General features: G+C 70.2%; 81 protein-coding genes and 1 pseudogene. 8 read left to right on the forward strand and 74 right to left on the reverse strand.

Going from position 1 to position 51,105, the window contains the following annotated elements; all coding sequences use genetic code 11:
- Positions 1 to 209: 209 nt before the first annotated feature.
- The 4 genes and pseudogenes from CLV67_RS49130 to CLV67_RS49145 all read right to left on the reverse strand — a co-directional run bounded on the left by CLV67_RS49130 (position 210) and on the right by CLV67_RS49145 (position 3,190).
- Positions 210 to 602, reverse strand: a complete 393-nt coding sequence (locus CLV67_RS49130; RefSeq protein WP_106330895.1) for a thioesterase family protein — start codon at positions 600 to 602, stop codon at positions 210 to 212.
- 243 nt (positions 603 to 845) lie between these two features.
- Positions 846 to 2,294, reverse strand: a pseudogene (locus CLV67_RS49135) (PH domain-containing protein); the annotation flags it as partial.
- 116 nt (positions 2,295 to 2,410) lie between these two features.
- Positions 2,411 to 2,926, reverse strand: coding sequence for a PH domain-containing protein (locus tag CLV67_RS49140; RefSeq protein WP_106330896.1), 516 nt, complete (start codon positions 2,924 to 2,926; stop codon positions 2,411 to 2,413).
- Between the two features lie 9 nt (positions 2,927 to 2,935).
- Positions 2,936 to 3,190, reverse strand: a complete 255-nt coding sequence (locus tag CLV67_RS49145) for a hypothetical protein (RefSeq protein WP_106330897.1) — start codon at positions 3,188 to 3,190, stop codon at positions 2,936 to 2,938.
- A 358-nt stretch (positions 3,191 to 3,548) separates the two neighbouring features.
- Here CLV67_RS49145 and CLV67_RS49150 point away from each other — a divergent pair, with 358 nt between their 5' ends.
- The 4 genes from CLV67_RS49150 (at position 3,549) to CLV67_RS49165 (ending at position 8,141) form a co-directional block, all read left to right on the forward strand.
- On the forward strand, positions 3,549 to 4,808 hold the full coding sequence (locus CLV67_RS49150; protein ID WP_106330898.1) for an AAA family ATPase: 1,260 nt from the start codon (positions 3,549 to 3,551) through the stop codon (positions 4,806 to 4,808).
- Positions 4,805 to 5,818, forward strand: coding sequence for a DUF58 domain-containing protein (locus CLV67_RS49155; RefSeq protein ID WP_106330899.1), 1,014 nt, complete (start codon positions 4,805 to 4,807; stop codon positions 5,816 to 5,818). Before CLV67_RS49150 ends, CLV67_RS49155 begins: the two co-directional genes overlap by 4 nt.
- Positions 5,815 to 6,765, forward strand: a complete 951-nt coding sequence (locus CLV67_RS49160; protein WP_106330900.1) for a VWA domain-containing protein — start codon at positions 5,815 to 5,817, stop codon at positions 6,763 to 6,765. Before CLV67_RS49155 ends, CLV67_RS49160 begins: the two co-directional genes overlap by 4 nt.
- A 515-nt stretch (positions 6,766 to 7,280) precedes the next feature.
- Complete coding sequence (locus CLV67_RS49165) at positions 7,281 to 8,141, forward strand: tyrosine-type recombinase/integrase (RefSeq protein ID WP_106330901.1); 861 nt, start codon at positions 7,281 to 7,283, stop codon at positions 8,139 to 8,141.
- Positions 8,142 to 8,202: 61 nt separating this feature from the next.
- Here the strand turns inward: CLV67_RS49165 and CLV67_RS49170 are convergent, their stop codons facing one another.
- Positions 8,203 to 8,535: a hypothetical protein gene (locus CLV67_RS49170; protein WP_106330902.1), complete on the reverse strand. Its 333-nt coding sequence runs from the start codon at positions 8,533 to 8,535 to the stop codon at positions 8,203 to 8,205.
- 319 nt (positions 8,536 to 8,854) lie between these two features.
- Here CLV67_RS49170 and CLV67_RS49175 point away from each other — a divergent pair, with 319 nt between their 5' ends.
- Positions 8,855 to 9,079: a helix-turn-helix transcriptional regulator gene (locus CLV67_RS49175; protein WP_239166875.1), complete on the forward strand. Its 225-nt coding sequence runs from the start codon at positions 8,855 to 8,857 to the stop codon at positions 9,077 to 9,079.
- A gap of 56 nt (positions 9,080 to 9,135) precedes the next feature.
- Here the strand turns inward: CLV67_RS49175 and CLV67_RS49180 are convergent, their stop codons facing one another.
- The 5 genes from CLV67_RS49180 to CLV67_RS49205 form a co-directional block, all read right to left on the reverse strand.
- Positions 9,136 to 9,363 (reverse strand): DUF397 domain-containing protein, encoded by a 228-nt coding sequence (locus CLV67_RS49180; protein ID WP_170154308.1) that lies wholly within the window; start codon positions 9,361 to 9,363, stop codon positions 9,136 to 9,138.
- Positions 9,364 to 9,604: 241 nt separating this feature from the next.
- Positions 9,605 to 9,886 carry a hypothetical protein gene (locus tag CLV67_RS49190; RefSeq protein ID WP_106330905.1) on the reverse strand — a complete coding sequence of 94 codons (282 nt, stop codon included), beginning with the start codon at positions 9,884 to 9,886 and terminating at the stop codon, positions 9,605 to 9,607.
- On the reverse strand, positions 9,883 to 10,224 hold the full coding sequence (locus CLV67_RS49195) for a hypothetical protein (RefSeq protein ID WP_106330906.1): 342 nt from the start codon (positions 10,222 to 10,224) through the stop codon (positions 9,883 to 9,885). Before CLV67_RS49195 ends, CLV67_RS49190 begins: the two co-directional genes overlap by 4 nt.
- A complete protein-coding gene (locus CLV67_RS49200) occupies positions 10,221 to 10,448 on the reverse strand; it encodes a hypothetical protein (RefSeq protein ID WP_106330907.1) in 228 nt (75 codons plus the stop codon). The genes CLV67_RS49195 and CLV67_RS49200 overlap by 4 nt, the downstream gene beginning before the upstream one ends.
- Before the next feature lie 78 nt (positions 10,449 to 10,526).
- On the reverse strand, positions 10,527 to 11,759 hold the full coding sequence (locus tag CLV67_RS49205; protein WP_106330908.1) for a helix-turn-helix domain-containing protein: 1,233 nt from the start codon (positions 11,757 to 11,759) through the stop codon (positions 10,527 to 10,529).
- Positions 11,760 to 11,999: 240 nt separating this feature from the next.
- On the opposite strand from CLV67_RS49205, the gene CLV67_RS49210 reads away from it, so the two are divergent.
- On the forward strand, positions 12,000 to 12,554 hold the full coding sequence (locus CLV67_RS49210; protein WP_106330909.1) for a hypothetical protein: 555 nt from the start codon (positions 12,000 to 12,002) through the stop codon (positions 12,552 to 12,554).
- Between the two features lie 84 nt (positions 12,555 to 12,638).
- Positions 12,639 to 12,815: a hypothetical protein gene (locus CLV67_RS52525; protein ID WP_170154309.1), complete on the forward strand. Its 177-nt coding sequence runs from the start codon at positions 12,639 to 12,641 to the stop codon at positions 12,813 to 12,815.
- 1 nt (position 12,816) lies between these two features.
- Here CLV67_RS52525 and CLV67_RS49215 read toward each other — a convergent pair whose 3' ends face one another.
- The 3 genes from CLV67_RS49215 to CLV67_RS49225 are packed head-to-tail and all read right to left on the reverse strand — an operon-like array spanning position 12,817 to position 13,559.
- Positions 12,817 to 13,089 carry a DUF2829 domain-containing protein gene (locus CLV67_RS49215; RefSeq protein WP_106330910.1) on the reverse strand — a complete coding sequence of 91 codons (273 nt, stop codon included), beginning with the start codon at positions 13,087 to 13,089 and terminating at the stop codon, positions 12,817 to 12,819.
- A gap of 42 nt (positions 13,090 to 13,131) precedes the next feature.
- Positions 13,132 to 13,368 (reverse strand): hypothetical protein, encoded by a 237-nt coding sequence (locus tag CLV67_RS49220; protein WP_106330911.1) that lies wholly within the window; start codon positions 13,366 to 13,368, stop codon positions 13,132 to 13,134.
- Entirely contained in the window at positions 13,365 to 13,559 is a 195-nt protein-coding gene (locus CLV67_RS49225; RefSeq protein ID WP_106330912.1) for a hypothetical protein, read from the reverse strand. Before CLV67_RS49225 ends, CLV67_RS49220 begins: the two co-directional genes overlap by 4 nt.
- A gap of 27 nt (positions 13,560 to 13,586) precedes the next feature.
- On the opposite strand from CLV67_RS49225, the gene CLV67_RS49230 reads away from it, so the two are divergent.
- Positions 13,587 to 13,901 (forward strand): hypothetical protein, encoded by a 315-nt coding sequence (locus tag CLV67_RS49230; protein WP_106330913.1) that lies wholly within the window; start codon positions 13,587 to 13,589, stop codon positions 13,899 to 13,901.
- Positions 13,902 to 14,018: 117 nt separating this feature from the next.
- Here the strand turns inward: CLV67_RS49230 and CLV67_RS49235 are convergent, their stop codons facing one another.
- From CLV67_RS49235 to CLV67_RS49525, 61 genes are all read right to left on the reverse strand, one after another.
- Positions 14,019 to 14,255 carry a hypothetical protein gene (locus tag CLV67_RS49235; protein WP_106330914.1) on the reverse strand — a complete coding sequence of 79 codons (237 nt, stop codon included), beginning with the start codon at positions 14,253 to 14,255 and terminating at the stop codon, positions 14,019 to 14,021.
- Positions 14,252 to 14,542, reverse strand: coding sequence for a hypothetical protein (locus tag CLV67_RS49240; protein ID WP_106330915.1), 291 nt, complete (start codon positions 14,540 to 14,542; stop codon positions 14,252 to 14,254). Before CLV67_RS49240 ends, CLV67_RS49235 begins: the two co-directional genes overlap by 4 nt.
- A complete protein-coding gene (locus tag CLV67_RS49245; RefSeq protein WP_106330916.1) occupies positions 14,539 to 15,354 on the reverse strand; it encodes a peptidoglycan-binding domain-containing protein in 816 nt (271 codons plus the stop codon). Before CLV67_RS49245 ends, CLV67_RS49240 begins: the two co-directional genes overlap by 4 nt.
- 9 nt (positions 15,355 to 15,363) lie before the next feature.
- Entirely contained in the window at positions 15,364 to 15,909 is a 546-nt protein-coding gene (locus CLV67_RS49250) for a hypothetical protein (protein WP_146169631.1), read from the reverse strand.
- Positions 15,906 to 18,611, reverse strand: coding sequence for a hypothetical protein (locus tag CLV67_RS49255; RefSeq protein WP_106330918.1), 2,706 nt, complete (start codon positions 18,609 to 18,611; stop codon positions 15,906 to 15,908). Before CLV67_RS49255 ends, CLV67_RS49250 begins: the two co-directional genes overlap by 4 nt.
- A 12-nt stretch (positions 18,612 to 18,623) precedes the next feature.
- A complete protein-coding gene (locus CLV67_RS49260) occupies positions 18,624 to 20,795 on the reverse strand; it encodes a hypothetical protein (protein WP_106330919.1) in 2,172 nt (723 codons plus the stop codon).
- 3 nt (positions 20,796 to 20,798) lie between these two features.
- Positions 20,799 to 21,287, reverse strand: a complete 489-nt coding sequence (locus CLV67_RS49265) for a hypothetical protein (RefSeq protein ID WP_146169632.1) — start codon at positions 21,285 to 21,287, stop codon at positions 20,799 to 20,801.
- On the reverse strand, positions 21,206 to 21,811 hold the full coding sequence (locus tag CLV67_RS49270) for a hypothetical protein (protein ID WP_106330921.1): 606 nt from the start codon (positions 21,809 to 21,811) through the stop codon (positions 21,206 to 21,208). The genes CLV67_RS49265 and CLV67_RS49270 overlap by 82 nt, the downstream gene beginning before the upstream one ends.
- Before the next feature lie 110 nt (positions 21,812 to 21,921).
- The gene (locus CLV67_RS49275) at positions 21,922 to 22,404 is read right to left on the reverse strand and encodes a phage tail tube protein (protein WP_146169633.1); all 483 of its coding nucleotides are present in this window, start codon (positions 22,402 to 22,404) and stop codon (positions 21,922 to 21,924) included.
- 2 nt (positions 22,405 to 22,406) lie between these two features.
- Positions 22,407 to 22,745 carry a hypothetical protein gene (locus CLV67_RS49280; RefSeq protein WP_106330923.1) on the reverse strand — a complete coding sequence of 113 codons (339 nt, stop codon included), beginning with the start codon at positions 22,743 to 22,745 and terminating at the stop codon, positions 22,407 to 22,409.
- Complete coding sequence (locus CLV67_RS49285) at positions 22,742 to 23,080, reverse strand: hypothetical protein (protein ID WP_146169634.1); 339 nt, start codon at positions 23,078 to 23,080, stop codon at positions 22,742 to 22,744. Before CLV67_RS49285 ends, CLV67_RS49280 begins: the two co-directional genes overlap by 4 nt.
- Positions 23,081 to 23,124: 44 nt before the next feature.
- Positions 23,125 to 23,520 carry a hypothetical protein gene (locus tag CLV67_RS49290; RefSeq protein WP_106330925.1) on the reverse strand — a complete coding sequence of 132 codons (396 nt, stop codon included), beginning with the start codon at positions 23,518 to 23,520 and terminating at the stop codon, positions 23,125 to 23,127.
- Positions 23,521 to 23,540: 20 nt separating this feature from the next.
- Positions 23,541 to 23,948, reverse strand: coding sequence for an HK97-gp10 family putative phage morphogenesis protein (locus CLV67_RS49295; RefSeq protein ID WP_106330926.1), 408 nt, complete (start codon positions 23,946 to 23,948; stop codon positions 23,541 to 23,543).
- On the reverse strand, positions 23,945 to 24,349 hold the full coding sequence (locus CLV67_RS49300) for a DUF6093 family protein (RefSeq protein ID WP_106330927.1): 405 nt from the start codon (positions 24,347 to 24,349) through the stop codon (positions 23,945 to 23,947). The genes CLV67_RS49295 and CLV67_RS49300 overlap by 4 nt, the downstream gene beginning before the upstream one ends.
- Before the next feature lie 10 nt (positions 24,350 to 24,359).
- Positions 24,360 to 25,253, reverse strand: coding sequence for a hypothetical protein (locus tag CLV67_RS49305; RefSeq protein ID WP_106330928.1), 894 nt, complete (start codon positions 25,251 to 25,253; stop codon positions 24,360 to 24,362).
- 3 nt (positions 25,254 to 25,256) lie between these two features.
- Positions 25,257 to 25,514, reverse strand: coding sequence for a hypothetical protein (locus CLV67_RS49310; RefSeq protein WP_106330929.1), 258 nt, complete (start codon positions 25,512 to 25,514; stop codon positions 25,257 to 25,259).
- On the reverse strand, positions 25,511 to 26,104 hold the full coding sequence (locus CLV67_RS49315) for a hypothetical protein (protein WP_106330930.1): 594 nt from the start codon (positions 26,102 to 26,104) through the stop codon (positions 25,511 to 25,513). The genes CLV67_RS49310 and CLV67_RS49315 overlap by 4 nt, the downstream gene beginning before the upstream one ends.
- Positions 26,105 to 26,121: 17 nt before the next feature.
- Positions 26,122 to 27,453 (reverse strand): serine-rich family protein, encoded by a 1,332-nt coding sequence (locus CLV67_RS49320; protein WP_106330931.1) that lies wholly within the window; start codon positions 27,451 to 27,453, stop codon positions 26,122 to 26,124.
- Between the two features lie 26 nt (positions 27,454 to 27,479).
- A complete protein-coding gene (locus CLV67_RS49325; protein WP_146169635.1) occupies positions 27,480 to 28,052 on the reverse strand; it encodes a hypothetical protein in 573 nt (190 codons plus the stop codon).
- 15 nt (positions 28,053 to 28,067) lie between these two features.
- Positions 28,068 to 28,394 (reverse strand): hypothetical protein, encoded by a 327-nt coding sequence (locus tag CLV67_RS49330; RefSeq protein ID WP_106330933.1) that lies wholly within the window; start codon positions 28,392 to 28,394, stop codon positions 28,068 to 28,070.
- 2 nt (positions 28,395 to 28,396) lie between these two features.
- A complete protein-coding gene (locus tag CLV67_RS49335) occupies positions 28,397 to 28,765 on the reverse strand; it encodes a hypothetical protein (RefSeq protein WP_106330934.1) in 369 nt (122 codons plus the stop codon).
- A gap of 15 nt (positions 28,766 to 28,780) precedes the next feature.
- Positions 28,781 to 29,644 (reverse strand): phage major capsid protein, encoded by an 864-nt coding sequence (locus CLV67_RS49340; protein WP_106330935.1) that lies wholly within the window; start codon positions 29,642 to 29,644, stop codon positions 28,781 to 28,783.
- A gap of 16 nt (positions 29,645 to 29,660) precedes the next feature.
- On the reverse strand, positions 29,661 to 30,260 hold the full coding sequence (locus CLV67_RS49345) for a hypothetical protein (protein ID WP_106330936.1): 600 nt from the start codon (positions 30,258 to 30,260) through the stop codon (positions 29,661 to 29,663).
- 47 nt (positions 30,261 to 30,307) lie between these two features.
- Entirely contained in the window at positions 30,308 to 31,366 is a 1,059-nt protein-coding gene (locus CLV67_RS49350; protein ID WP_106330937.1) for a VG15 protein, read from the reverse strand.
- A 3-nt stretch (positions 31,367 to 31,369) separates the two neighbouring features.
- Positions 31,370 to 32,875, reverse strand: a complete 1,506-nt coding sequence (locus CLV67_RS49355) for a phage portal protein (RefSeq protein WP_106330938.1) — start codon at positions 32,873 to 32,875, stop codon at positions 31,370 to 31,372.
- 13 nt (positions 32,876 to 32,888) lie between these two features.
- A complete protein-coding gene (locus CLV67_RS49360) occupies positions 32,889 to 34,637 on the reverse strand; it encodes a terminase large subunit (protein WP_203737757.1) in 1,749 nt (582 codons plus the stop codon).
- A complete protein-coding gene (locus tag CLV67_RS49365; protein ID WP_203737759.1) occupies positions 34,606 to 35,118 on the reverse strand; it encodes a phage terminase small subunit P27 family in 513 nt (170 codons plus the stop codon). The genes CLV67_RS49360 and CLV67_RS49365 overlap by 32 nt, the downstream gene beginning before the upstream one ends.
- A gap of 660 nt (positions 35,119 to 35,778) precedes the next feature.
- A complete protein-coding gene (locus CLV67_RS49375; protein ID WP_106330940.1) occupies positions 35,779 to 36,078 on the reverse strand; it encodes a DUF6221 family protein in 300 nt (99 codons plus the stop codon).
- A 31-nt stretch (positions 36,079 to 36,109) separates the two neighbouring features.
- On the reverse strand, positions 36,110 to 36,337 hold the full coding sequence (locus tag CLV67_RS49380; RefSeq protein WP_106330941.1) for a hypothetical protein: 228 nt from the start codon (positions 36,335 to 36,337) through the stop codon (positions 36,110 to 36,112).
- Positions 36,334 to 37,494, reverse strand: a complete 1,161-nt coding sequence (locus tag CLV67_RS49385) for a MerR family transcriptional regulator (RefSeq protein ID WP_106330942.1) — start codon at positions 37,492 to 37,494, stop codon at positions 36,334 to 36,336. Before CLV67_RS49385 ends, CLV67_RS49380 begins: the two co-directional genes overlap by 4 nt.
- On the reverse strand, positions 37,491 to 37,691 hold the full coding sequence (locus CLV67_RS49390; RefSeq protein ID WP_106330943.1) for a hypothetical protein: 201 nt from the start codon (positions 37,689 to 37,691) through the stop codon (positions 37,491 to 37,493). The genes CLV67_RS49385 and CLV67_RS49390 overlap by 4 nt, the downstream gene beginning before the upstream one ends.
- Positions 37,688 to 38,068, reverse strand: a complete 381-nt coding sequence (locus tag CLV67_RS49395; protein WP_106330944.1) for a hypothetical protein — start codon at positions 38,066 to 38,068, stop codon at positions 37,688 to 37,690. Before CLV67_RS49395 ends, CLV67_RS49390 begins: the two co-directional genes overlap by 4 nt.
- On the reverse strand, positions 38,065 to 38,283 hold the full coding sequence (locus CLV67_RS52530) for a helix-turn-helix domain-containing protein (RefSeq protein ID WP_106330945.1): 219 nt from the start codon (positions 38,281 to 38,283) through the stop codon (positions 38,065 to 38,067). The genes CLV67_RS49395 and CLV67_RS52530 overlap by 4 nt, the downstream gene beginning before the upstream one ends.
- Positions 38,280 to 39,206: a hypothetical protein gene (locus CLV67_RS52535; RefSeq protein WP_170154310.1), complete on the reverse strand. Its 927-nt coding sequence runs from the start codon at positions 39,204 to 39,206 to the stop codon at positions 38,280 to 38,282. Before CLV67_RS52535 ends, CLV67_RS52530 begins: the two co-directional genes overlap by 4 nt.
- Before the next feature lie 79 nt (positions 39,207 to 39,285).
- A complete protein-coding gene (locus CLV67_RS49405) occupies positions 39,286 to 39,468 on the reverse strand; it encodes a hypothetical protein (protein ID WP_106330946.1) in 183 nt (60 codons plus the stop codon).
- Between the two features lie 232 nt (positions 39,469 to 39,700).
- Positions 39,701 to 40,003 carry a hypothetical protein gene (locus CLV67_RS49410; RefSeq protein WP_106330947.1) on the reverse strand — a complete coding sequence of 101 codons (303 nt, stop codon included), beginning with the start codon at positions 40,001 to 40,003 and terminating at the stop codon, positions 39,701 to 39,703.
- The gene (locus CLV67_RS49415; protein WP_146169637.1) at positions 40,000 to 40,221 is read right to left on the reverse strand and encodes a hypothetical protein; all 222 of its coding nucleotides are present in this window, start codon (positions 40,219 to 40,221) and stop codon (positions 40,000 to 40,002) included. Before CLV67_RS49415 ends, CLV67_RS49410 begins: the two co-directional genes overlap by 4 nt.
- Positions 40,218 to 40,478, reverse strand: coding sequence for a hypothetical protein (locus CLV67_RS49420; protein ID WP_106330949.1), 261 nt, complete (start codon positions 40,476 to 40,478; stop codon positions 40,218 to 40,220). The genes CLV67_RS49415 and CLV67_RS49420 overlap by 4 nt, the downstream gene beginning before the upstream one ends.
- A gap of 88 nt (positions 40,479 to 40,566) precedes the next feature.
- Positions 40,567 to 40,884, reverse strand: coding sequence for a hypothetical protein (locus tag CLV67_RS49425; protein WP_106330950.1), 318 nt, complete (start codon positions 40,882 to 40,884; stop codon positions 40,567 to 40,569).
- Positions 40,877 to 41,128: a hypothetical protein gene (locus CLV67_RS49430; RefSeq protein WP_106330951.1), complete on the reverse strand. Its 252-nt coding sequence runs from the start codon at positions 41,126 to 41,128 to the stop codon at positions 40,877 to 40,879. The genes CLV67_RS49425 and CLV67_RS49430 overlap by 8 nt, the downstream gene beginning before the upstream one ends.
- Positions 41,121 to 41,267, reverse strand: a complete 147-nt coding sequence (locus CLV67_RS52540) for a hypothetical protein (protein WP_170154311.1) — start codon at positions 41,265 to 41,267, stop codon at positions 41,121 to 41,123. The genes CLV67_RS49430 and CLV67_RS52540 overlap by 8 nt, the downstream gene beginning before the upstream one ends.
- 1 nt (position 41,268) lies before the next feature.
- Entirely contained in the window at positions 41,269 to 41,760 is a 492-nt protein-coding gene (locus tag CLV67_RS49435) for a hypothetical protein (RefSeq protein WP_106330952.1), read from the reverse strand.
- The gene (locus CLV67_RS49440) at positions 41,757 to 42,266 is read right to left on the reverse strand and encodes a hypothetical protein (protein ID WP_106330953.1); all 510 of its coding nucleotides are present in this window, start codon (positions 42,264 to 42,266) and stop codon (positions 41,757 to 41,759) included. Before CLV67_RS49440 ends, CLV67_RS49435 begins: the two co-directional genes overlap by 4 nt.
- 8 nt (positions 42,267 to 42,274) lie before the next feature.
- Entirely contained in the window at positions 42,275 to 42,889 is a 615-nt protein-coding gene (locus CLV67_RS49445) for an HlyD family secretion protein (protein ID WP_106330954.1), read from the reverse strand.
- Positions 42,886 to 43,173: a hypothetical protein gene (locus tag CLV67_RS49450; protein ID WP_146169638.1), complete on the reverse strand. Its 288-nt coding sequence runs from the start codon at positions 43,171 to 43,173 to the stop codon at positions 42,886 to 42,888. The genes CLV67_RS49445 and CLV67_RS49450 overlap by 4 nt, the downstream gene beginning before the upstream one ends.
- Positions 43,170 to 43,757, reverse strand: a complete 588-nt coding sequence (locus tag CLV67_RS49455; RefSeq protein ID WP_106330956.1) for a RuvC family protein — start codon at positions 43,755 to 43,757, stop codon at positions 43,170 to 43,172. The genes CLV67_RS49450 and CLV67_RS49455 overlap by 4 nt, the downstream gene beginning before the upstream one ends.
- 14 nt (positions 43,758 to 43,771) lie before the next feature.
- The gene (locus CLV67_RS52545) at positions 43,772 to 44,098 is read right to left on the reverse strand and encodes an ArsR/SmtB family transcription factor (protein ID WP_170154312.1); all 327 of its coding nucleotides are present in this window, start codon (positions 44,096 to 44,098) and stop codon (positions 43,772 to 43,774) included.
- A complete protein-coding gene (locus CLV67_RS52550) occupies positions 44,095 to 45,018 on the reverse strand; it encodes a hypothetical protein (protein ID WP_170154313.1) in 924 nt (307 codons plus the stop codon). Before CLV67_RS52550 ends, CLV67_RS52545 begins: the two co-directional genes overlap by 4 nt.
- Entirely contained in the window at positions 45,018 to 45,251 is a 234-nt protein-coding gene (locus tag CLV67_RS49465) for a hypothetical protein (protein WP_106330958.1), read from the reverse strand. Before CLV67_RS49465 ends, CLV67_RS52550 begins: the two co-directional genes overlap by 1 nt.
- Positions 45,248 to 46,150: a PD-(D/E)XK nuclease-like domain-containing protein gene (locus CLV67_RS49470; RefSeq protein ID WP_106330959.1), complete on the reverse strand. Its 903-nt coding sequence runs from the start codon at positions 46,148 to 46,150 to the stop codon at positions 45,248 to 45,250. Before CLV67_RS49470 ends, CLV67_RS49465 begins: the two co-directional genes overlap by 4 nt.
- On the reverse strand, positions 46,147 to 46,584 hold the full coding sequence (locus CLV67_RS49475) for a hypothetical protein (RefSeq protein ID WP_106330960.1): 438 nt from the start codon (positions 46,582 to 46,584) through the stop codon (positions 46,147 to 46,149). The genes CLV67_RS49470 and CLV67_RS49475 overlap by 4 nt, the downstream gene beginning before the upstream one ends.
- Positions 46,581 to 47,204 (reverse strand): hypothetical protein, encoded by a 624-nt coding sequence (locus CLV67_RS49480; RefSeq protein ID WP_106330961.1) that lies wholly within the window; start codon positions 47,202 to 47,204, stop codon positions 46,581 to 46,583. Before CLV67_RS49480 ends, CLV67_RS49475 begins: the two co-directional genes overlap by 4 nt.
- Positions 47,201 to 47,608, reverse strand: coding sequence for a hypothetical protein (locus CLV67_RS49485; RefSeq protein WP_106330962.1), 408 nt, complete (start codon positions 47,606 to 47,608; stop codon positions 47,201 to 47,203). The genes CLV67_RS49480 and CLV67_RS49485 overlap by 4 nt, the downstream gene beginning before the upstream one ends.
- Positions 47,605 to 48,174 (reverse strand): hypothetical protein, encoded by a 570-nt coding sequence (locus CLV67_RS49490; RefSeq protein WP_106330963.1) that lies wholly within the window; start codon positions 48,172 to 48,174, stop codon positions 47,605 to 47,607. Before CLV67_RS49490 ends, CLV67_RS49485 begins: the two co-directional genes overlap by 4 nt.
- Positions 48,171 to 48,458: a hypothetical protein gene (locus CLV67_RS49495; protein WP_106330964.1), complete on the reverse strand. Its 288-nt coding sequence runs from the start codon at positions 48,456 to 48,458 to the stop codon at positions 48,171 to 48,173. The genes CLV67_RS49490 and CLV67_RS49495 overlap by 4 nt, the downstream gene beginning before the upstream one ends.
- A complete protein-coding gene (locus CLV67_RS49500) occupies positions 48,455 to 48,679 on the reverse strand; it encodes a hypothetical protein (protein ID WP_146169640.1) in 225 nt (74 codons plus the stop codon). The genes CLV67_RS49495 and CLV67_RS49500 overlap by 4 nt, the downstream gene beginning before the upstream one ends.
- The gene (locus tag CLV67_RS49505) at positions 48,676 to 48,996 is read right to left on the reverse strand and encodes a hypothetical protein (RefSeq protein WP_146169641.1); all 321 of its coding nucleotides are present in this window, start codon (positions 48,994 to 48,996) and stop codon (positions 48,676 to 48,678) included. Before CLV67_RS49505 ends, CLV67_RS49500 begins: the two co-directional genes overlap by 4 nt.
- A 167-nt stretch (positions 48,997 to 49,163) precedes the next feature.
- Positions 49,164 to 49,382, reverse strand: a complete 219-nt coding sequence (locus CLV67_RS49510; RefSeq protein ID WP_106330967.1) for a hypothetical protein — start codon at positions 49,380 to 49,382, stop codon at positions 49,164 to 49,166.
- Positions 49,382 to 49,768 (reverse strand): hypothetical protein, encoded by a 387-nt coding sequence (locus tag CLV67_RS49515; RefSeq protein WP_106330968.1) that lies wholly within the window; start codon positions 49,766 to 49,768, stop codon positions 49,382 to 49,384. Before CLV67_RS49515 ends, CLV67_RS49510 begins: the two co-directional genes overlap by 1 nt.
- On the reverse strand, positions 49,765 to 50,559 hold the full coding sequence (locus CLV67_RS49520) for a hypothetical protein (RefSeq protein ID WP_106330969.1): 795 nt from the start codon (positions 50,557 to 50,559) through the stop codon (positions 49,765 to 49,767). Before CLV67_RS49520 ends, CLV67_RS49515 begins: the two co-directional genes overlap by 4 nt.
- A gap of 195 nt (positions 50,560 to 50,754) precedes the next feature.
- Complete coding sequence (locus CLV67_RS49525; RefSeq protein WP_106330970.1) at positions 50,755 to 51,018, reverse strand: helix-turn-helix domain-containing protein; 264 nt, start codon at positions 51,016 to 51,018, stop codon at positions 50,755 to 50,757.
- Positions 51,019 to 51,105 lie beyond the last annotated feature (87 nt).

Below are 51,105 nucleotides of genomic sequence, written 5' to 3' on the forward strand. Positions count from 1 at the left end.
ATCGCTTCTTTCCCACGCTCTCCATGATGCTGGACATCCTCCCGGAGACCCCAGGTCCCCTGATCTTGGATGTCCGTCAAAACGGGGCAGGCCCAGACGTCTTGCGTGGTGATGTGTGGCTCGCGGGTGGGCGCGGGTTTCCACGCTGCCGGGTGGGACGTCTTGCGTGGTGATGTGCGGCTTGTGGGTGGGCGCAGGTCACCACACGGTCAGTCGCCGAGGGCCCGGGCGATGAAGCGCTGCCGGTCGAGGACGACGCGCTCGATGCGGACCTCGGCGGCCAGCGTGTCGCCGTCGTGCACGGTCACGTCGAAGAACAGTTTCGGCCCGTCCACCTTGGTCAGCGTGGCCTGCGCGGCCACCCCGCGGCCGAGCGGCGTCGGCGCCCGGTGCTCGATCTCGGCCCGGCTGCAGACCGTGGTGATGCCGCCGGGGATGAGGCGGGCGGTCGTGGCGACCGTCGCCGCCTCGGCCAGGGCCAGCACCCGCGGTGTGGCCAGGACCGGCACGTCGCCGGAGCCGAGAAACTGGGCGGTGTCGGCGTCGGTGACCGTCAACTCGACCCGGGCGCTGAGACCGGGTGCGAACTCCGGAAGCTCCATTGGTAGAGCTTAAGACTGTTCGGGCCGCTGCCAGTACGTCTCGTCGACCGGATCGCCGGGCGGTTTCGCCTCCGAGGGGACGAAGCCGGGCGAAACCGTTCCGGCGGAGCCTGGTGAGGCGGGCAGGGCGGAGCTGGGCGTAACCGTTCCGGCGGAGCCTGGTGAGGCGGGCAGGGCGGAGCTGGGCGTAACCGTTCCGGCGGAGCCTGGCGAGGCGGGTGGGGCGGAGCCGGGGGAGACCAGGGCGGCACGGGCCTGGCGGGCGCGGGCGGCCAACTGGTCGGCGATCGCGTACGCCTCGGTCAGATCCCGGTCGCGGGCCTCCCCGGCGCGTCCGCCGGCCGTGTCGGCGTAGACGGTGGCCAGCCCGAGTCGCCGTTGCAACGGACCCTGCACGATCCGCACGCTCTGCATACGCGCGTACGGCACGAGCGTCATCTCCCGGGTCAGCCGCCCGGACCGGCTGACGAACACCGCACCGGCGAGCCCGGCGCCGTAGAACCGCAGCCCGAACGGGTGCAGCCACCGTGCCCGCAGCGGTGGTGGCGAGGTGGCCAGCCCGGCGATGTCGACGCCGGGCAGGGCGGCCGCCACCAGGGTGCGGGCCTGGGTCAGGTCGCCGACCGGCATGAGGCGGTCGGAGCCGCGGTCGTCGCCGGGCTCGGGGCCGGACATCCCGGCCACGTCCAGCGTCAGGTGCAGCCATCGCTTGCTGCGCCACAGCAGAGGCCAGGTGATCCGCACGGTCTGCACCCGGTGCGGCGGCACGACCTGGTTGCGGGTCTCCAGCAGCCCGTAGTTGACGACCAGCCGTTCACCGCGGAACAGCCGGAAATCCCAGTCGCGCAGCACACGCCGGATCGGCTGCAGCAGCACACCGGCCATCGCGGTGACCGTGCTGGCGATGCCGATGAAGGTCCACGTGCCCTCCATCACGAACTGCGTGATCACCCACGCCACGCCGAACGGCAGGAAGAACGCCTGCGGCGTGAGCAGCTGGCTGATCAGCAGGTCGCGGTTGCGCACCTGGAAGAGCGGGGGTTCCGCGACGGCGGGTGCGTCGGTGGCGGTGCCGGGGACCGCTGGGGAGACGGCCCGCGCGGACAGCGACAGCAGCCGCTCGCGCAGCGCGGTCGCGTCCCGGACGGTCAGGAAGGCGAGCGGCGCCTCGGTCTTGCTGCCGCCGACGACCTCGAGCCGGAGCTCGGCGAGTCCGCTGATCTGGGCGAGCAGCGGCCGGCGCACCTCGACGGCCTGGAGCCGGTCGAGTGGGATGGCCCGGTTGCGACGCCACACGAGCCCCTCGGCGATCCGGAGCTCGCGCCCGACGACGTGATAGCCCGTGTTCCACCAGCCGATGGCCGAGAAAATCCCCACGGCGACCGCGAGTCCGAGAACGATCAGCGCGAAGTCGGTGGCCCCGACCCGCCCGAGGGTGTTCCAGGAGAGCGCCGCGGCGATCACGGCGATGCTCTTGGCACCCTTGAGCAGCGGGCTGAGCGGATGCAGCCGCTGACGGGCCTCGACCACCGGCGGGGCGGGAGGCGCGGCGCCCGGCGTCGGCCCGGGTGGTGGAGGAGCTTCGGCTCCCGGTGGGGCGGGAGGTGCGGCGTCCGGCGTCGGCCCGGGTGGTGGAGGAGCTTCGGCTCCCGGTGGGGCGGGAGGTGCGGCGTCCGCCGCGGATCCGGGCAGAGGAAGACCCGTCGGCGGTACGCCCGGAGCCGGCGACCCGTCCGGCGGGGCCACGGCCGGTGCACCGGCGGGCAGATCGGCGTCCGGCGGCGTGGGATGGGGGAGCCCGGCGCTGGTCACAGGCCCTCGGCCCGGTCCTCGCCGAGGGCGGTCAGACGGTCGCGCAGGCGGGACGCCTCGTCCGGCGGCAGGCCGGGCACGCGCGCGTTGCTGGCCGCGGCGGCGGTGTGCAGCTGGACGGTGGCGAGCCCGAACGCCCGCTCCAGCGGCCCGGCCGTGACGTCGACGTACTGCATCCGCGCGTACGGCACGATGGACAGGTGCCGGACCACCAGACCGTGCCGGACCAGCAGGTCCTTGTCGCGCTCGGCGTATCCCCAGGCGCGGACCGCTCGGACGGCGACGACGGCCCGCCAGACACCGAGCACCACCACGGCGGCCATGCCCCACAGCCAGGGTGAACCGCGGACGATCAGGTAGCCGGCGAGCAGGCCGCCGAGCAGCGCCACGGTCCACGCGGCGACCCCGATCAGGTGGACGACGATCAGCCGGGGGGAGACCGGGCGCCATGCGACGGTGCCGGGCCAGGGCTCCAGTGCATCGACGGCGATTGACGCAGACGGCTCGTTCACAACTAGAGCCTAGGAGACGATCGCACCGTCCGACGAGGCGAAGGGAGTCACCTCACGCAGGAACCCGCGTACTTCGAGGAAGCCGCCCAGGGTGGCGCGGTGCTCGCCGCAGGCCAGCCACGTCTTCCGGCGCTCCGGGGTGTGGATTTTCGGGTTGTTCCAGTGGAGCTGCCACTCGGCCGTGGCCCGGCAACCCTTCGCCGAGCACTGAGGTGCCAGCGGCGATGCCGCCGGGGGCTGGATCTGCAGGAAATCCTCGACCATGCCGTAACACTACGGATGGGAGCAGAAAGTTTGAGCGCCGGGCGGCCACGGGGGAAGCCGCCCGGCGACGAGGCAAATGCTACACGCTTGGCAAGGTCGCGTGAGTACCCGGTGACGGTGCCCGATCCGGCGGATCGCGCAGAAAGATCCACACCTTCGGCCCATGGCACTCTGGGCTGCGAAGACACCACCGATCCGGCGATGATGACGCCCGGATGACGCGCGTGCTTTCTATGCTGCCGTGCAAAGGCCTCTGATCGGGCTCTTAGGAACCTCTCAGCCGTGTGCTGTTGGGTGTCGTGTAAGTCTTGAGCGTCGGCATCGAAGTGCCGGCGATCACGACCGTTGTGGAGGACCGGTGGCGCAGCCGAGCACGCCCGAGACCGAGACCAGCGCCGACGCCGACGTTCCGGTGCCGCCGGCGCGGGACGCGTCGCAGCTCGAGCGCGCCATGTTCGAGGTCAAGCGCGTCATCGTGGGTCAGGACCGGATGGTCGAGCGGATGTTCGTGGCGCTGCTGGCCCGCGGGCACTGCCTGCTCGAGGGTGTGCCCGGCGTGGCCAAGACCCTCGCGGTGGAGACCCTGGCCAAGGTGGTCGGCGGCACGTTCTCGCGGGTGCAGTTCACGCCCGACCTGGTGCCGTCGGACATCGTCGGCACCCGGATCTACCGGCAGTCCAACGAGCAGTTCGACGTCGAGCTCGGCCCGGTGTTCGTCAACTTCCTGCTCGCCGACGAGATCAACCGCGCTCCGGCGAAGGTGCAGTCGGCGCTGCTCGAGGTGATGGCCGAGCACCAGGTGTCGATCGGCGGCAAGAGCTACGACGTGCCCGACCCGTTCCTGGTGATGGCCACCCAGAACCCGATCGAGCAGGAGGGCGTCTACCCCCTGCCCGAGGCGCAGCGGGACCGGTTCCTCATGAAGATCATCGTGGGGTATCCGACCGACGCCGAGGAGCGGGAGATCGTCTACCGGATGGGCGTGAGCGCCCCCGAGCCGAAGCAGATCTTCACCCCGGCCGACCTGCTGGCGCTGCAGCGCCGCGCCGACCAGGTGTTCGTGCACAACGCGCTGGTCGACTACACGGTCCGGCTGGTGCTGGCGACCCGCGCACCGGCCCAGCACGGCATGCCCGACGTTGCCCAGCTCATCCAGTACGGCGCGAGTCCCCGCGCCTCGCTCGGCATCGTCCGGGCCACCCGCGCCCTGGCCCTGCTGCGCGGCCGTGACTACGCGCTCCCGCAGGACGTGCAGGACATCGCGCCGGACATCCTGCGGCACCGGCTGGTGCTCAGCTACGACGCGCTGGCCGACGACATCCCGGCCGACCACGTCGTGGCCCGGATCATGCAGATGGTCCCGCCGCCGCAGGTCTCCTCGCGTCAGGGCTCGCCGAACGGGCAGCCGGCCCAGCCCGGCCAGGCCCCGCCGATCCAGCCGGCACCGCCCGGCCCGCTGACCCCGATCGCCGCCGGCCAGCCGCACCCCGCGCAGTACGTCGCCGGTCCGCCGCTCTCCGGTCCGCCCGCGGCCCAGCCGACCAGTGGTGTTCCGGCGGCGGTCTACGAGAACGGCCGCCCGCAACAGCCGGGCGGCAACTGGCCCGGCCAGTCATGACGGCGCCGGGCGCCCCGATGTCCGTCGCCCCGGACGAGGCGGCCCGGGCCGAGGCTGTCCTGGCCAAGCTGCAGCTGCTCGTCACCCGCAAACTCGACGGCCTGCTCCAGGGCGACTACGCCGGCCTGCTCCCCGGTCCGGGCAGCGAGGCCGGTGAATCCCGGGAGTACCGGCCCGGCGACGACGTGCGGCGGATGGACTGGCCGGTCACGGCCCGGACCACGATGCCGCACGTACGCCGCACGGTCGCCGACCGCGAGCTGGAGACCTGGCTGGCGGTCGACCTGTCGGCCAGTCTCGACTTCGGCACCGCGAAGTGGCTGAAACGGGACCTGGTCATCGCGGCCGCCACGGCGATGGCGCATCTCACCGTCCGGGGCGGCAACCGGATCGGGGCCGTGGTGGGCACCGGGTCCGGCGTACCGGAAAGGGAACCCACCGGGAGCTGGTGGCGCCGCAAGGCGGCCGCGAAGGCCGAGCCGCCACCCTCGTCCCCGGTCCTGCGTCTTCCGGCGCGGCCCGGCCGCAAGGAGGCCCAGGGACTGCTGCGGGCGATCGCCGGAACCCGGATCCGGCCCGGGCGCACCGACCTGGGCGCCCTGATCGACATGCTGAACCGGCCACCCCGGCGACGCGGCGTGGCCGTGGTGATCTCCGACTTCCTGGCGCCGGTGGAGGGCTGGGCCCGGCCGGTGAAGAAGCTCGGGGTCCGGCACGACGTGCTGGCCATCGAGGTGGTCGACCCGCGTGAGCTGGAGCTTCCCGACGTCGGCGTGCTTGCGCTCGCCGACCCGGAGTCCGGGATGCTGCACGAGGTGCAGACGTCCGATGCGAAACTGCGCCGGCGGTACGCGGAGGCGGCCGGGGAGCAGCGTGCCGCGATCGCCCGCGCGCTGCGGGCGGCCGGGGCCGCTCACCTGCGGCTGCGCACCGACACCGACTGGCTGCTCGACATGGTCCGCTTCGTGGCCGCTTCGCGCCACGCCCGTACCCGAGGGACCACACGATGATCCGTTTCCTGGAGCCGTGGTGGCTGCTGACGCTGCTGCCGGTCCTGGCCATGGCCGGGACGTACGTCTGGCGGCAGTTCCGCAAGCGGCAGTACGCGATGCGGTTCACCAACGTCGACCTGCTGCGCACGCTCGCCCCGAAAGGCCTGGGCTGGCGCCGGCACGTGTCGGCGGCGGCGTTCCTGCTGATGATGGGCGCGCTGGCGGCCGCGACCGCCCGGCCGTCGGTCGACACCGAGGAGCCGCTCGAGCGGGCCACCGTGATGCTGGCCATCGACGTCTCGCTGTCGATGCAGGCCGAGGACGTCGAGCCGAGCCGGATCGAGGCGGCGCAGGAGGCGGCCAAGGCATTCGTCAGTGAGCTTCCGTCGACGTACAACCTCGGCTTGGTCTCTTTCGCCAAGGCGGCGAACGTGCAGGTGGCGCCGACGAAGGACCGTTCCGCGGTGATCGCGGCGATCGACGGGCTGACGCTGGCCGAGGCGACCGCGACCGGTGAGGCGGTGTTCACCTCGCTGGACGCGATCCGGATGGTGCCGTCGGACGGCGCGGACGGTGCGCCGCCGGCCCGGATCGTGCTTCTCTCCGACGGTTACCGCACGTCGGGCCGGTCGATCGAGGACGCGGCGACCGCGGCCGCGCAGGCCAACGTGCCGGTGTCGACGATCGCGTTCGGCACCGACACCGGTGTGGTCGACATCCGCGGCTCGGTGCAGAAGGTGCCGGTCGACCGGCTCTCGCTGCAGGATCTGGCCGACAACACGAAGGGCTACTTCTACGAGGCCGCGTCGGTCAGTGAGCTGAAGCAGGTGTACGAGGACATGGGCAGCTCGATCGGGCATCGCACCGAACCACGCGAGGTGACGCAGTGGTACGCCGCGGCCGGCCTGCTGCTGGGGCTGGCCGGTGCCGCGATGAGCCTGTTGTGGACGTCTCGCCTGCCCTGACGAAATCAGGGGGTGTTGTGGGCGAGGACGAACAGCACGACCACCCAGGCGGACAGCAGGGTGAAACCGAGGGGCGCGACGAAGTTCTTCATGACGAAACCGACTTCCGCTGGTGACTGAGCTCGGGCTGGGTCACTTCGCGGCCGGAACCACCGCACGCGTCGAGGCCGGCCTGTGCGGGCCGGTGGCGTGCGGAGGGAGATCTGGTCAGCGGTCAGAAACGCTGACGAGCGTCCCGGCCACGACTGGGAGGATCGCTATCTCGCACAGCGATCACCTCCGTACGTCGTCGGGCCTGGGAACCGGTTGGGAGCGTACTCCTTAATCGCAACTTTGCACACGACCACCCCTTCGGGTCACCCGACCGGACGAACGGACGACCACCGGCCCAAAACCGGCCCTTACTCCGGCGGACGTCGTGATTCCGTACGACCCGTATCAGCCGTTCCGGTGACCCAGCGCAAGCCAAAGGCGCTCCGACCGCTTGGTCGCCGGGGTGATCGGCCGATGCCCCGATGATCGCCGACGCTCAGGATCAAGAGCAGGAGGCGATCATGGACGACACCGACATCGACCCGATCCGCGACTACCTGCTCTTCCGTGAAGACGGCGCCCTCGGCATTCGGCCGCTCGGCGACAACTCACTCGGCCACTACGAGGCCATCCTGCGGCGCATGGACATCGAGCTGGACGGCGGCATCCTCGGATCGTCAACCGACAGCATCCGCGCCTGGATCTGCCGGCCCGGCCGGAGCGCAGCCACCCGATCGAACTACATCGCCATCGTCCGCGGCTACGTGCGGTGGGCAGTCGCCAACCGATGGGTCGACTACGACGTCACCGTCTGGCTGCCGAACGTCCCAACGCCGCCGGCCCGGCCGAAGCCGTGGCCTGAGGATGCTCTGGCCGACATCCGGGCGCGAGCCGCCATGCCGTGGGCGCTCGCCATCGACCTGTCCTCGTATGGCGGCCTGCGGTGTATCGAGATCTCCCGGCTGGACCGTGAGCACGTCACCGAGCGGGTCACCCGCCTGTGGGGTAAGGGCAACAAATACCGGGACGTGCCGACCCACCCGAACATCTGGGAACGGGTGCAGCACATGCCAGCCGGGCCGCTGATGGTCGGCGCCCGCACGAAAAAGCGGATGACTCCGAACAGCATCTCCGTCGGCGTGCGGCAGCATCTGAAGGCGCTCGGCTACGCCGGCTTCCACAACCACATGGGCCGGCACCGGTTCGGTACCCGCACTTACCAGACGTCCGGGCACGACATCCGGGCCGTTCAGGAACTCCTCGGTCATTCCAGCATCGCGACGTCGCAGCGATATGTCGACGTCGCTGAGGGCGCGTTGGCCAGCGCGGTTGCCGCCCTGTAGGCACAATGAAGCGCCACCCCACCTTCCTTGTCTAGGTGGGGTGGCGCCTCGCGGGAAGGTGCTACTCGCGACGCAGCCGTCGGGGGCGACGACTCCGGTCGGGGTCGGGGGAACCCGGTCGCGTTGGGCGGATGGCGAGTTGGGGGGCGTCGCCAACAAACTCGACTCTGGGGCCGCGGGGGTCGACGTTGTCTCGGCGGGCGATGACGACCTGGGCGGTTCCGTCGGCGAGCATGCGGAGCCCGTCTTTGTAGGTGCGGACGATGCCCGCGAATGTGTAGCCGGCTTCGGCGCAGTGGGTCATGCACTGCGCGAAGTACTGCGCGGTGATCTCTCCCTTCGAGACGGGCACGAAGACTACGGCGGCTTCGGGCGGGCTGTTGGTGTCGGTCACGTCGGATCTCCCCTCAGATCACAATCGGACATGCCACCCCTAGGTCCCTGACCAGGCACGATGCCGGGATAGGAACCCCTGTTAACCGTGAGGGGGATATTTTCAGCATCAAACACCGCGCCTGGCTACCCCCTGTGAGCACGTCACCACACATTGGGGCCGAAGGTTACGGGCAGATGTCCGAACGGCTGAATCGTTCTCAGGTTTCCCGGAGCGAAACGTGCCCGTCTGATCCTTAACCGCCACCTTGACGCGTGCACAGTTGGCTGTAGAGCCAATGGTCCGTCGGCCAACATCACGAGCCATACCGTCGCCCGATATGACACCCAGGCGTCGCCTCGTCCGCCTCATGGGCACCGGCGAGATCCGCGCACGCCTCGGGTACTCCCGCCAGTGGACCCAGCGCATCATCGACCGCGACGACTTCCCCGCGCCCGGCTACGTCCTCGGTGGCCGCCGGGTCTGGCTTGCGTCCGAGGTGGAGGGGTGGATCCGGAAGCACCGGCCCGACCTCGCGAAGGAACCCGGCGAGGAAGGCGAATAGGCCGGCGGCCGAGGGCGCCCATCGCTCCTCGACCGCCGGCGTTTGTTCCCTTCGGGTCAGTCCTTCTTGTCGAACTCGCCGTGCTTCGCGCCCTCCAGGAACGCATCCCACTCCGGGCCGGTGAAGACCAGCGCCGGGCCGTCCGGGTTCTTCGAGTCGCGGACCGCGGTCGCCTGCCCGACGAACGCGATCTCCACGCAGTGGCCGGCCGCGCCGGAACGGCTGCTCTTCGTCCACGTCGCGTCGCCCAGGTCGACCGTCATGCCCTTGGTTTTGATCTGCATCTCTATCCCTCCCTCAGCTGGCGGATCCAGCCGAGAAATCTCGGTTCGAGCGGCACGTCCGGCAGGACCGGGGCGGCCAGCCGCATCTCTGCGGTCATGCGCAAGTCCAACTCGGCCGGCGCCCACAGCTCGATCAGGTCTAACCGGGCATCCTCGCAAGGCCAGGGTTCGCCGCAACGGCGGCAGTCGTACGTAGCCATGTCGGGGATGTGCCACGGGTACAGCGGTCCGGGCCGGGCTGTCATCGGTGCTGAGGCTTGACGCCCACCATCTGGTAGACGCCGCGCTCGATGGGCCGGGCGCACAGGGTCCGCCAACGCCAGCCGCCCGTGTTGATCAGGCCTTCAAGGATCTCGCCGAACAGCAGCAGCCAGCCCGGCGCGGGGTTCCAGCCGGCCTCTCGATCCACGCGTTCGAACCGCATCCGAATGTCGGGTGCACCCGGCCGGATGATGCGGATCTCCTCGCCGCGGCGGGGTGCCGGCGGCGGCATGATCAGCCCGGCCTCCGGTTCGGCGGTCATCGGCGTTGTCCCGGCTTGGCGACCACGAATCCCGAGCCCAGGTCGTCCTGCTGGGCAGGACCGTGGGTGCCGCGGCAGGTCCGGCAGAGCGCCCGGACGGCGTCGCGTGGCGGATTTCCGGGCTTCGGGATGTAGAGGTGGTCGCCGTAGTCGATGCGCTCGACGACGACGTACGGGGCGGTCTCGGGGCCGCCGCCGGTGCACATGCAGTAGCGGTAGCTGGGGTACTTCAGGACGGCTTGGAGGACCTGCAGGCTGGGCGCCGAGTGGCCGGTGATGTCCGGGCAGGACGAGGTGTGGAGGACCACGCCGGGCGGGTAGTGGCGCAGCACGGTCATGCCGTCCGCCTCGTGTGCGCGGCGGCCGGGTCCGGCAGGTTCCGGCCTTGGTCGAGGATCCTTGCGATGGCGGTGCTGTGCGCGGCGGCCTCGCTGCGGGCCGCGGCCTGCTTGGCCCGCGTCGCGGCGACACGGTCGTGCCTGAGCAGGTGCTGGACGATCTGTGCTATCACGCTCGCCTCCCGGGGGATCGGGGCGACGGCGGGCAGGGGTGGCTTTCTCACGGCTCCGCAGCCCGCCGCCGCTGCGATCGAAGCTATGGGCGGGCTGGTGGCAGAACGGGCACAGTTTGTGCCCCCTCGCTATGCGGCGAGCAGGCCGATCTTCACGGCGAGCGCGGAGGCACGCCGACGCCGGGCCGGGCTCTTGGACTCGGCCTCCTCGAGGACGATCCGCTTGGCGTACCCGTTGTAGCGGATCGTTTCGGGCGCGGCCTCGTGCGCCCGCTCCAGGGTGGCCAGAGCAACGTCCGGCTCCGCGTTCAGGTGGTACCCCCGCGCCTCCTCGACCCGGTGCCGGGCCCGACGCGGGCGGGACGGGATGGTCGTCGCCTCGGCCGCCACAGCCTGCCGCACCGACTCGCCGCCTTGGCGGAGCTCGACGGCGACGGTCACCGCGTGCGCCCCCATGATTGCCCGGGAGAACGATGTGACGGGATGGTAGTAGCCGTCCGGGAGCCGGTCCGCCATGGTGCGGGCGGTGTCCCAGTAGCGCCATGCCGTACCGGCCGTCCCGCGGCGGGCGGCGGTGTATCCGGCCTCGAACGTCAGCGCGCCCGCGATCGCCAGGACGTCATCCGACGCGTCTTCAAGCAGGGGTTCGAGGTAGGCGAGGGTCTCCAGGTTCACCGCGTCAGCAGCATCGAAGTGTGTCGGCCCGGAGTCGCGGTGTGCCTGGGCGGTCAGCCACGCGGCCACGCCGATGGCGTGCGGGTCCTCGGACTCCTGGGCAGCGACCAGGCCGCGCTCGGCCACCCGCCAGAGCAGAGCGGCATCCGGCTGGTAGGCCACGAAGAACTGCGCCAGCGAGTAGACCTCGGACAGCACGGCCTGTGCCGCCCGGCGGTCCGTGCCGGTGTCGGCCTGCCGGACGGCGACCTGCGCGTCCCGGATCAGCTCCGGCAGCAACGCACCGACCACCTCGCGGTGGTTGGGTGCCGAGTGCCTCGCCGACCATGCACGCGCCAGCCGGGCCCGGATGTGGGCGATCGATGGTGCCTCTCGCGCGGTGGCGATCGGGAAGGCGTCGATCGCTGCTTTGACGGCTGCGAGACGCGGATGGCCGGGGCCGGCGAATAGGTCGACGTGCAGTGACTGGTCGCCGGTGAGATCGGCCAGGTCACGGACCCGCAGGGCCTCGGCGAGGGCCAGCATCACGTCCAACTTCGGCACCTTCAGACGGCCGACTTCCAGCCCTTTGACCCACGACCCGGACCGGCCGACCAGGCCACCGAGTTGGTCTCGGGTGAGGCCCCGGCGGGTGCGGAGGATCTGCAGTCGTTGGCCGAATGCCAGCGGGTCAGCGTACGGGTCCATTGGTGCTCCCTGGTAGCGGTCAGGGTGCGGCGGCCGGCCGCTACAACCGGCCGCCAATATCGACGGTACGCCATGACCAACGATCAGACGGTTCGGAGACGAGGTCCGCCGTTCGGCCGGAGTTCGGCGCTGATCATCCGTCCACACTGGCCGCGCCACGTCGGGACCATCCATGCTCTTGACTTGCCGCCCCACCCTGGCCACGGCACCCCACACCCACGCCCTCACCCGGGAGACACCGTGTCGTACCCGCCCGGCCACGACCACCACCCCGCCAGCCCTCCGCCGCCCGTCCAGCCACGGCCCTGGCTGTGGATCGGCGCTGTCGCCCTGGCGCTCGTCGTCGGCGCCGGCGGAACGGCCCTCGCGATGTCGAGCTCCGACGAACCCGCCTCACGGACCGAGCAGGCGATCGCCACCGTCGACGAGCAGCTGGCCCAGCCGACCCCGGCCGCGGCCGGGACGACCACCGCGGCGCCGTCGCCCGCGCCGGTCGAGACGCCGCCGGTGACCGCCGCGAAGCTGTCCCCGCAGATCCTGGATCAGGAGTGCTTCGGCTCGGCCGGCTGCACCGTGGAGTTTGAGATCAAGCTCGACTGGGAGGGCGAGCGGGTGCCGCTCGGCACGACGTGGCGGGTCACGTACGAGGTGACCGGCATCGAGGACGGGCCGATGATCGGCGTGTTCCAGCTGACCCATGACCGGTTCGACACGGTAGTGCGGGACGCGGATACGAAGGGCCCGAACGCGAAGATCCGGATCAAGACGAAGCTGATCGAGTTGGAGTCGGCCTGACCCTGGACACGACGAAGCGCCCCGCCCCGGGACGGTTGTCCACAGGGCGGGGCGCTGTCGTTGGGTTCGGACTACGGTCGGCGGATGACTCTTGAGGAGCGGATCGCGGCGCGGCTGGTCGCGGTGCTCGACCACCAGGTGCGGGCGGGTGTGGAGCGGCCGGAGGGTGTGGTGGCGCTCGTCGACGAGCAGGGTGTGCCGCGGCTGTCGGTCGACGACATCGCACGCCTCGCCGCCCAGGAAGCGCACGCCTGGTTCTGACCTACAGAACGATCGTCCAGTCCTCGGCGAGCAGGTCGGTCTGCGATGCCACCCACGGCACGAACTCGCCGTCGACCGTGCGCATCGTCAGGTACGGGCGGAACACCAGCACCGTGCCCTCGTCGACGCCAAGGGCCTCGGCGGTGTTGGCGTTCGCGCCGATGCCGTCCGGGTAGCCCTTCTGGTAGACGACGAACATGTTCTTGCCGTTCCAGCCCTCGCGGGCGATCTTGCTGCCGAGCTTCACGGCGTCGAGCGCTTGGCCGAAGTTCACGGGTGGGTCTCCGTATCTGGGGGTGAGGGCGGTGCCGCGGCGCTAGAAGACACCGCCGGTCAGAAGGTGGACGACCAGCCAGGCGAGCCCGGCCAGCGTGAGGAAGCGGCGTAGGCGCTCGGTGCCGGTGGGTTGGCCGACGCGGCCTTCGCGGTAGCCGAGGAACGCCCACACGTGTTCGCTGAGGGTGTCGCCTTTCTTGCGGTTCTTCAGGGCCAGGCCCTCGACGACCGCGAAGTAGAGGCCCCAACCGATCCACGCCCACGTCCAGGCGTTCACGCGCTGGCGTTCGGAACGCGCCAGGTTGCCCAGCCCATGACGGTCCCGGCTGCGATGAACGCGCCGATCGCCTGCTGGGTGGTCTGCTCGCCGAGCGTCCCGGTCTCAGCGGCCTTCGCCACCACGGCGGCCGCCGCAGCGATCCCGGCACCGACCCCGGCGATGACGGCCTTGCGAATACGAGCGAGCATGATGAACTCCTCCTCAGGAGGTCAGAGATGGTGAAGGTGCCGTACGGGGCGAAGCTGAACCGCGAACAGCGGATGGCGGCCGCGGCCGTGTCCGGCCACGCCGAGCGACTTATCCAGGCACTCGGCCGGGACGTCGACGAGCAAACCGTCGCTGAACTCCACGCGATCACCCGCGACCCGATCGTCTACGGCATCGAGCTCGGCAACGTCCTCGGCCGGATCGAGAAAACCGGATGGACCCACCTGCAGCGGCTCGCCGACGCCTATCGGGCGGCCGGCGCCGACCTCGAGGTCGCCGACCGGCAACGGCTGTGGGTCCTCCGCCAGCCCGGGATCTTGTGAACAGCTACCGAGCCGGGCCGTAGCGGAGCAGACTTGAGAGCGCGGGACGTCCGGAGCCCGGGCGGAAGCAATGGCTCCCTGAAGGTCACAGCCACCCACCCGCCGGGCGCCGCCGCGCTACCGGGCTGGGCAGCCCAGGTCCCGCCGAAGCTTGGCCACCGCCTCGGCAACGCGCCGGCCGGTCGCTGTGGTCGGTGTGCTCTCCGACCAGGCATCGTCCTGGGAGATCACGATCTCGCAGAACTTCCGCTCCGACTCAGCCTGCGAGTGCAGCGAGATCGCCACCGCCGCGGTGCCGGTCGTCAGCGACGACAGCAGCAGCGCGGCCCACCAGTACCATCCGCGACGCTTCACCGGTCAGCCTCCTGCTGCTCGGATGGCGATCGCCGCGACGGCGACGACGATTCCGAAGGCGGATCCTCCGACGGCTGTCCACCGGTACGCAGCGCCAGCAGCTGGGACGCGCCGGGAACCCCCACGAGCACGGCTCCGAGCAGCGTCAGGGTGATGTTGAAGTCCGTCGCCGGCACGAACCCAGCCTGGTGCACGATCAGGCCCACGCCGAGTAGCCACGAACCGATGTCCTTGGTCAGGGTGAAGACTGCCGGCCGCCGAGGCCGGGATGCTCGCCGCGTGCTCATGCATGCGACGCCCCAGCCTCGACCGTCAGGTTGCCGCCGGTCACGGTGAGCGTGCCGGTGAGCGCACCGTCCCGTCCGTCTTTGCCGTCGGCCCCGTCGCGGCCGTCCTTCCCCGGCTTGCCGGCGTGCTTGGCGGCCAGGTCTTCGAGCAGCTCGACGGCGTGCCACGCGGAGATCTGCGGGTTCGCGCCCTGGCCCTTCTTGGCCCGGTCCTCGTTGACGATCGCCTCCATCTTCGGGCCGTATTCCCCGTCGGTGGCGATCGTGTACCCGAGCTTGCCCAGCAGGAACTGCCAGAACTTCACCTGCTCGGAGACGTCGCCCTTCTTGACCAGCATGGGCATGTCGTCGGTCCCTTCGATCAGTTCGTCCAGGTGCCACGACGAGGTGTCGGCCTCGCGGGAGGTCTCGTACGAGGACGAGAAGTGGGCGTGCTTGTCGTGCGGGTTGTCGCCGGCGTAGGCGCGCTGGCGCCAGCCGTTCGACGCCTCCCAGATCCGCCGGTTGAAGATGATGTAGCGCAGCCGCTTCTCGGCGCCGGACCGGCAGCGGGCGACGATGTGCTGGACGACCCGCTCCATCGTCAGGCCGGGCTCGCGCAGGTCGACGTCGGCGTCGTAGGCGTGGACCTCGTGCTTCGAGTCGGCGTCGCGGATCGGGACGTTGCCGACCTCGTCGTCGTTGTGGTCGCTGACGCGGCTCTGGTGGGCGGTGTCGCCGATCGTGCCGTCGCTGCTCTTGTCGCGGTTCGGCGCGAGCCGGTTGAGGTCGGTGCGCAGCTGCCCGAGGCAGGGCACGAGGATCCAGGCCATTCCAGCCTCCTATCTGATCTTCCGGACGCGGAACGCGGAGTCCTCCCGCACGGTGACCGCGCTGGCGTTACTCACGGACTGCGCCCACAGCAGCGAAAGGTTGCCGGCCACGGTGACCTCGACGCCGTACGCGATCTCCGAGATGGCGGAGTACGCCGACGAGGTGGACGTGTTGTAGATCGCGTCCTGGCTGGACAGCGCGTACGCCCGCATCGTCGCGTCGCTGACGGCTTCCGGGCCGCCGACGTTGTTGGCACCCGGGCCGTGGCAGAGCCGGAGCGTGTTGGTGATGGTGCCGGTGAACCCCCACCTGGTCTTCAGCTTCGGGGTCGTGTTGGCGACCGTGAAGTAGGCGATCAGCTCGATGTCGTACGCGCCGACACCCAAGGGGATCCCGTCCAGCTCCGGGTCCTCGTCCAGCGTGATCGTCGACGACCGCGGCGTGGCGAGGTCCTTGCGATACGTCTTCGGTAGCGACGCCACCAGAGCGGCGTAGTCGGACGCGTAGACGATGTCCCCGCCGAACACCTGCAGACCGGACTCGAACGTCGTCACGGCGACCACCTCCCCTGGATGACGTGGACCTCGGACCCAGCCGGCAGGGTTTTGGAGATGCCGTTCTTCGCGCGGACAGCGCCGGTCAGGATCTGCTGGTAGGCGCCCGGCGTGCCGGTCCGGGCGCCCATGCCGCCGATCGGAACGCCGATCAGCTCACCGGAGATCAGGAGGTCGTACGCCGACGTCGAGGACCAGGCCTCGTCTTCGGTGATGGCCAGGGTGATCGTGGTGACGCCTGCAGCGTGGCTGCCGCTGGTCGTCGATGACCGCAGATCCCAGCGCGCCGCGGTGCTGTCCCACTCGGCCACATCCCACGGCCGGGCCGGGCTGCACGACGCTGTCACCTTCCACGAGTGGGAGGTGATCTCCTGCGTCCAGCCCTCCACGATCAGCGACGGGTCGCGGACGGTCGGGCCCTGCGACGGAACCCCAGTCACCGTGACCCGCGGCGCGTACGGCCGGCCCCGCCACAGCGACAGCTGCTCAGGGCTGTCCGACAAGTCGATCTCGATGGACGGCCACCGGTACTCAGGCCAGGTGCTGAGGTGCACCCGCCACGACGCGTGCTCCCGGAGCCGGGCCGGGTCGTGGATGTTGACCGTGGCGGTGTCCGGCCGCAGCCGACGCCGACGAATGTTGTCGGCGTCCTCGTCGGTGGCCTCGCCGCCATCCTCGCGGGTGACCGTCCACCGGTTCCGCAAGCGCTGGTCGTCGTCGACGGGCTGCGGCCGGCCGGCAACGTCACCGTCAGAGGCGATCGCCCACGTCATCCACACGTCCTGGTTGAGGCGGGCGCCGTGTGGCCGGTACTGCTGGTAGGCGCCGGACTCGTAGAGGATGCCCATGTCGGCGGTCTCGGCCGCCCGGATCCCGGCGTTCGCGGTGCCGGGCTTCTGGATACCGCACGCCTCAGACGTGCCCGGCTCGACGCCGATCTCCATGCCGCTTTCCAGGGCGAGCCGTGGAATCCGGTCGGACGCTGGCTCACTGGAGTAACCCGCGCTGACCAGCATGAACGTGGTGTCAACGAACGGGAGCTCGTCCGGGCCTGCCCACATGTGCGAGACGAGTGTTCCGTCGACCGGCGCGACCGCAGCCACGCTGTTCAGCCATGGTGCGCGGCCGGCGTAGGTGCCGCTGGCGGTGTAGCTGACGTCCGAGCCGACCTGGTGCCAGATCAGCGTCCAGTTCGTGTTCGCGCCGCCGCCGGTCTCTTCGCACTCCAGCTGGAGTGCGAACCAGCGGGTCGGGTCGATGGTGTACAGGTGGACCCCGGACGTCACGACGGCGACGCCGCCGCCGTCGTAGCCGTAGATCCACCACCCGACGGCCGCGGCCCGAACCACCCACCGGGTGACCCGGCCTACCGCGCTGATCTCCATCAGGGTCTGCTCCGACCCCGGCAACGTCGGCATCCGGAAGTAGGCCATGCCGGCGTAGCCGTCGGAGGTGCTGGTCTGCAGGCGCGTCAGCGCGACGGTGCCGGTGATGCGCGTGCCAACGGTCGGCAGCGTCGCCGCCGACAGCGCACCGGCCGGGCAGTCGAGGGCGCCGAACGTCACGCCGGCGCCGAGGCGGGCGGCCTGGGCGCGGGTGACCGCCGACGATCCGGCCGGGCTGCCGTCCTTGTCCTCCAACGGCCAGTAGTTCCACGGCCCGGACGCGAGGAGTTGCCGTCGGATCGGGGACTGCAGCGGCTCCTGGCCGAGGCCGAGCTGGTAGCTGATGCCAGTGATCTCGATGCTCGTCCACGAGATGGTGGCGGTGTCGTCCCAGTCGACTGGCCAGCGTTCGACGGTGCCGACGATCTCGACGGCTTCGATCTCGAGGTCGTCGAAGTGGAAGACCGGCGACACGTTGGTGTTGCCGTTGACCCGCCAGCACCGGAGCGTGATGTTGCTGCCGGTGCAGGTGGTGTCGGAGGCGAGCAGGTCCCACGTGGTCGGCTCGGGCGAGGCCTCCGGCCATACCCGCAGCCGGAGGCGGTGGCCGTCCCATTGGCAGCGCATCCGGATCCGCTGGCTCGCGCTGTAGGTCCAGCCGAGGGTTGCACTGGCCAGGGTGGTCAGCGACCCGCCGTACTGGCGGCGGATCTGCGCGAACAGCACCCCGCCCGGGGCGAGGTCGACGGTGAAGTACAGGTGGTCGCTGCCGGACGTGTAGCGGGCCTGCATGCCGAACGTCAGCGCCGCCCCGGTTGCGACGACCGGGCTCATGATGGTGAACGTCGCGTCGCCGTTCCGGGCGCGGGCGCCGTCGAGCCGGGCGCTGTGTGCCGTGTTCGCGACCGGCATGACCTTCTGGCCGGTGCCGCCAGAGATCGACCACTCCGCGTCGGTGGTGACCGTGTGTGTCCACGAGATCCCGACGTCCGGCGTCCCCCACCCGGACGCCGACGGAGTGCCGAACGCGTCGGCGCCGGAGATCGTGCCCCACCGGGCCGGGGCACCCTGCTCGAGCAGCCCGAACCAGCGGCCGAGCGGGTTGTCCGTGCAGTAATGCCCGCCGGCGTTGTCGAGCTGCAGGGTGCCCCGGCTCGGCCCGACCTGCGAGGTCTCATCGGCCCGGCCACCGCGGATTGTGATCCCGCCGTCGACGTGGTTGACGTCCTGGCTGCGGTTCACCCACACCCACGAGTCGGGGTCGCTCGGGTCAGCCCCGGGAGCGATGTGGAACCGGGCCACCGTGGTGAGGTCCATGTGCACCCCCGGTCAGGTCTTGGCGAGGATCGTCTTGACCTCGGTCCGGATCGCTTGCTCGGTTCGCAGAGTTGATGCCATGAGCTGCCCGAACGCCGTCGCGTCAGCCCGGGAAAGGTCGATGCCGCCACGGACCTCGACGACGACCCGCTGAGGTGCGCTGGCCGGCATGACCCGCGACGTCGCCGCACCGGGCCTGCCGGAGAGGACGTCCGCACGCATCTGCTCGACCGCCCGGTGGCCGCCCATCGCGTCGACCTCAGCTGCGGTCATGACGTGCTCACCAGGTGCCAGCACACGAACTTCGGAGTCGACGCCCTTCGGGCCGGGCCCGACGACCGGGCCACCCTCGGCCATATACGCGCTGGCCTGGTTGCCGTAGGTGATCTCGCCGTGCTTCGTGACCCGGATGTTGATCGGCACCGTCTTGCCACGCAGCTGGTTGATCTGCTTCTGAAGGTCGCGGACATCCTTCGACGCGTTGACAATCCCGCTGACACTGACCTTGGCCTGGTAAGACTTGGCGAACTGGTCGCCGGCGCCCTTCGCCTCACGGAACTGCCGCTCGAGGTTGTTGATCTGGGTCTCGGTGAGACCCGCCGCCCGCAGCGTCGCCCGCATCCCAGCCGACACCCGACCATCGAACGTGTCGCCCAACGCCCCAGCCTTGCCCTGGAGATCGATCGCAGCCTTCGCTAGATCCCGAGTCGCTTTCTCGGCCTCTTCGCTGTCCTCGCCGTGCTTCTTGATCGCCTTCGCGCTGGCCTTCTGCGCGTCCGTCAGCTTGTTCTGGGCGTCGAGCAGCTGCGAAACCGGATCGAGCTCGCCCGTCAGCTCTTTGCTGAGCTCGACCAGCGCGGCACGCTGCCCGTCCGCGGCCTTCGCCGCGGCGGTCTGCTTGTCCGCGAGCTCCGACGTCGCGACGGACAGGTCCTTGGTGCCGACCTCGACGTCCAAGGTGGTCGCGTACAGGTTGTCCTGCTCGGCCCGATAGTTGAGCGCCGCCTCACTGCCCTTGTCGAACCCGTCAGCCGTCAAATCGAGGCCGGGGATGAAGTCCTCCAGCAGCCAAAGGTGGGCCTGGACGCTGTCGGTGAAGTCCTTCATCTTGCCGCCGCCCCACGTGAGGGCTTCCAGCACGACGGTCAGAGTGTCGGCCACCAGGGAGAACGTGTCGGCCAGCAGATCGAGCGACTTCGCGCCGTCCTCGGCGTTGTCCGAGAGTTCGGTGATCATCTCACCGACCTCGCCGAACACCGTCTCGACCAGGTCGCCCAGCGCGCGCAGCGGCTCCTCCGACTCGCCGGACGCCACCACGAAGCTATCGATCAAGGCGTCGCCGGCGTCGATCACCGAATCGGTGAAGGCCTCCAGGCCGGGCGCGGTGTTGTCGAAAATCTTGCCGATCTTCGGCAGAGAGGTCGCGGCCGCGCTCTCCAGATCGTCGATCGCGTCCATCACCGGCTTGGCGAACGCGCCGTCGGCCTCGTCTTTCAGCCCTTCGAAGAAGTTCTGCCCGAGCTCCTTGCCCTTCGCCTTGATGGCCGGGTCCTGGGCGGCAAGCGCGACACCACCGACGATGCCGCCGAGACCGACACCGCCGATGAGCGCGCCGGTGATCGAGCCGCCGATCACCGGCGCGGCGGCAGCGGCGATGGTGGCGCCGATCGCAATGCCGGCGCTACCGAGGCTCGACGACGACTTTGCCGTCGCGGTCACCGACTTGCCGAACTCCTCGAAGACCTCCCCCGGTTCGATCTTCGGAATCAGCGCTTCCTGGATCGACCGATTCTTCTTGAGGTCCCGAAGCTTGCCCTCCAGCGCGGTGATGCCCTGAGTGAGGTCGACCCGGGACGCTTCGTCCGCCCGGACCCATTCCTCGCTGAGCCGCTCGAGCTCCCGGCGGGCCTCGGCGATCTCGCTGTCGAGCTTGTCGACGTGGCGGGCCGCGCGGCGGGCCGCGTCGCCCATGTCGTCGATCGCGTCGCCGGCCCGGTCGGCGTCGGTCTTGACGTCCTCCAGGCTCTCGCCGAGGTCCTCGGTCGCCTTCTCGAGGCCTTCGCCCTTCCGGGCGGTCTCGGCCAGCTCGTCGCCGAGGTCCTCCGTCGCAGCCGTGGCAGCCTTGACCCCGGAGATGTACGGGGCGACCTCGGCCGCCAGCTCAACCTTGACTTTCCGGGTCACGGCTCACCTCCGGATGGTGGTCGTCGACCAGACGAGCGCCTCCGGGCGCCGGGGGTTCTCGAGTTCTTCGGCCGCGCGCAACACGGCGTCCCGACGTCGGCAGCGAAGGCGGTGCGCCTTGAAACGGATGCCGGTCGCCTCGTGCGAGGTGCATTCTTCGAGCGCGCCGCCACAGACCGGGCACAGGCCCTCGCGGTAGATGGCGTAGGCGAGCAGCTCCTCACGGTCCTGCTCGGTGTACAGCGGCTCCCGGGTGGTGACCGCCCGCACCAGCCGCGGCGCGCGACGCCACGGGAGCCAGCGCAGCCACCACGGCCGGGCCGGAGCGTCGGCGTACTCGTAGACGGTCGTCTCGGCCGGCTCACGGCCTTCCAACTGTGATGGCGGGACACCGAGCCGGTCGGCGAGTTCTATCGGGCGGCGGAACTCTGGGTCAGCCGCGATGCGGCGGGCGAGAAAGGGACCGCCACCGCGTCCCGGTTGATGTTCCATGCGGCGTTCTGTAGGAGCTCATGCTGCCGCGAGGACAGCTTGCCGTCCTGGACCTCATCAGCCTTGCCTGCGGCTTCCAACGCCTCGGCCTCGGTCTCGGTGTGGCCGAGCAGGCCGAGCCATGCCTCGTCGCTGAGGACCGGCTCGACGGTGGATGCCTTGACGATGGCAGGGAGGAACGTCTCGCTGTTGACGCCGCGATCGTCACGCGGATCAACCTCGTCATCAGGGGTACGCCGCGGCGGGTGCTCGGCAACCAGGCGGCGCCACCTGCGTTTCGGCATGGCCCGCATCCGGAACTCGATGGTCGACTCGGCCATCTGCTCCTCGAGTGCCCGGATCTGCTCGGCCAGCTGGGCGCGCCGTGGGTCGCCGCCGAACTTCAGCACCGGCGTCTCCAGGAGCCGCTCGAGTTCGGTGTCGAGGCGTTCGTGTTCGGCGACCAGGTCGGCGCGGAGGCAGATCTTCACGGTTTCCTCGGGCAGGCGGCCCTCGGCGACGATCTGCTCGACGGTCTTGCTCACGGTTTCTCCAACCCGATTCCCGAAGGGAGCGCCCGGCCAGCTCGGGTGGACTGGCCGGGCACGAAAAACGCCACCCCGGCTTCAGGGGGTGGCGGCAGATGGTGGTGCGGTCAGGCGACGGTTGCTTCGAACGCGGGGTCGAGGTAGAACGCCAGCGGGCTGTGCCACAGGGCGTAGGTGTTCGGCTCCGTATCGACTCGGGATCGCTGCCCGCATTCGACCGCGAACACGTCGACCTTCTGCGTCGCGGCGAAGGCCGTGTCGGCGGCGATGCCGTACCGGACGGCGACGAAGCCCATGACATTCAGCTGCAGGGTGTTCCAGATCGTGTCGACGCCGTCCTGCTTGAAGAACTCCAGGAAGGCGTCCATCGACAGTTCGACCCGACCCATTCGGGCCGTGCCGAACTTCGAGCTAAATTTGCCGTTGGGCACGCGGGTGGTGTTCGGCTTGAAGCCGTTGAGACCGTTGATGCTCATCGTCTTGTCGAGCCGCAGCGCGGCGTTCAGTTCGGCTGCGGTCGGCGCGGTCATTAGCGCGACGATGTTGGCGAAAACGACTCGGGTGTTTCCGTCAACTTGCTGGTCGGCCACGGCTACTCCTCGTTCTCAGCGCCGCCGCCGGCGGACGTGATGTTCTTGATGGCGGGCACGTACGGGGTGACGTCCGCGGTGATCTGGACGGGCACGTCGCGGGTGAGGTCGACCGGTTCGGGAGGCGGGCCGGGCTCCCAGCCCATGGCGGCCCAGCCGCTGGCCAGCGCCTCGGCCGGGAGCGGGTTGCCGTGCCCGAATTCCGGGTGTACGACGTGGATCCGGTCGGCGAGGCCGGGTTCGCCGGCCTCCGACCAGCCGCGGACTCGGGTCCAGACTGCGGCCTGGTCAGGGTCGTCGACCCAGGCGTATTCGCCGCTGTTGTTCTTGATCCAGGTCATGCGCGGATCGCCTTGTACGTGACCGACGTGATGCCCGAGTACGTGATCGTGGCGACGCCGGTGGTCTGGTTGACGTGGTTCGGAAGGACCCGGAACCACCCGTCGGTGCCGTTCGCAACGGCTTGCGGGGTGGTGGTTCCGGGGTTGCCGACCGCCGTGCTGTTCGGGTCGGAGATCGTCACGTTGATCGGCGAGCCGCCCCCGTTGATCACCTGCAGCAGCACACCGCGATCACCGATGTCGTTCACGGAGATCGTGTCCGAAGCGGTGACGGCAGCCGGAGCGACAGTCACCTTGGTCTGGCCAGGAACGCCGGCCACAGTTTTCAGCGCCATCCGGCGCTCCCTTCAGGTGGTAGGGATCCGCCAGACGGCGGTGATCAGGCGGGGCTTGACGTGAACGACCAGACGCTGCCCTGTTCGAAGTAGGCGACGCCGGTCCGTTCGTCAGGCGTCGCTTCAAACGTGTCGTCGGGGTACATCTGCATGCACACCCGGCCGGTGATCACGGGCCGCCAGTTCAGGAACGCGTCCGTGGCGTAGTCGAACAGCAGCCGCGCGGCGTCTGCGGACTCACCGACGCCGTAGACCCGGACCGTGCACGTCGCCTTGCGGATCTCGTTGGCCAGGTTCACCGCGTCCGGCCGGCTCTGCGCACCCAGCCAGAGCAGCGACGTCCGGACCAACAGATACGGCGGCCGTGCATCCTTATCGACCTTGTTGTCGAACACCGCTGGCGGCGAAGCCCGAAACGTCTTCAGCCGGTCCAGCACCACAGCCGCATGGTCCTGGGCACTCACGTCAGCAGGTCCTCACCGAGCTCGCCCAGATACCGCTCGACGTTCGGGACCTCTTCGTCCAGCGACGGGCCGAGGTGCGGCTGCGCCGGGGTATCGCTCAGGCCGTACTCGAAGATGTGGCCGAGGTTGCCAGGCGTCCGGTGAGGCCCACCGCCGACGGCCTTGTCCTTGTCCGGGCCGATCTCACTCAACACCCGGGTGCCGTCGACGTCGGTGTCGTAGGTGATCGTCCGCGGGTAGTTCGGGGCGTGCGCGATACCAGACGATCGCCGCTGTGCGCCCCTCTTGATGTTGAGGGAGCCCTTCGAGATCACCTCGCGCGTCTTCGGCACGATGTCACGCTCGGCCTGCTCAAGGGTTTCGCGCCACTCGTCGAGGCCGCTGCTCTCTGCCTTGATCTTCACGAGGTCCTCCGGGTGACGCCGACCCGCAGCGCGGATGCGTCGGTCTTGCCGGCCAGGTCCCGGACGAGGAGCACGTCACCTACACGGGACGCGTCATGCTGTGAGCCGGTGAGGGTGACTTCGTCGCCGACGGCCAACACCGCGGCGCCCATCGGGATCTGCAGCTGCAGCTCGACGAGGAGCTGGTAGTCCTGGCCCGGGGTTTCGGTGCGGGCGCCACCGTTGATGCTGCCCGTGTCCTGCAGCCGGCACTTCCCGGCGTACACCTGCGCCCACGTCGGGACGACCTCGAAGGTCACCGGGTCGGTGGTCTCGCCGGTCCGGCGCCGGATGACGCAGGTGTCGGTCATGCCGTTCTCAGCGGCACGCCGGGCGCGGGCGAGCAGAGCAGCGCGGGACATCGGCCACCTCCTACGGCTGAGCGACCGGCGTGCCGGCCGTGGTGAAGTTGTTCGTCCACTCGGTGACCGTGGTGTCTACGAAGTCGGTCGGCCCGTAGAACCAGGCGTCGGCGGTCCAGCGGTTGCCGCGGAACCGGACCGGGCCGATACCGCCGGGGTTGTCGGCGCCGTCGCACTGGACGACGTAGCCGCCGCGGTCGAGGCCGCAGTAGAAGACGTCGACGAAGTTGTCGACCGCCCCGAACTCGGTGCCGAGCCGCAGCGCCGCGTTCTGGCCCGGTGTGGTGCCGGCCGAGATCCAGCAGCGGTGCAGCGTGAGACCGCCGGTGTCGGTCATCTGGAACCCATCGCTGTGCGGGTCCGGGTTGCGGGTGTCGGTGCCGGCGATGATGTTGCACCGTTCGGCGACCGACCAGGCGCCGCCCTGCCACGCGTCGGAGCCGCCGGTGATGTGGCATTCCTGTAGCCAGACGAAGTGGCCGCCGAGGACGCGTTCGGTGGTGTCGTTGCCGTTGAGGGTGCAGCGGCGGAGCACGTACAGCGGGGCCATCTGGTTCGCGACCGCGCCGCCGGTGTTCAGGTCCAGCGCCCACGAGCTGTTGCTGACCTCGAACGCGCACTCGTCGAACATGAAATGCTCGCCCACGCCGGGCTGGATCGACGGGGCACCGGTGAATCGTCGGCGCCGCCACACCCGGACGGTGAGGTCGGCAGTCGCACCGGTAATCGGGTGCGTCAGCGTGACCACCTCGGTGGCGTCGTGTGCTGGCAGCGACGACCCGGCCGTGGTGGTGAGGCTGGTGCCGGTCGGCACACCGACCTGGGTCCCGACCGTGTACGCGGCCGTCGGCGCGGCAACACCGGACGGCAGCGACCCGATCCGGAGCGCGTACGCGCGCGGCATCGGCTATCCGCCGAGGCGGCCGGCCAGCTCGATCAGCTGTCCCACCGTCATCCCGGGTTCCGTCACCACGGCGCCCTGCTTCTCGTCGTAGTGGTCGGTGGCACCGGTGACGAATGTCCGGTCGGCGCCGAGCGCCACGACGTAGTCGACCCATACGGCCTTGGCCGCGGTGTCGGCCGGCCGGTCCGGGATCGCGTTGGACCGGGCGCCGCCGTTGACAACGACCAGGACCTCGTCGGTGAGGCCCGCACTGTCGCTCATGCGCCGAGGGCCTTCCAGTTCCAGGTGATCTGCAGGCTGTCCGAGGCGCCCTTGTTGACCGTGGTGATCAGCGCCCGGCTGTAGGTGTTCCCCGCGGTGCTGGTGGCGTTGGACGCCTGGTCGTTGACGATCGCGACCTCGGTGATCGCGGAGTTCGTCGCGACACCGGCCGCCCACGTGGTGCGGTAGACGGAGTTGACGCCGAGGCCTCCGCCGAGGTTCGCGGTCTGCGGATAGGTCGCGTCGAACGCCACATTGGAGGCGGTCAGGTAGGTGACCAGCGCGCCGCCCGCGCCGGACTTCGCGACCGCGGTGCCGCCGGTGCCGAGCTTCATCCCGTTCGCCGCGGTGGGCGCCGACGGGGAAGCCGGGGCGATACCCACGATCACCTTCCCCGCGATGTACAGGTCACCGGCGTCGGTGATGAGGTTGCGGAACGGTACCAGCTGCTTCGTGCGGCCGTCGCCGTCGCGAAGTTCGGCGATGCCGTAGCCGACCAGGCCCATACCGTCGGGCTTCAGGGCACGGGCGGCGTCGAGCGCGGCGTGCAGGGCGTCGAGGCGCTCGTCCGCCGGGGAGATCAGGTGCATGGGAGACAGCCCTTCTGTCAGTCGGGGACGAGCGGGTACCGGTAGGTTGTGCCGGTGTTCGGCCGGGCCGTGCGGCCGGTGTCCGGGCGGCGGGTCCGCCGCTGGCAGAGGTGCGCGGAGGTCAGGCCCATCGAGTCGGTGATCGTGCGGGCGTGCATCGACGACGCGATCAGCTGGACCGTCACGCCGTCGGTCAGCCCGGCCGAGTCCGTGACCGTCTGCCGCCGGGTGAGCGCGACGGCGACCGAGTCGGTGAGGCCGATCGCATCGTCGGCCAGCCGGGTGCCGGCCCCGGCAACCTGCACGGTGACCGAGTCGGTGAGCCCGGCCGAGTCGGTGAGGGTCTCGGCGACGTCAAGGGCCAGCGGAGTGTCGGTGTCGACCAGCCCGACGGTGTCGTTGATCGTGCGGCTGATCAGCGCGGACAGCAGCGGCGTCGCCGTGTCGGTCAGGCCCGCGCCGTCGGTGAGCACCCGGCCGACGGTCGGCGCGACGGGGTCGGTGAACCCGGCCGTATCGTTCTGGGTCCGCGCGTACGCGGCCGCCTGGGCAACGCTGTCGACCGCACCGGTGACGTCGGTGACGGTCCGCCCGTGCTGCCGAGTCTGGCTGTCGGTCGGGTTGACGTTGTCCGTCAGCACCCGGCCAAGCAGCGGGGCCGTGGTGTCGACCAGGCCCGCGGAGTCGTTGACCGTACGCGTGTGCGCCACCGCGGCGACGGCGACATTGAACGCGGCGGAGATCGTCTCGCGCTGGCTGTTGCCCCACGTGCCGGTGTAGCTGATCGACGTCGACGGCGACCAGGTCGCCGCTGTCACGTTGATCTCGTGGCCGATGGTCAGGTAGCCGCCATCGGTGCCAGCCGCGCCGACGAACAGGTCGCCGTCCTCGACCAGCGGACTTGTCCACGTCGCCGAGGCGCCGGTTTCGCTGCCGACCGCGACCCGGCCGATCGCGGCGATCGCAACCTGCTCTGTACCCGGCAGCCCGGACAGGCCGACCAGGGCGTCGCTGGTGCCGGTCGTCGAGTCAACGCCGGTCAGCGTCGTCCCGGCCGGCCATTCGTAGATCACGTAGTTGACGGCGTAGTCGCTGCCGTTGTGGGTGATCGTGATGCTGGTGTCGCCGGTCGACGTCTTGGTGAGCAGCGCGCACTCGCCTGTCGCGACCGGGCCGGCCTGCTTCGTCCAGCCGGTCGCGGTGTTCGTCACCGCGCCGTGCACGAAGACGGCGAGGAGGCTGCCGCTGGTCGACGTGAACCCGAAGTTGATCGTGTGGCTGGTCGACGCGTTCTTCGGCGCGGTGCCGACCGCCCGGTTCAGCCACGGGGGTTCGGTAGTCGCCGGCATCCCGTCACCCCGCTCGTCTCAGGTGATCAGCGGGAGGTGGTGACGTGCGCGCCACCCCCGTACGCGGCGATCAGCAGGTCGCGCATGCTGTCGGTCACCTGCATCCGGGCGTCGGCCTCGGCGTAGGTCACCTTGTAGTCGTCGATCGACTCCGAGATAGCACCGCCGGGGTTGCCGTAGCCCACCATCGACAGGCCGAGCACGATGCCCCGCGCGGGCTGCAGGGCCTGCGAGCCGTCGAGGTAGCCGTGCGCCACGTCCTGGACCGTGACCTGGGTGGGCTGGTCCAGCCGACTGATCCAGCCGTTGCGCCGCCACAGGCGCTGGGAACGCAGCAGCCAGTCGGTGTAGGTGACACCGTCGATCAGTACGGCGCCGACGGACCGCACCGGTAGCTGCGGGATCGTGAGCCAGGGCCCGTAGTCGCACGGGTCGACGTCGATCACAAACGTGGACACCGCGGCGACGAGCCGCTGCCCGGCGGCGGCCTGGACCTTGCCGGTGGCCAGCTCGATCACGAGCGTCGCGCTGGCGGTGTCGACCTCGTCGACCTGCAGAGCGGAGGCGAGCTCCGCGGGCGTGATCAGCATGTCAGCCACGGCGCTCGCCTCCTGTCATTCGTCCGGATCCGGTTCGCTGGCCAGCGCCGTGAGCGCGGCGACCAGCGTCGTGCGGGGCTTCTCGGCGGCGTTTTCCGCCTCGAGGGCGCGTGCCGCCCGTTCGCGGTCCTCGCCGACCCAGTCGAGGACGGCCGAGACGGTCCCGGTGGGCACCTCGTTCGGGTCGGCCTCCGGCACTGGCGCGGGCTCCGCCCACGGGGTGCCGTCCTCGTTGACCCGGGTGATGTAGCCCTTGGACAGCTGCTCCTGGATCGCCCAGTGCAGCGGCAGGTCGTGGGCGACCGGGCCGCCCGCGGTCTGTAGGTAGATCGTCTCGGCCACGGTCAGACCGCCCGCGGAACCCGGAACGCCGTTGCGGTCATCGCGACCGACGTTTCGAAGATCAGCGAGCCGTCGGCCTGGAGGAACCGGCCGGACTCGAACGGGCCGATGTAGGCGGAGGAGCCGTTGCCGACCGAGAACGCGGTGGCGTTCCCGAGGCCAGCCGCGATGGCGGGCGGGTACGACCCGGCCAGCAGGGTGACCGTGCCGGCGCCGCCGGACGCGTTGCTGAGGCGGATGACCGTCTCCTCCGGCGCGGCGTTGGCGACCTGGCCGCCGTTGCCGGCCCCGGACGACACCGCGGTGCCGGCCGGCGTGGTGAGGCCGCCATTGGCGACCAGGTTGCTGTACGCGACTGCGGTACGAGGCATGTCTCAGTTCTCCGATCAGGTCTGCGAGACGAGCGCGTAGGCGAGCAGCTCGGGACGGACGACCTTCGCGCCCCACAGGTGCAGGCCCTTGACCGCCTCGCTGAAGGACGACTCCGGCCGGTACGCCTCGGTCTTGTTGATCTGCTCGGCGTAGCTGATGGCCCCGTTCCCGGCGCCGCCCAGCACGGAGTAGTCGTCGCCCGTGACGAGCGGGACATTGTTCGACTTGTAGATGTCGAACCCGGCGGCCTGGCCGATGAAGCCGTTGCGGAGGCCGGTGGTGGTCCCGGAGGCGTCGGCGCGGACGAACCGGTCGTCGGAGAGGCCGCGGCCGTACAGCCACGGCGGGATGACGACCCAGCGGCCCTCGGTCGGGCAGTTGGCCTCGTCGAGCTTGACGCTCAGCGGCACCAGCACGTCGTCGTAGAGGGCGGTCGGGTCGGCGGCGGTAACCGGAACAGCGGCGCCAGCGGCGACCCGGTTCGCGGTCGGCACCTGGGTGTAGAACGCGGCGATGTACTGGTCGACGAGGTCGCGCAGCTTGTAGCCGGCACGGTCCATCGCTTCCGGCATGACGGCGCCCCGCGCCTGGCGCAGTTCGACGTCGTCGACCTCGAACGCGAAGTATTTCGCCTGGTCGATGACGAGGTTGCGCTGCGCGTCGGTCAGGTTTTCCGGCGTGATGACGGTGGTGTTCGGCACGTAGGTGCCGATGGTCGGGTCGGAGATGCTGGTGATCTTCACCGTGTCGCCGAAGGACGAGATCTCGCCCTCGTAGTTGCGGTTGGTGATGGCCGGCTGGGCGAACACGAGGGCCTTCTGCAGGGCCGTCAGCAGCCGGGCGGACCAGATCTCCGGGATGAACCGGTCGATGGCCATGGTTGCCCTTTCAGGGTCAGTCGATGCCCATCAGGTCGTTGAGGCGGCCCTCGTCTTGGGCCTTCACGATCTGCTGGGGCGTCATCTTCTTCAGGTCGTCGCGGGTGAGCTGGTCGGGCTTCGACCCCTTGCGGGCACCGCCATCTCCGCCACCCTGGAACCGCTTGGCCGTTGCGGCCGCGAGGTGGGGCTTCTTCTTCAGCAGTTCGGTGAGCGCCTCGTTGATGGCGTCCACGTCGATCTGCCCGTCGTCGACGAAGTCGTCGACCCGGCCGGCCAGCAGTGCGCGGGCGTCCTCCGGGTCGGCGAACAGCTTCGCCGCCTTGGTTTCGACCTTGTCCAGGGCGCGATCGCGGAGCGTCTCAGCACGTGCTTCAGCGCGGGCCTGCTCCCGAATCGTGTCCGGGTCTTGGTCGTCGGTCTTCTTGCCCGCGTCCTTCGCTTTCAGGTCGCGCAGCTCGTCGCGGGCGGCCCGCCACTTCGCCTTCATGGCGTCGAGGGCCTTCTTGCCGGCGTCGCCGAGCTGGTCGGCGTCGCCGTCGCCCTGGCCGTCGTCGTCCGGATCCGTGACGACGTCGTCTTCGGGCTCGATGGTGCTGTCGTCCTGGTCGGACATGGTGACTCCCGTTGCGGGGTCGTTCCCGCGCCTTGCGCGCGAGGAGGTCAGAGGATGTAGCCGTGGACCTTGAGGAGCCGGATCGCCTCGTCGCGGTCACCGTCGGCGAGCTCATAGATCGACTCGGGCATCAACCGGTACGCACGGGCTGATCGGAACCGGCCCACCTTCTCGGTGCCACCGCGACGGCTCAGCCGCTTACCGGCGACGCCACGGACGGTGCGGCCCTCGGTGGTCGTGAACTGCTGCCGCCCGAACACGTCGGTCCGCTCGAGGCGGCCACGGTCGCGGCCGCCGCGGAGTAGCCGCGCCTCGGCGGCGGTGATCCGGGCACCAGCCGGGGCCAGCCCGCGCGCGCCACGGCGGGCGTTGACTACCTGGTTCATGTCGGCGCCGTCCCGGATCGCCTGGGCGCCGGCCTTCGTGAAGACCCGGTCCTGTTCGGCCGGGGCCATCGACTCGAAGATCTTCGCCGGGTTGGTGAGGATCTCGTCGGGGGTGTCCTCGGCCGCGGGGATATGGACGCAGTCGCAGTTCGGATGCCGCTGGAAACCTGCGTTCCACTCGTATCTGACGCCGGCCAGGATGATGCAGCGGGCACAGGTCGGGCCGACGATCATCCGGATGTAGCCGGTCGCCGCCTCCCTGACGACGATCGCGGCCTGGTCGGCGGCCCGTCCGGCGTCGGTGACTTGGGTGTGGCCGATCATCTCCGCCAGCGCCTGCCCGGCAGCCATGGCCTCGTCGATGCTGCGGCCTGTGCTGAGTGACACCTTCGCGGTGATCGCCGGTTGGGCGATCAGCGACGCCAGCGGCCGCCCGTCGGAGGCGATACCGGCGTACGCCTCCGGCACGACCAGCCCAGACGGCCGGGAGGCCATCCCTAGCTCGGCGAACGTGTCAGCGACGTACAGGTTCGCCGTGCTCGCCGCGGCCCGCTGCGCCCCGGTCAGTAGCGCCAGCAGCCGCGGAATGTGCTGGCTCCACGTCTCGCTGATCCGACGTGGGTCGACCAGCTTCCACAGCCGCCGGAACTCGGCCCGCACCCGGATGGCCAGTCGGCTCCGGTCGTCGGCGTGCGCGGCGGCGACCTGACGGACCGACATCGGCTACTCCTCGCCGGGCGGGCCGGCCGGGAGCGCCGGGAGGCCACCGTTGCGGACGATCTCCGCGAGTGGGTCCTGCTGCCGTTCGGTGTCGCGCATCGCCAGGACGCGTTCAACCTCCGTCGGCGACAGCCCGTACCGTTCGGCGATCCACGCGAACGGAAAACCGAGAGCGCCGAGCTTCTGCAGCGCGTCGACGCGCTGGGCCTCGGAGTGGTTCTCGGCGTCGCGCCACTTCACATCACCGAACCGGCACCGGTCAGCCAGCGGCTTCTTGCCGCGGACCAGCGCGAACCGCTGATTGATGCCGCGAACGCCTGGTGAGAAGAACAGCTGCTCCTCTTCGACCTTCTTGACCAGGCCGGTCTCGGCGGCACGCATGCCGTCGGCGTTGACGTTGACCATGCCCTTGCCCAGCACCAGGTAGTGCGGCGGCGTGCGGGTCTGGGCGGCGATGTGCGTGACTGCGGTCTCGATGACGCCGGTGAACACGTCGAGTTTCGCCGCGTCCCACTGGTCGATCTTCGTGTTCTGGCCGGTCAGCCACAGGATGCGGTCCTCGGCCAGCTTCCGGATGTCGACCGTCTGCTTACCGACGACCTGCCCGTTCTCGTCGAGGATCGGAATCGACGGCGGCTCCTGGCCCATAACGACGCGGGCCGGCATCGACGCGGCGTCGGCGGCGTTGAACAGGTACGCCCACAGCAGGTTGATCGCGTCCTGCATGGCCATCGTGCCGGCAATATCGGAGAGCGGGTCGCTGCCGAGCATCGGCCGGTTCGGCATCTCCACCATCGGCACCACGCCCATGGGGTTCGGCAGAGGCCACTTGTCGTCGCCGGTGTTACGCCGTTCCTTCCAGCCGAGCGAGTCGGACGCCGGCACAAGCAGCCCGGCCGAGGTGGTGAAAAACGCCTCCGCCCGCAACGGCAGCGGCCCGCCGTGGCCGGACGAGCCGAGCCACGGCCGTTCCCACTTCCACACCTCGTCGGGGGTGTAGAGCGTCGCGAACTCGGTGGTGTCGTCGTGCCAGGTCTTCAGCGCGGCCGTCGCCCGGCCGGGCCGTTCCACGTCGTAGGCGATCGTGACCTGGTCGGCGCGTTCCCACGTCGCGATCGGCTCGTCCCGCTCGTCGCCCCATACCAGCACATACGACCGGCCGGCGATCAGCGACCCGAGAAACCCCTGCGACGACTGGGCGTCCATGTCGTTGGACTGCCAGTCCCGCCACAGGATCTTCTCGTCGTCGGACTGCGTCGGGTCGTCGTCCAGCTTGAAGCCGTCGACGCGGAGCCGCTCGTTCGGGCTGTTCGCGACCGGGGCACACCAGTTGTCGGAGAAGTCCTTGTAGCGGGCGGCGTTGTACTCCGCCCACTTGTCGGACGCGAACCGGAGCCGCTGCACACCGCGGTAGTACTCGTCGGCCCTGGCCACCGCCGGACGGCGGCCGGCGATCTCCCGGTGCAGCCGATCCGTCCACTGCAGGGCCGCCTCGACGGTCAGAACCACGCGGCCCCCCTCGTTATGCGCTGTACGCCCACGACTGCTCGGCCTGCGGCCGCCGCACCCATCCGTCGAGACCCATCACCATCGCCGCGATCCCGTCGATGCGGGCCTGGCTCTTGCCCCGGTCCGGCTTCACGAGCCGGTAGTTGTCGTTGCCGTCGGTCTTCGTCTCCACGACCGACGCCATCCACCGCGTCACCGGATCACCCCGATGTCGCATCCGGCCGGCTTCCTGGCCGCGTTCGGTCTTCCCGAGCAGCCGCCACAGCTCCTTGATCGACGGCGACTGGCCGAGGAACGTCTGCGCAACCGGGGTGATGGTCAGACCAGGCAGCTCGGCCGCGACCTCCTGCACCAACTGCCCGGCGAACATCCGGTCGTAGCTGATGCGCTGCAGGTCGACCATCTTGCAGTCCTCGAGGGACTCGTCTCGGACCGCGGCGTAGTCGATGACGTCGCCCTCGGTCGCCTTGACGTACCCCTCGGCGATCCACTTCGACAGCGGCACCTGCAGATGCCGCTCGAGGTCGTCGACGCGGTCCTCGGGAACCCAGTGCCGCCAGAAGAACTCCAGCTCCACGCCCGGTGTCCGGGACTCCACGGCCAGGCACCACGAGGTGATGTCGGAGACCGCAGACAGGTCGTAGCCGCCCCACGCCCGCTGCCCACGCAGCCGGGACAGGTCGACGATGCCGGCGCCTCCGTCCCACTGGTCGATCCGGATCGCCCGCGACTGGCCACGCATACGCCGGTTGAGGTGCAGCTGGCAGAACGTGTTGAAGTACGACGGCGTCGACCGGGCCTTGTTCGACTCCTTGCGCAGGTACGAGATCGCCGGCGACACCCCGGCGCCCGGGTTGGCCTTGCGCCAGGTCGACTCTGCGAACGGGTCGTCTTGCTCCTCGGCGGCCCAGATCACGCCGTAGTGCGACGGGTCCTCGACGATGCCGTTGGCGACCTTCTCGGTGTAGCTGTGCTTCTCGTCGTAGATCGAGCCCTCGACCGCCTCGTCCGCGGTCGTCAGGAACACGATCAGCGGCTGCGAGCGGGCGCCGGTGCCGGTCTCGATCGCGTCGACCAGGCGCCGGTTCTTGTGGACGTGGATCTCGTCGATCGCCGCACCGCTGACGTTGAGGCCGTGCGCGGCCTCGGCGATCTTCGACAGCACCCGGAAGATCCCGCCGCGCTTGTCGTCCGCGACGACATCCGCGAGCGCCCGCACCCGGCGACGGGCGTGCGGCGAGGTGAGCAGCATCGCCTTCGCGTCGTCGAACACCCGGCGCGCCTGCAGCTTGTCGCCGGCCGCGCAGTACACCTCGGCGCCGACCTCGCCGTCGGCGAGCAGCAGCAGGTTCGCGATCCCGGACGCGATCGTGGACTTGCCGTTCTTGCGGGGCACCTCGACCCAGACCGTGCGGACGACCCGCACAACCAGGTTGATCTCCTCGTCCCAGAACACCCAGCCGAACACCGGGGCGACGATCCAGACGACCTGCCACGGGTCGAGGCCCTGCCCGAGTTTCAGCGGCTTGCCGGCCCACCGGCCCTTGGTGTGCTTGAAGCTGGCCAGCCCGCGAAGGGCCTTCTTGACCCGCTCGATGTCGAAGTACGCGCCGGGAACCTTGTCGGCCTGGTGAGCGAGCACCAGCGGAGCCCGCTGCCGGGCGTCGTCGATCTGCTCCGGCGTCAGCCCCAGCTCGATCAGCGCGTCGTACGGGACCGGCAGCGGCTGCTCAATCGAACGGGTCGCTACCTTCGTCGTCACCGGCGCCACCCTTCCCCGGCGGCGTCAGCCGGGTCCGGGCCGACGGAGACAAGCCGAGCTCACCGATGTAGGCGCGCAGCTGGGTCCGGTACTGGCCGACGATCGTGGTCGCCCCGTTCTTCTGCCATCCGCGCTCACCGCGGATCAGCAGGCCGTTCTTGGAGATCGCCCGCTCGCACTGGTCGATCCGGGCCACGCAGACGCAGTAGTCGTGCAGCAGGTGCAGGTCCACGTCGGCCAGGCCGACGCTCATCCGCAGCACCGGGTACGCGCGCCGCCACTCTCGCCGGGCAACCTCCCGGGCCCGCCGGTTGACCGCCTGCTCGGTGGGGTCGTCGACCGTCGGGAACGTGTCAAGCCAGTCCGGCTCGCTGTCGTCCTCGGCCGGCGGCAGCACGACGCCCGGCTCGACCGACCGGTGACCCGGGTTCCCCTCGCGGACGACCTGCAGGAACGGCTTCGGCGCAGGACCGGATGTCACAGGGAGTCACCCCCTCTCGGGCCGCGCAAAGCCTGGAACCTGAGTCGGCACGTGCCACCCTCCCCAGCGGTCCTGTGACCTGGTGTTTTGGGGGTCTCCCCCCACCCCCATACCCCCATGCCCATCACTGTGTGTGACTGGTATGGGCTGCGCGGCCACCATTGATGCGGTTGCAAGGGGCGTGTTCTGGGCCTGTCCAGGTGGTGCGGTCTGGTGTGTGGCCTAGATCCCATGGTGTGTGGGGCTGGATGCGCCGGCTGTGTGCATGGCAGGGGGTGGCGTGGCAATTGACCAGGCCAGCTTCTACCTGTGGGCGCCAGTGTTCACGCATGCGCTCATGTGCCCTGTCATATCCACGTGCTTGCCTGGTGGGGCGTGGTGGGCGTGGGTGGGTGGGGCAGGGTTTGAGTTGGGGGCAGGTGGGGTGGCGGCAGGGGGTGGCTGGTTTGCGGGGCATGGTCACCGCCTTGGTGGTCCGGGGTATGCCGGCGTCGGTCTGTGCTGGCCTACCCCGGACTGTTCACCGCATCCCCCCGGAGGGTTTGGGTACGACGAAGGCCCCGCCTGTTGGGCGGGGCCTGGTCGTGGTTTGGGCGGACTGGGTCCGTTGGCAGATCATGGATGCAGGCTGGTGTTGCTGTCAACTACCGCTGACGCGGATCACCTCACGGGCCGCCACTCTGGCCGGTAGTTGGGGTGCTCGGCGTAAGGGAGAGCGAGCAGCTCAAGGAACTCGAACTGGCCGTCGTAGCGCTCGAGTCGAACCGCCTCTTCGAGCATCCGTCGCTTGGCGTTGATCTCGGTCAGCATGCCGTCGGGGTTCTGAGGGCTCCAGCGGTCGAACCAGCGGTTGACGGCGTCGCCGTGGCCGTCGCCGTAGAAGTAATCCTCGGCGGCTTGGCGGATCCGGTGCTCGTCCTCGTCGAGTCGGGCCCGCAGGAACGCGTTCAGGTCGTCCATGGCGTCATGCTCCCATCTCGGCGGGGTGCAGCTATCGGCCGCACGTGAGGCAGGGCGGGCGGTCGGTGCGTACGACGGCGAGGAGCTCACCGTTCGGCGCGAGCAGCAGGTGGGCGCCTGGGTCGCCCTGGTCCTGGTGCATCTGGTCCGGCTGAGGTAGGCCGTGGGCGGCGGCTATGGGGTCGAGGTGTTCGGTCCAGAAGCGGTCGGTGGCGAGTTCGTCGGTGGTGGTGTGGATGACGGGGACGTTGCTGGTCATGCTGCGGTGCTCGCTTCCTGGGTGGCCTGCTCGCGTTCGGCCCGGAGTTGTTCGCGTCGGGCGGCGTCGGCGGTGGCGAGGTTGAGGACGTCGCCGAGGACGAACCAGCGTGGGCCGCGCGCTTTGAGTTCGGCGGCGATCTCGGCTCGCCGGGCGGTGAGCTGGTCGCCGGTCAGCTGGGGGTCGAGGTCCGGTTCGGTCCACTCGTGGAACTGTTCGCCGTCTTTCCACCAGGCGGTGAGTTTGCCGCGGTCGGCCCAGCTGCGGATGGTCTTGACGTGGATGCCGTGGGCGTGGGCGATGTCGGCGGCGCGGTAGGCGCGGTCGCGTGTGATGTCGCCGATCCAGACCTGCCGTTCGTCCTGGCGTACCTGGTGGCCGCAGCTGCGGCAGGTGGCGTGGGTGGCGCCGGGCCGGCCGTAGACGTCGCCGTCGCAGGGGGTGTCGACGCAGCGGGAGCCGTCGGCGTGCGGGATCGGGAAAGTGGTGTGGGCGGTCTCGGTGCACTGGTCGCAGCAGAGTTCGCTGGGTGGTTCGCAGTGCTGGTTGTGCATGTCGCAGCAGGGGTTGGGGTGGGTGCCGACAGCGCCGCAGGGGCCGAGGTAGCGGCGTGCGCCGGGGCCGTTGACGATGGCGCGGATCCTGCTGGCGGATTCGCGGATGGCGGCGTGGACGGTCGGCGCGTAGGGCTCGCCTTGATCATCGACGGCGTGCCTGACCCATGTCAGTTGATCGCTGAGCCACGTGCAGAGCCGGGCGAGGGGGTCGGGGAGCGCGCGACCCTCTGCGTGGCCCTGAGGCCCTCTGAGGCCGCGGACTGTCGAGATGTCGCGTGCGATCTTGGCGAGGGCCTTGGTGATCTCGTCGAGGGCGTCGGTGGCGTCGTCGTTCCCGGGTGACTGTGAGCCGGGCTTGTTGCTGCTGCCGCCGGTGCGGGTGGCGCCGGGGCGGACCATGCCGGCGGCGACGGCGCGTGCGTCGGGTGCGAGCCCGGTGATGACGCCGAGGAGCTGGTGCATGTGGCCGACGCAGGAGTCGCAGCACCAGCCGTCCTCGGGGACTCGGCGGAGGCAGCCGCGGCAGTCGGCCTGGCCGCAGTCGGCCTGGTGCTGGCCGGGGATGCGGCACGTGGGGATCGCGCAGTCCAGCTGGGTCATGCGTCCTCCCGGGCCCAGCCGTACGCGCTGAGTTTGTCCGGCGCGTTGTCGGCGCCGAAGACGTGTACTGGCTCGGCGTTGGGTAGCGGCATGGTCCAGATGCCGAGGTACGGGGTGCTGTCGGGCATGGCCTTGCCGCGTGCGCGTCGGGCTTCGGTCTCGGTGGGGTAGGCGCTGACGAGCGCGACGTGGATCATGCGGCCCTCCGAGGTGCCCGGGTGCGATCACGGGTGAGGAGACCGGCGCGGACGGCGTTGAGGTAGGCCGTGGTGACGGCGGTGTATCGCATGCCGAGCCGTTCGGCGATCTGGTGGCGGGTGTAGCCCTCGGAGCGCAGCAGTTCGTAGTCGGCGACGAAGTCGGCTTGGGTGCGGATGGTGCGGCTGCATGGGTGTTTGGCGAGGGTGCCGTTGCGGTGGGCGAGGGTGTAGCAGCTTTTGCAGAGGCCGCGGGTGTTGCCGGGCCGGTCGGGGTGGCAGGTGGCGGCTTTGGCGATGATGACGGTGTAGCCGGCGGGGATGGCGGGGCCGAGGAGTTCGCGGGCGGCCTGTGCGAGTTGGGTGAGGTCGTTCATGGCTGTTCCCGGCGGGCGAGGATGACGTCGTAGCCGAGGTGGTGGGCGGTGGCGATGAGGTCGCCGGTGTGGAGGCCGATGGCGGTGCGTTCGCGGCGGCGGAGGGTGGAGACGCTGATCTGGAGCAGCTTGGCGAGGGCGGCCTGGGGGATGCTGGCGCGGCGCCGGAGGGTGGCGAGGAGGCGTGCGGCCTGGCGTTCGTTCTCGAGTTTCATGCAGGCCTCCGGGTGTTGAGCGAGATGACGGGTGCGAGTCCGTCGGGTGCCGGGGTGGCGGTGCGTGCGAGGTGTCGGCAGATGGGGCAGGCGAGTTGGCCGTCGCGTCGGTGGCCGGCTTCGAGTCCGTGTTCGCATCGCTTCGGTCGAGGGGGTGGTTCGGGGTTCGTCGTGGGGCCGGGAGCGCCTGGGGTGGTGACGGTTGCTGAGACGTCTTCTCCGGGGTGGTGGGTAGATCTTGTGTTAGGTCTCTGGTGGGTGGCTGATCCCTGAGGGATCAGCGATTGAGTCCCTGAGGGATCAGCGATCGACGTTTTCGGAGTCCCTGAGGGATCAGCGATCGAGGCGTCCGGGACGGCTTGTGCTGATCCCTGAGGGATCAGCGATGCTGAGTTATCCACAGGTTGTGCTGATCCCTGAGGGACTAGCGATCCGCCCTCTTGCGCTGATCCCTCAGGGACCACTGATTGACCGCCGCCGGGTCCCCTGTCGGGGCCGCCGGAGTCGCCGCGGTGGGTGGCGCTGAGGCGGTCGATTGCCGCGCGCTGATCGGTTGGTGACCACACCGTCAGGTCGTCGCGTTCAAGTAGATCGACGGGCAGCGTCAGCCGGAACTCGTCGACGCCGCGCCCGCGGCCGCCAGCCCGTACGAGGCCGAGGAGGCCGACCTGGCGGAGCAGGGCTACGACGCGGCGGGCGGTGCTGTAGTCGGTCTCGACGTCGAGCGCGAGGCGGGCGACGCCGGGGCGCACGCGGGTGCCGTTGCCGTCGGCGTAGAACGCGATCCGGTAGGCGACGGCCTTGATCCGGGCGCCGGACAGGCCTTTGCCGGCTACGCGGACGGTGCCGAAGCGGATGCGTGCGAGGACTTCCGTCCATTCGCGGACGGTCGCCGGCATCCGGTCGGCGTCTCGCTTTGTCACTGGGGCCTTCTTTCGTGCTGGTGGCGCTGGTGGTGCGGCCCGGCCGCGGTGCTGTGGTGGGTGTGAACGGCCGGGTGTGTCAGGCGTCTCGCTTCTCGCCTGCGGCGGCGCTCATGACGTCTGGGACGGCGTCGGGCATGGTGTGGTGGGTGTCGCCTGGCTGGCCGACGAGTCCGCAGTTGCGGCAGACGTGGATGTTCATGCGGGGGTCGGACAGGTCGGGGTTGTCGACGAACGGGTGCGGCGTGACCTTCGTCTTCACGCGGCTCACCGTCGCCTCCGGCGGTACGCGGCGTGCATGCGACTGCGCCGGGCCCGGTTGGGTGCGTCGTGCACGGCGCAAGGCCACGTCACCGGGTCCCCCGGGCCGCCCTCGGGGCTGTACGAGCAGGCGAGGCACACGGTCGGCACCGGATAGCTGATGCAGTGCTCGCAGCCGCCACACCACCCGGCGGGCATGAACTCCCAGCCCTCAACGGGGACGTGTTCCAGCTTCACGAGGTGCCTCCGATCGGTAGGGCCTGGCGGCCGTCGACCGCCCGCAGGTGGCGTGCGTGGCAGGACGGCCCGAGCCGGGCGACGACCGTGGATTGGCCGTCGACCAGCTCGTGCACGGGGGTGAGGTGGCGGGCGGTGCGTCCGCAGGCGGAGCACCGGTCCGGGCCGGACGCCGGCCGAAGGTGGTCCCGCTCGACGATCGCGAGGACGGCGGTTAGGGCGGCGATGATGTCGCCCTGGACGTTGCCGCCGTAGGCCAGCTCAGCGGCGGCCACCATCTCGTCGGTCACCGGGATCACCGCAGCCTCCTGCGGTCGACAACGGTGAACCCGTCCCGCCTCTGGACGACGTCGACACGCTCGCCGTCCTGGTCGAGCACGTCGCCGGACAGCGCCTCGCCCTTGGGCCAGGTGGCCGGTTCCGCATCGCGGGCGTCGATGAAGGCGTCGCCGTGCCGGTCGAGGAAGTCGCTCTCAACGGCGGTCAGCTCACGAGTCCCGTGTACCTCGCCGTTCATCGCGGCCGCCTCCACTCGTTCGCGGACGGGCAGGTCGCGAAGTGCGTCTTGCGGAGCGGCTTCGGGAACAGCGACGGGCCGGTCAGCACGGTGGCGACGGGGCCGACGTACAGGCCGGGCTGCATCGACAGCTCGACGTTGCCGTCCGGCGTGGGCTCGGCGTCGACGGGCATCGGTTTGCCGCCGCTGCTGGTGGCCCAGATGATCGGGGCGTCACAGGACCGGCAGGCGGCGACGTCCCACTTCGGCTCGTCCATCAGCAGCCTCCGCAGGTGGCGAGAAGCACGACGGCGGCGGCCGCGAGGAAGAACTCCACGTCGCGGCGCCACAACCAGTTCAGGAAGGTCACCGGCCCTCACCGCCGAGCGTGGCCCGGTGGTTGCCGAAGACGTACGACGCGGCCTGGTCGACGTGCCGCCACCGCTGCGACTGCCCGGTCGGCTCGTCCGGGAACCAGACGACCGGGGCACCGCAGACGCCGCAGAGCTTGTCGGTGTAGTACCGGGCCATCCGGGCCAGCCGATCGGCTGCGTCCGCGACCTCGGCCAGCTCGGACAGGGTGAGGAGCCGCAGCTGCTCGTGCGCGGCCGCAGCCCCGGACGTCAGGAGCAGCTGCAGCGCCTCGGGGCCACGGTTCGCGATGGGGGCGTGCAGCTCATGCACGGCCGGCCTCCTCGAGGAGCGCCTGCCCGAACTCCGTCGGCTCCCACAGCCGGGTCGTGCTCGGCTGCTCGATCCAGCCGTGCCGCTCCAGCTCCCAGACGCCGTGGCGGACGTCGACGGGCTCCTCGCCGTCGACGTGGAGGCGCGGGGTGAAGTCGTCGTCGTCGAAGACCTTGCCGTCGGCGACGTCGCGGAGCAGAGCGAGGCGGGCGGCCGTCTGCTCGAGCATGGTCGGGTCAGCCACGGTTCACCGCCCTGGCGAGGCGGAGGCGGCGGCGCCGCTCCGAGCGGCTCATGACGAGCCACTCGGAGGGCGCAACCTTGCACAGCTCAGCGGCGAGCTTCGACCGCTCGGCCGCGCGACGCTTCGTACGGGCCGACATCTCAGCCACCACTCCGGCCACCGAGCCACGGCGGCACCAGCCCGCCGGCCGCCTTCACCAGAGTCCGGCAGTCCGAGCACCGGGAGAGGTGGTCGTCGACGGTCTCACCGCCGAGAATCAGCCCCGCCAGCGTGCCGAGCGGGTTCACGCTGTCCGTCGGCGGGTCGGCCGGTTTGCCGAGACGCCGGGCTGCGGCGGCGATGCGCTGGAACGTCTCGGCCTTTCGCCGCTGGGCGCACATCGAGCAGTTGCACGGCGGCGGCTCCTCTGCCTTCGGCTCGGCCGGCTCGTCCTCCGCCTGGTCGGTGCCGCGCAGGTACGCCTCGAACGCCTTCGCGGTCTCGACGATCTCCTCCGCCGCCGGCATCACCCGCGCGCCCGGAACGGAGATCATCACCTGGTCCGGGTCGTACGCGTCGACCGCGAGCTCCAGCGCGGCGGCGCGGATGTTCATGTCGGTGTCGACGCCGTCGACGTCACCCAGGCCGATCACTGGTCGTTCCCGGAGAACGTCGCCGCCGGGACGCCAGCCTCGGCCGCCTCGGCACGCTCGGCCAGGATCTCCTCGCCGGAGGCCTCCGGCACCGTGTGCTCGCCGTCCGGGCCGAGCCGGACCTCACCGAGCTGGCGCGGCTCACCGTCGTCCGGGCCGTCGAAGTCGAACGACTGCTGACCCTCCAGCTGCGCACCCGACTGCGCCGGCACGTCGTCCGCCGTGCCCAGTCCGCGCTCCTTGCGCAGCGCGTCGATCATGTCGAGCACCTGCTTGGCCCAGCCGTGCGAGTCCTCGCCGTCCGCGTCGACGACTGCCTCCACGACCGGCAGCGCCACGGTCAGGGTGTTTCCGGTCGCGACCTCCGTGTACTGGTGGAACTCAACCCACCCGACGATCGGGACCCGCCGGGTCCGGTTGTCGTTGATCAGGTCGGCGACCTTGGTGAGCCCGTTGTTCGGCCGGGTCTTCTTGCTCCAGGTCCCGGACAGGTTCACAGCGTCCATGTGTGGTGCTACTCCTCGATGAAGGTGATGCGGACACGGACCGGCTCGAGCCGGCCGCAGGGGTGGTTGTGGTGCTCCCGGTACCGGCCGCCGCAGATGGGGCAGAGGTACCGGACGTGGGTGTCGTACAGCCGCTCGTCGGCGGGTTCGATGCCGCGCTCTTGGAGGTCGCGGGCGTAGTCCTCGGCCTGCTCCAGCTGGGCGGTCAGCGAGTCGACCTCGACGCGGGCCTTGGCCGTCTGCGCCTGCTCCGCGGCGATCTTCTCGGCCATCTGGAGCAGCGCGCTGTCGAGCTTGGCCTGGGCCGCGTCGCGATCGCGTTCGGTCTCCTCGATGCGGGCGCGGGCCGCGGTGAGGAGATCGGACATGTCGAGGAGGCGGCTCTGCTTCTGGTCGACGAGCGCGGCGAGCTGGTCGCGTTCCTGCTCGAGTTCGGCGAGCCGGGCCGCCAACTCGGCCTCCCGGGACACGTCGTCCTGGACCTCGCCGAGCAGCGCCGTGACATCCAACGCCACCGACGCGGCCAGCTCGAACTTCGTGCACCCGGGACACGACTTGCAGTCCCGCAGGGCCAGCAGATGCCGGCCTTGCGGATGCCCGCACACGCAATCCAGCGCGGTCATGACGTCGGCCCCGGCACGACCGGCGGCACCGGAGCGCCCGGCACCCGCAGACAGAGGATGTTGTGGAGGTCCAGCGCCAGGTCCATGAGCTGCTGGTCCCGGTCGTCGGGCTCCAGGTCCACCTGCTCGCTGAGCGCGGCATCGATCCGGGCGCGGGCCGTGAGGATCCGGTCGGCCAGCACCGCCGCGCGGCGGGCATCGGCGGACGGCTCATGCGGCACCTTGACGAAGACCACGTCATCGACGGCCGGCTTCTCGCGGTCGCTGTCTGGACGGAACATCACGCCGCCTCCAGGGCGAGCGTTGGCCAGCAGATCCCATCGATCACCTCGGCCGCCCGGCCGTGCGGCATCGGCGCCAGCGGCTGTCCGTACGCGGCGAGGCCGAGCGACATCAATGCGGTCGCGTCACATGCGTTGTCGTCCCGCGGAATGTTCAGCAGGTGCCCGTAGGTGGCGATGGTCGCCTCGATCACCTTGTTCTTGGTGACCTTGTTGACGCCCCGCGTGGCACCGGACCCGGTCGCCCACACCTTCACCGTCGCAGGCGACACATCGACGACCGGGATACCCATACGCCACAGCCACTGCAGGACGTTCGCGCGCACGTGGTGCAGCGGGTAGTCCGATCCCGACTTGCGGGAGAACGTGCCCTCCAGGACAACCACATCGACGCGCGCAGCGCCGATCAGCCGGTTGCCCGAGCCGTACCCACAAGCGCGGCGAACGGCCATATCGATGATGTCCGTCTGGACACGCAGTGGCCGCTTGGATGTATCGATGACCTGCGTCCACAGTTGCGGCTCACCGGTCGACGCGTGCGTCGATGCGATACCGGTCGCGGCGGTCGATAGATCGAGCCCCACCACTCGCAGCGGCCGCATCATCGACCGCCGCCGGTTGGATTGATGAGCGTCGCCAGCCGGACGCACGCATCGACGCACAGCACCCGCACCGTGTCCCGGCCCGCCTTGCGGTCCTCGATCAGGCCGGCGTCCCGCAGGATCGCCAGCTGATGCGACACGGTCGGCTGCGACAGGCCGAGCAGTGGCACCAGATCCGCGCCGCGTAGCGGGCCTTGCTGGCGGAGTAGGCCGAGGATCCGCAGCCGGGTCGGGTCCGCGAGGACCTTCAGATGGGTGGCGAGCACGGCGGCGTCGTCGGCGTTGAAGTCCGCGACCGCGAACGGCGACACCAGGTCGGCGCTCACCGGGCGTCGCCCTCGGCCGGGGCGACGTCGTGGCCGTCGTAGCCCGGGAACTGCGGACCGACCGGGTGACCCTGCTGCAGGTTGCACGGCCCGGCCGGCGTCTCCCACCCACACACCACCGCGGCGGTGGCCGGGGCGCGCTGGCCGGTGATCTCGGCGGCCGTCACCGGCTCGTCCGGGAACTCCGCGTCGGCCGTCGTTTCGCCGCGCCCGATCGACCGGATCACGATCAGCATGTCCGCGACGTCGACCGAGGTCCACTGCCCACGCGGCCTGCCGATTCGGGCCGCGAGCCGGGCCGGGTTGACGCCGAGCTTCCCGAACGCTTCAACCATCTGCGCCACCCGGTCGAGCAGCGGCTTCCCGTCGCCCTTCTGCAGAGTCTCCCGGCACACCTCCTGAGCGCGGTCGACGTAGTCCCGCGGGAGGGTCGCCCAGATGCACTCGCGGAGCGCCCTGGCGCCGACGTTCTGGTTGTTGAGGTAGATGTCGCCCAGGTCGGTGAGGACCTTGCGGCCGCCGCCGGCCATCTTGGCGTGCGGCACCTGGAAGGTTCGCGACGAGCGGACGTTGGTCTGCTGGTCCCAGGCGTAGGCGCGGATCTCGGACATGCCGCGGACGTCGTCGCGGGACAGCTCGTGCACGCCGGAGTCGTGGTTGCCCCAGATCAGGGCGATAGCGCGGGCGAGGTGCACGGAGGGGCCACGGCCGCGGTTGGGCACCGAGTAGAACGCGACCTCGGCGAGGCCGAGGCGGCGGCAGGCGTCTTCCATCTCGGCCCAGGCGCGGCGGATGTCGCGCGGGTTCATCTGGGCGACCTGGACGGCGGCGGCGACCTCGGCCACCGCGCGGGCCTGCTCGACGGCGGTCGTCTGGGTGATCGGCGTCGGCGCGGCGAGCCGGTCGAGGGTGTTGGTCATCAGAACGGCACCTGATTCCTCGCGTTGGTGATGTCTTCCACGGCCTTGTTGGCGACGTCCTGCGCGATCGCGCCAAGACAGGTCACCGGCGGCAGCTCGCCGCCCGGCGACCAGGTCGCGCGGCGCGGGACGGTGATGGTCACCTGCACCTCGATCCCTTCGAGGTCGGTGATCGTGGACTGGAACTTCCATTCGCCCGGCCAGTCCTCCGAGCCGTCATCGACCGCCCTCACCAGACGACTCCGTCCAGCTCGCGGGTCTCCCACGGCGGCAGCTCGGCGATCACGACGTCGTCCGAGTAGCCCGGCCACCGCTTGTCCCGGACGCATTCGGCGTACCGGTCGAAGGCTTGCCGAACCCGGATCGCGCCCATCCGCATCGCCGTGTGGTCCGGCTGCACCACGGTGGTCAGGTACGGCGGTTCCTTCTCCTGCACCAGCAGCAGGAACACCGATTCGTCCTCGCCGCAGATCCCCAGCGCGGCGGCCGCGGCCCGGTAGAAGGCGCCCTGAATGTGGTAGCCATGCTGGGCGATCGCTTTCTCGACGTCGGCCGGCGCCGCGGACACCGCGGACTTGTAGTCGACGATCGCGGTGCGGCCGGACGGCAAACGCACGATGCGGTCGGGCCGGGACCGGCCCCAGGCGCCGCGGTGCTTCCAGAACAGCGACAGCTCGGTAGCGCCGATCGTCGGGTCGAGGAGCGGCCGGGCCAGCGGTTCGGCGCGCATCGCCTCGGCCATCGCGTCGACCATGGCCATCTGCGACGGCTTGAGCGGTACCTTGCCGTCGGCCCGCAGTGCCTCGACGGCGGCGATGTCGTCGTGCTTCTGCCAGGCCTCCGGGTTCTTCCCGGTGCCGGGGAACAGCACGAGCTCGGCACCGGCGCCGAGGATCTTGCGGTGGGCGGCCTTGCCCACCTCGAAGGTCGTCTTGTAGGGCTGCTGGTTGTCGGCCCACCACCGGAACTTGGCCGGGCAGGTGTCGAGGAGTTTCCGGGCGCCGGTCGACGAGAGGGAGCCGCCGACAACCGGGTCGTCGTGGTAGACGGCCTCGGGCATGAGCGCGTGCTGGCTGGGTTCGGTGATCGTCCAATCGCCGGTGGCCGGCGGCAGGGTCAGCTGCTCGGTCACGCGTCGACCTCCGCCATGTGCGCGGCGGGCCCGGTCACGGCCCACGGCTGCGCGTGCACCCAGCGGGGCGCGAGCTTGTCGTTCCACCAGCGGGCAAGCCGGTCGCACTTGGCGCACCGGCCGTACCGCTCATCGAGCAGCTCGACGAGGTGCGCGGGAATCAGGCCCATCGCGGCGAGGACACGCAGCGTCGTGGCCGCGTCGAACTCCTCGGCCTGGAGGTGGCGCTGGTCGTCGAGGTTGACGTAGAGGTGCGGTCCGCCGTCGGGCGTCCAGGCGATCGCGACGAGGTCGGTGTAGCCGTCGCGGTCCCACGCCATTTCGATCAGGCGTCCGGTCTCGTCGTCACGGATGACGCTCCGGCGTACGTCCTTCTGCTGGCGGGCCCATCGCATCGCGGCACCGATCGCGCGCCAGCAGGGGATGGCCTTCATCGGGCAACACCGCCCGCGCGCTCGTAGACCGTCACCCAGTCCCGCAGCCCGTGCCACTGGACCGGCCGGTGCGAGGCCACCTCGGTCCAGCCGGACTCCAACCGCTCCCACATGTCGTCATCGCCGCAGCACCCATACGGGCCCTCGCCGATGTAGACGATCCGGTCGCCCCGGTACACCTGGACCAGGCGGGCGCCGATCGGGTCGGAGTACGGCGGCCACGACAGCAGCAACGTCCGCTCCGGACCGGTCGCCCGGACCGCGATCGGGCCCTCCTCGTTAACCACCGGCAGGTGCACGCCGTGGCTGTGCCACTGCGACGCGCCAGGCTTCAGGTCGGAGGCGGCGACGTCGATGCCGTGCTGGCCGAGGAGCCATGCCCAGTACCCGGACCCGGCGAGCGGGTCAACGACCTGGGGGCCGCAGTGCTCGACGACGAACGCGACGGTGGCCGGGTCGGTGATGGTCCACGCGTACTCGCTGACCAGGTCGTGGCGGGCGGTGAACTTGTCGAGCATGCCGATTCCGCCGACGACCGGGTTCTTGTCCCAGTGGTCGATGGTGACGCTGTCCTTGACCTTGTCCCAGTACGGGTTGGCGTAGGTGGTTGGCGCGCTCATGCGACACCTGCCCAGCGGAACGGGGCGTCGGTGCTGTCGAGCACCGCGTTGAGGACCCGGACTTCCTGCTCCGTCGTCAACCGCTGGATCTGCCTCACCACCACCGCGGTGCCGCACAGCGACACCTCAACCGGCACTCCCTTGGCCTGCAGCAGCGCACAGATCAGGCAGGCCTCCTCCTCCGTCAGCGGCCGCAGCGGCTCCTGCGTGTACGGGGCCCGCTGCTCACACCGGCCGTACGCGGCCTCCTGCTTCCGGACCGCGCCGCGCCGGGTGAGCGCAGTGCCGGACGCGATGGCGCGGCCGGCCATGCCGTCGGTGATGGCCCAGACCCAGCGGCCGCGGTGTTCGGGCCAGGGCAGGGGGCGGTGGGCGAAGTGCTCGAAGTAGATCGGCCCGGTCACGATGCGCTCCCCGCGTTCGGCGGGACGTCGTCGACGGGCAGCGCGTAGACGCACTCGGGGTTCTGGTGAGCGCCGTTGAAGCAGCCGACCGGGTGGCACGGCGGAATCGGGGCCCAGTGCTCACCCGGGCACCCCGGCTGGCAGGCGTCGTGGCAGTCGTAGGTGCCGTTCGCCCAGCCCGACTTGCCGTGGCGGCTGACGAACTCCGGGCGCGGGCCGAAGATCTCGGCGACCACGCGGGGGAGGTCCTCCCGGTTCTGCGTCGCGAGGAACAGCTCGAACGACTGGTCGCCGTCCGCCTCCAGGCCCAGGAGCTGTTCGGCCCGGTCGTGGACGTCGCCGTCGAACCCGTGGATCACGAGGCCTTCGCTCTCGCTGAATTCGAGGACGTCGCCGCTGAGCAGGCAGGTCCATCCGGCGAAGCAGGCGACGGTGCCGCAGAGCGGGCCGGGCTGGTTGCTGGTGTCGAGGCGTGACACGTAGGTGCCCTGGTCGTGCTGTTCGGGGTGCTTTCGGATGTAGTCGAGGACGTTGTACGCCAGTTCGGCGTTCGGCTGGCCGGTCACCGGGCCGCCTCCATCCGGTCCGCGCGGACCACGGTCAGGAAGATCACGGCGACCGTTCCCGACAGCAGGAACGCCGGGGCCCAGAAGAGCGGCCACCCGTACTCGTCGACCTGGATCACCGACACCACGGTCACGACGAACATGGCGAGTCCGGCGCGCATCAGCAGCGAGATGGCCCGGTCCAGGTCGTCGAGCGTCGCGGTCCAGCGGATGCGGTAGATGGCGGCCGCGGCGAGCACCATGTAGGCGATACCGGCGGCGGCGTAGATCAGATCGAGGATCACCGGGCACCCCCGTTGACCCCGTTGATGAGGCCGGTGGCGAGGCCGGAGATCGCGCCGCGGAGCGCGAACGCAGCGCCCAGGATCAGCGACGCCTTGTAGCCGATCGTCGGGATGGTCGGCCACCACTCGGCGTGGGCGACCCCGACGCCGATCATGAATGCCCACGCGCCGAGCAGCCAGGAGATGGCGACGACGGCGAGGTTGGCGAGGAACTTGGTCATCGGGCACCGCCCGGCCACGTCGCGGCGAACAGCAGGCCACGCGACCGCGTCCACCGGTGGAACCCGACGTAGAACCACGGACGCCGCGGCTCCTCCGGCTCGACCGGCGTGCCGTACAGGACCGGGATCGTGATCCGCTCGGTCTCGGCACCCGGCTGGGGCTCGGGCACGAACGTCGGCGCCACGTAGATCGGGTTCTCGCCGGACGCCTCCGGCCGGCGCGGCCACGGGGCGGTCCCGTTGGCCGCCAACTGGCGGACGGCGGCGAGGTTGGGCTGTTCGATGGTGTGGATGTAGGACTCGGCCAGCAAGGTCATCAGATGCTCCTGAGGTAGGAGGAGAGCTGGAAGAAAGTCGATGGGGTGGCCGGGGCGCTGTCTGGCGGGACAGCGCCCCGGACCGGGCGCCGGACCCGGTAGCAGGCGGATCCGGCCAGTCGGCGCGAGCGGGAGACCGATGAACCCCCGGCCCGCGCCTGCAGAGATCAGGGAGACCGGACGAGGTGACCGTTGTGCCGCGTCCGCACGACCAGCGAGCACCACAGACACGCGGGCGCGACGTGCTGCGCGATCCCACCGGGCCGGTCGACGGTGATCGCGACGACCCGGGTCGCCTGGTCCGCGCACGGCTCCAGCTGCCGATCCGGCTGACCGAGGATCCGGTCAACGCGGGTGATCAGCTCCGGCGCGGTGCAGGCGGCCATCAGCGGGACCTGCCCACCGACTCGGCGCACAGCACGTTCAGGCACCGCAGGCAAGTCACCCGGCTGATCAGCAGGGACACGTTGTCCAGGAACGGCATCTCGTCCTGCGCCAGCCCGCACGAGGTGGCCATGACGTGGTCGCCGTGGTGCACGGTCGCGGGCTTCTTGGCGGCCTCACCGCGGTAGACGCCACCCTGCACGGCGAGCTGCTGGTAGTCGGCGTCGCGCATCACCCGGAACCGGCCGAGCCCGTTACTCGCCGCCCGGCGCAGGCCGAGGTGGCTGTCAAACTCGGCGAGCGCCTGGTCACGGGGCAGCGGGTCGCTGACCACGGTCTTACCGGAGAGGCGGCCGGTCCAGATGATCCGGAACAGGTCGGCGGTCATCGGGACGCCTCGGCGGCGTCGCGGACCGGGCACTTGAGGTCGCACGGCCGGTCGGAGTCCTGGCCTTCGCACTTCTCCGAGTGCTCCACCGCGACCGCCTCGGGCGAGGCCTCGACCACCGGCTCGACTGGCGCCTTCTCGCTCGTGTGCCACAGCACGTACAGGCCGTCGTCGTACGACTGCCGACCCTTCGGCCACGACACCTGCAGCCCGTCACTCCACCGAGCTGTCGCCTCCAGGCCCAGCGACTTGGCGACGGCCTCGACCTCGGCCCGCGTGTCCAGCGTGAAGTGGAGTTGCTCGCTGTCCGGGAACGGGATGTCGGTGCGCCGTGCGAACTCGGCCAGCTGTTCGAACTGGCGGGCGAGCTGCTCACGGCGCTGCCCCTCACGGACCTTCTCGATCTCTGCCTCGGTGAGCAGCCGCGCCGTCGTCGTTGCGGGCCAGCGGTGCGAGGCCGGCCCGTAAAGGTTGTCGCCGAACACGACCAGCGTGTACGGCACGGGGTAGCCGGGCTCCTCGTACGTCTCGACGTACCGGACCACCGCCGGGCCTTCGAATTCCTGACTCAGCGACCCGGTGTCGATCCAATCGCCCGTCTCCAGCAGCGCGACCGGCTTGGCCTTCGTCTCGGCCTTGATGTGCTGCTCGAGCATCTGCCGCGCCTCGCGGTGCGTGTCGAACCCGGCGTACGTGACGCCACACGCGCACTCGGCGGAGTTCTCACCGGCGGGCCCGGCACTTCCACCAGCGTGGTAGTGCTCGGCGACCGGTAGTGTCAGAGACGTCATCGGACTTGCCTTTCTTCAGAGGGTTGGTCTGTCCGGTGATCGCGCCGCCGCGGGGGTCCAGCCCCGGGCGGCGCAACTGCTTTCAGGGCCTCCGGCTCGGCGCCGGAGGCGGCGGCGGAGGCGGTGGGGGCGACGTCGGCGGAGGGCCGGTCGGCGTCGGATGAGTCGGACCGCCGGGGCGCGAACTCGACGTCGTCACGCGGCGGTGGCGCGGAACGCCGGGCTCGCCAGCAACTGATCGACGGGGACGTCCAGGACGACGGCGATGCTGTCGAGTTCGTCGATGGTCCAAGAGCGTCCGGGCGCCACAGCCAGCCGCTTGCTGACCAGGGCGGGGTCGATCCCGAGCTTGCGGGCGAACTCTCTCTGGCTCATCTTCTGGCGTGCTAGCTCAGCTCTGATCTCAGCCGCAACGCGATGCGTTAGACCCGTCGTCAACGCTGTTGCTTCCTGCGTCATACGAGAAGACTCTCACTCATAGCGTTAGGCGTCAACAATGGGTGTGCCATCCTGTCCGTTCGGTTGACTTGGTGACGAAGGATCATC

Origin of the sequence: Actinoplanes italicus, assembly GCF_003001815.1 — a bacterium.
GTDB lineage: Bacteria > Actinomycetota > Actinomycetes > Mycobacteriales > Micromonosporaceae > Actinoplanes > Actinoplanes italicus.

Coding starts and splice junctions, on each gene's coding strand:
- CLV67_RS49130 (WP_106330895.1), bottom strand. CDS start 602: ATGGAGCTTCCGGAGTTCGCACCCGGTCTCAGCGCCCGGGTCGAGTTG.
- CLV67_RS49145 (WP_106330897.1), bottom strand. CDS start 3,190: ATGGTCGAGGATTTCCTGCAGATCCAGCCCCCGGCGGCATCGCCGCTG.
- CLV67_RS49155 (WP_106330899.1), top strand. CDS start 4,805: ATGACGGCGCCGGGCGCCCCGATGTCCGTCGCCCCGGACGAGGCGGCC.
- CLV67_RS49160 (WP_106330900.1), top strand. CDS start 5,815: ATGATCCGTTTCCTGGAGCCGTGGTGGCTGCTGACGCTGCTGCCGGTC.
- CLV67_RS49165 (WP_106330901.1), top strand. CDS start 7,281: ATGATCGCCGACGCTCAGGATCAAGAGCAGGAGGCGATCATGGACGAC.
- CLV67_RS49175 (WP_239166875.1), top strand. CDS start 8,855: ATGACACCCAGGCGTCGCCTCGTCCGCCTCATGGGCACCGGCGAGATC.
- CLV67_RS49180 (WP_170154308.1), bottom strand. CDS start 9,363: ATGCAGATCAAAACCAAGGGCATGACGGTCGACCTGGGCGACGCGACG.
- CLV67_RS49190 (WP_106330905.1), bottom strand. CDS start 9,886: ATGACCGCCGAACCGGAGGCCGGGCTGATCATGCCGCCGCCGGCACCC.
- CLV67_RS49195 (WP_106330906.1), bottom strand. CDS start 10,224: ATGACCGTGCTGCGCCACTACCCGCCCGGCGTGGTCCTCCACACCTCG.
- CLV67_RS49205 (WP_106330908.1), bottom strand. CDS start 11,759: ATGGACCCGTACGCTGACCCGCTGGCATTCGGCCAACGACTGCAGATC.
- CLV67_RS52525 (WP_170154309.1), top strand. CDS start 12,639: ATGACTCTTGAGGAGCGGATCGCGGCGCGGCTGGTCGCGGTGCTCGAC.
- CLV67_RS49225 (WP_106330912.1), bottom strand. CDS start 13,559: ATGCTCGCTCGTATTCGCAAGGCCGTCATCGCCGGGGTCGGTGCCGGG.
- CLV67_RS49230 (WP_106330913.1), top strand. CDS start 13,587: ATGGTGAAGGTGCCGTACGGGGCGAAGCTGAACCGCGAACAGCGGATG.
- CLV67_RS49240 (WP_106330915.1), bottom strand. CDS start 14,542: ATGAGCACGCGGCGAGCATCCCGGCCTCGGCGGCCGGCAGTCTTCACC.
- CLV67_RS49245 (WP_106330916.1), bottom strand. CDS start 15,354: ATGGCCTGGATCCTCGTGCCCTGCCTCGGGCAGCTGCGCACCGACCTC.
- CLV67_RS49255 (WP_106330918.1), bottom strand. CDS start 18,611: ATGGACCTCACCACGGTGGCCCGGTTCCACATCGCTCCCGGGGCTGAC.
- CLV67_RS49265 (WP_146169632.1), bottom strand. CDS start 21,287: ATGGAACATCAACCGGGACGCGGTGGCGGTCCCTTTCTCGCCCGCCGC.
- CLV67_RS49280 (WP_106330923.1), bottom strand. CDS start 22,745: ATGACCTGGATCAAGAACAACAGCGGCGAATACGCCTGGGTCGACGAC.
- CLV67_RS49285 (WP_146169634.1), bottom strand. CDS start 23,080: ATGGCGCTGAAAACTGTGGCCGGCGTTCCTGGCCAGACCAAGGTGACT.
- CLV67_RS49300 (WP_106330927.1), bottom strand. CDS start 24,349: ATGTCCCGCGCTGCTCTGCTCGCCCGCGCCCGGCGTGCCGCTGAGAAC.
- CLV67_RS49305 (WP_106330928.1), bottom strand. CDS start 25,253: ATGCCGCGCGCGTACGCGCTCCGGATCGGGTCGCTGCCGTCCGGTGTT.
- CLV67_RS49310 (WP_106330929.1), bottom strand. CDS start 25,514: ATGAGCGACAGTGCGGGCCTCACCGACGAGGTCCTGGTCGTTGTCAAC.
- CLV67_RS49315 (WP_106330930.1), bottom strand. CDS start 26,104: ATGCACCTGATCTCCCCGGCGGACGAGCGCCTCGACGCCCTGCACGCC.
- CLV67_RS49320 (WP_106330931.1), bottom strand. CDS start 27,453: ATGCCGGCGACTACCGAACCCCCGTGGCTGAACCGGGCGGTCGGCACC.
- CLV67_RS49335 (WP_106330934.1), bottom strand. CDS start 28,765: ATGCCTCGTACCGCAGTCGCGTACAGCAACCTGGTCGCCAATGGCGGC.
- CLV67_RS49340 (WP_106330935.1), bottom strand. CDS start 29,644: ATGGCCATCGACCGGTTCATCCCGGAGATCTGGTCCGCCCGGCTGCTG.
- CLV67_RS49345 (WP_106330936.1), bottom strand. CDS start 30,260: ATGTCCGACCAGGACGACAGCACCATCGAGCCCGAAGACGACGTCGTC.
- CLV67_RS49350 (WP_106330937.1), bottom strand. CDS start 31,366: ATGTCGGTCCGTCAGGTCGCCGCCGCGCACGCCGACGACCGGAGCCGA.
- CLV67_RS49375 (WP_106330940.1), bottom strand. CDS start 36,078: ATGGACGACCTGAACGCGTTCCTGCGGGCCCGACTCGACGAGGACGAG.
- CLV67_RS49380 (WP_106330941.1), bottom strand. CDS start 36,337: ATGACCAGCAACGTCCCCGTCATCCACACCACCACCGACGAACTCGCC.
- CLV67_RS49385 (WP_106330942.1), bottom strand. CDS start 37,494: ATGACCCAGCTGGACTGCGCGATCCCCACGTGCCGCATCCCCGGCCAG.
- CLV67_RS49390 (WP_106330943.1), bottom strand. CDS start 37,691: ATGATCCACGTCGCGCTCGTCAGCGCCTACCCCACCGAGACCGAAGCC.
- CLV67_RS49395 (WP_106330944.1), bottom strand. CDS start 38,068: ATGAACGACCTCACCCAACTCGCACAGGCCGCCCGCGAACTCCTCGGC.
- CLV67_RS52530 (WP_106330945.1), bottom strand. CDS start 38,283: ATGAAACTCGAGAACGAACGCCAGGCCGCACGCCTCCTCGCCACCCTC.
- CLV67_RS49415 (WP_146169637.1), bottom strand. CDS start 40,221: ATGAACGGCGAGGTACACGGGACTCGTGAGCTGACCGCCGTTGAGAGC.
- CLV67_RS49420 (WP_106330949.1), bottom strand. CDS start 40,478: ATGGACGAGCCGAAGTGGGACGTCGCCGCCTGCCGGTCCTGTGACGCC.
- CLV67_RS52540 (WP_170154311.1), bottom strand. CDS start 41,267: ATGTCGGCCCGTACGAAGCGTCGCGCGGCCGAGCGGTCGAAGCTCGCC.
- CLV67_RS49440 (WP_106330953.1), bottom strand. CDS start 42,266: ATGGACGCTGTGAACCTGTCCGGGACCTGGAGCAAGAAGACCCGGCCG.
- CLV67_RS49445 (WP_106330954.1), bottom strand. CDS start 42,889: ATGACCGCGCTGGATTGCGTGTGCGGGCATCCGCAAGGCCGGCATCTG.
- CLV67_RS52550 (WP_170154313.1), bottom strand. CDS start 45,018: ATGACCAACACCCTCGACCGGCTCGCCGCGCCGACGCCGATCACCCAG.
- CLV67_RS49475 (WP_106330960.1), bottom strand. CDS start 46,584: ATGAAGGCCATCCCCTGCTGGCGCGCGATCGGTGCCGCGATGCGATGG.
- CLV67_RS49480 (WP_106330961.1), bottom strand. CDS start 47,204: ATGAGCGCGCCAACCACCTACGCCAACCCGTACTGGGACAAGGTCAAG.
- CLV67_RS49500 (WP_146169640.1), bottom strand. CDS start 48,679: ATGACCAAGTTCCTCGCCAACCTCGCCGTCGTCGCCATCTCCTGGCTG.
- CLV67_RS49505 (WP_146169641.1), bottom strand. CDS start 48,996: ATGACCTTGCTGGCCGAGTCCTACATCCACACCATCGAACAGCCCAAC.
- CLV67_RS49510 (WP_106330967.1), bottom strand. CDS start 49,382: ATGGCCGCCTGCACCGCGCCGGAGCTGATCACCCGCGTTGACCGGATC.
- CLV67_RS49515 (WP_106330968.1), bottom strand. CDS start 49,768: ATGACCGCCGACCTGTTCCGGATCATCTGGACCGGCCGCCTCTCCGGT.
- CLV67_RS49520 (WP_106330969.1), bottom strand. CDS start 50,559: ATGACGTCTCTGACACTACCGGTCGCCGAGCACTACCACGCTGGTGGA.
- CLV67_RS49525 (WP_106330970.1), bottom strand. CDS start 51,018: ATGACGCAGGAAGCAACAGCGTTGACGACGGGTCTAACGCATCGCGTT.